Here is a 57,671-nt window from a genome sequence, read left to right as displayed (position 1 = left end):
TCCGAAACGAGGCGCGTGGGTGGCGACGCGCCGATGTCCTGCGTTCCCGATCAATTCCTGCGACTTGCGCTTCGTCTGGCGTGTGATAGGTTAGTGTTAGGGATGTTTGTGTATGTGTGCGGCACGAACGACCCCTGGTATGATGCCAATCGCGCGCTGGCCGGCGTTCGATTCGGCATCACGTTTCGCCGAACCATCTGTCATTGCCTTTCCTGCCACGAGAACCATCATGCCCGCCCAACACGACGAAGTCCCCACTACCAGCACCACGCCGGGCAAGGCTAAGCGCAAGGAGCTGCCCATGGTGGCGCGCAATCTTATGATGGTTGCAATCGGCGTCATCGTCTTCGCGATCGTTGCGACCGTCGTGCTCTACGGTCCGATTACTTACGGCGACGAGATTCCCAACTTCGGCATCATCCTCATGCTGACCGTGCCGGTCATTGCTGGCGTGGCCTTCCGGGTAGGACTGGATGCGTGGCTGGACCGGGAGTGAGCGGCAACACCACCCACACTTCCAACCCGCCGCCCTCGCGCGCATGAAACTGCAGGCTGCCGCCGTGCAGCCGCGCAATCCGTTCGACAATCGCCAGCCCCAGCCCGGTGCCGCCGCTATGCGCGCGAGCATTGCGGCCACGCTGAAACGGCGCTTTCAGTTGCTCCAACTCCTCCGCTGAAAGACCTTTGCCGCGATCGCCCACCGCGACATAGACGGCTTCGCGCGTGGCCCAACTCCGCACGGAGAACCCAGTGCCGCCATAGACGATCGCGTTCTGCATCAGGTTCATCAGCAGCCGCATCATGCTGATCGGCCGGTAGGCAACCGCGGGCAGAACCGCGAGTGAGAGTTCGAACTCATGACCCAGCCCGGCGAAATCGCCGGCCAGCCGCTCGACCAATGCGTTGAGATCGCCGGGCTCAGGCGCCTCACGCTCGCCGCTGCCGGCGTAGTCCATGAACTGCTGCAAGATCGTCTCGATCTGGTCCAGATATCCCTCGGCGGCGACCACGAAGCTGCTGTCGCTGCCGTCCGGCATCGCCATGGCCATCGAGAGCCGCAACTTGGTGAGCGGCGTGCGGATGTCGTGCGAGATGCCCGCCAGCATCAGCGCGCGCGTCGCCTCGGCCTGCTGCAATGCATGCGTCATCTGATTGAAAGCGCTGCTTACCGTGGCGATCTCAACGGGACCGTCGGTCGACAACGGTGCGGGCGTTTCGCCGGCGCTCACGCGGCGCGCCGCCTGCGTCAACGCCTGGAGCGGCTGGTTGAGGTGGCGCTGGATCACGTAGCCGGTCAGCGCCGCCAGCGCGCCCAAACCGAGCGACAACAGAATCGCGGCGTCGAGTCCGTTGCCTTGCGCGTCCTCGGGAATCGGCAGCGCGATCCAGTACGGCGTGTGCGGCGCATCGGCCGGCGCATGCATGCGAATCCACAAGCGTTGACCGCCTTCAGACTGCCAGAGCGCAGGCATGTCGGCGGGCAGATGCTCGCGCAAACTCTCGAGAAACACGTTGCGCTGATACGTGCGGTAAGCGCGCATCAGACTGGGCGGCGGTTCAAGGGCGGCATCGGCGGGTAGTTGCGTGCGAGCGTCGAGACGTGCCGTCAATTGGGCGCGCGCGCCCGGCGGCGTGGCTTGAAGCAGGCTATCGAGCGTCGTCACGTAAGTGGCGAACACCGTGGCCGCCCGTTCGACGCGGGGCCGCTGCACATAGTGCAGCAACACCGCAAGCGCGCAGAGCTGGCTCAGCATCACCAGCACGATCAGCAAGAGGATATTGCGCGCCAGCAGCGTCTTAGGCAGCGCCCTCTGCAGCCACGCGCGGGTCATGAGTCGACGTCCGCGACCAGCATGTAGCCAACGCCCCATACGGTCTTGATGAAGCGCGGCTTCGACGGGTCGTCCTCGATGATCTGCCTGAGCCGCAGCACCTGCACGTCGATGCTGCGATCGAGCGCATCGTGATCACGTCCACGGGCGCGCGCCAGCAGATTGTCACGACTCACGGGCCGGTTCGGCGACGAGGCCAACGCGACCAGCAGCAACATCTGCGCCGAATGAATCTCCAGCAGCTCGCCGGTACGCGACAACTCCTGCTTGCCGACATCGAGACTGAAATCGCCGAAGCGCACGCTCTGCGAAGTCACGGTGACATCGCCCGAGGCGATCTTCTGGCGGCGCAGCAGCGCATTGATCCGCGCCACCAGTTCACGCGGCAGGAAGGGTTTGGCGAGGTAGTCGTCGGCACCGGTTTCGAGGCCGAGCACCCTGTCGAGCGGATCGCCCTTCGCGGTCAGCATCAGGATCGGCAGCGTCTGCCCTTGCTCGCGCAACCGGGCGCAGATGGCAAGGCCGTCCTCTTCGCCGATCATCAGATCGAGCACCAGCAGATCGAACGGCTCACGCTCGAGATAGCGGTCGAGCCGCTTGCCGTCCTCCGCGATCCGGACCTCGAAGCCATGCCCACGCAGAAAACGCTGCAGCATGTTGCGCAGTTCGGCTTCGTCGTCGAGCACGATGATTTTGGCGGGGCGTTCCATACGAAAGCTCCTCGGTTTAAGCGTCGGACTGTGCGTGCCGCGCCGCGTGCCGTTCGGCCTGGCGCTGCAACAGCACGTAGAACGACGGAATGAACAGCACGGCAATGCAGGTTGAAGCGAGCATCCCCGAAAATACCGCAATCCCGAGCGAACGGCGTGCGCTCGCACTCGCGCCGGTGGCGATCACGAGCGGCACCACGCCGAGAATGAACGCGAACGACGTCATCATGATCGGCCGGAACCGCAAGCGCGCCGCTTCCACCGCGGCCTCGGCAATGCCCACACCTTGCGCACGCAGATGCCGCGCGAACTCGACGATCAGAATCGCATTCTTCGCCGACAGCGCGATCAGCAGCACGAGCCCGATCTGCGTGTAGAGGTTGTTGGCGGCCCCGAGCATGGCGAGCGTACCGGCTGTACCGAGCAACGCCAGCGGCACGGCGAGCACGACCGCCACCGGCAGCAACCAGCTTTCGTATTGCGCGGCCAGCACGCAGAACACCAGCAATACGCCCACGGCAAACACCCAATAGGCCGAATTGCCGACCAGTTTCTCCTGATACGACATCGCGGTCCATTCGTAACCGATACCCGCAGGCAGCACGCGTGCGGCTTCCTGTTCGAACGCGGCGATCGCCTGACCGGTGCTATAGCCGTTCGCCGGATTGCCATTGATGGCCGCGGCCGGCGCGAGGTTATACAGCGTCGCCACGGCCGGGCCGACGCTCGTATGCGCATCGATGAAGGTGCCCAGCTCCACCATATGGCCGCTATTGCTGCGAATCTGCAAGCGGCGGATGTCGTCGGTTTCGCGGCGAAATGCGCCGTCGGCCTGAACGAACACGGGGAACGTGTGGTTGAACGTCGTGAACTGATTCACATAGCTCGAGCCGACGTAATCCTGCAGCAGGTCGAACACGTTGCCGACCGGCACCTGCAGCGACTCGGCCTTGGCGCGATCGAGCGTGAGTTCGACGGTCGGCACCGACGCGCGAAATGGGCTGAACACGCGCTGCAGTTCGGGCCGCTTCGAGATGCTGGCGATCAGCGCGTCGGTGGCGTCCTGCAAACGCTGATAGTTTTGCGAGCCGTCGGTTAGCATCACCTGCATCTGCACGCCGCCGCTATTGCCGAGGCCCTGGATCGGCGGCGGCACGATCACCACGGAGCGCACGTCAGGCAGTTTCGCGAGTTCGCTATTCATGCGCAAATACAGCGAACGCAGGTCCTCGCCTTTGCCGCGCTTGCTCCAGTCGTCGAGCGTGACGTAGATCAGCGCGGAATTCGGCAGCGAGGCGTTGTTATCGAGCGGCGAGATGCCGCCGATCGACACCACATGGCTCACGCCGGGAATCGCGCCGATGCGCTTTTCTATCTGCGTGCTCGCCTCGCGCGTGCGGCCGAGCGAAGCGGCATCGGCCAGTTGCGCGGCGATCAGAATATAGCCCTGATCTTCGAGCGGGATAAAGCTGGTGGGCACGCGCGTCAGCAGAAACGCAGACGCCGCGCCGAGCACCAGCGCGATGCCGAGCGCGAGGCCACAGCGCTGCACGAACCACGACACGATGCGCACATAGCCCTTTTCGACACGGGCGTACCCCTTGTCGAACACGCGATACACGATGTTCGGCTTGCCGGGCCGCGCGTGCCGCAGCCAGCGCACGCTTTGCACCGGCTTGAGCGTCACCGCGTTGATCGCGCTGATGATGGTCGTTGCGACGACAACCAGCGCGAATTGCCGGTACATCTGGCCCGTGACGCCGCCAAGAAACGCCGATGGCAGGAACACAGAGATCAACACCAGTGTGATGCCGATGATCGGCCCGAGCAACTCGTGCATCGCGTCGATGGCCGCCTGCTTCGGCGTCTTGCCCTGCTCGATATGCTGCGTAATCCCTTCCACCACCACGATCGCGTCGTCCACCACGATGCCGATTGCCAGCACGATCGCGAACAACGTCAGCAGGTTGATCGAGAAGCCGAGCATGTAGATCGCGCCGAACGTGCCGATGATCGTCACCGGAATCGTCGTGGCGGGCACGAGCATCGCGCGCCAGTTCTGCAGAAACAGCAGGATCACCGCGAGCACCAGCAGCGCGGCCTCGAACAGCGTCTTGTACACGTCGATCACGGATTGCCGCACGAAGGTCGTCGTATCGAACGGCAATTGATAGCTGACGCCCTTCGGCATGTCCTTGGCAAGCCGTGCCATGGTCGCTTTCACGGCATTGCCGACTTCCAGCGCGTTGGCTTCCGGCAGTTGATAGATGGCAATGCCCGCAGCCGGTTTGCCGTCGAGATTGAAGAATTGCCCATAGCTCGACGAACCGAGTTCGGTGCGACCCACATCGCGAATGCGCACGAAGTGGCCACCGTCGTTCGAATCGGCTTTGACGATGATGTCGTCGAACTCGTGCGGATCGGACAGCGCGCCCTGCATCGTCACCGTGAGCTGGAACGCCTGGCCGCCCGCGTTCGGCTCTGAACCGAGCTGGCCGGCGCTAACGTCCTTGCTTTGGCTCTGGATCGCCTGCATCACATCGGCGGCCGTCAGACCGCGTTCGCTCAGCTTCTGCGGATCGAGCCACACGCGCATGCTGTACTGCCCGGTGCCGAACACGGTGACGTCGCCCACACCCGGCAAACGCGCGAGCGTGTCGCGCAGATAGATCACCGCGTAGTTGCTCAGAAACAGCGAATCGTATTTCGGATCAGGCGACTGCAGCGTGTACAACTGCAGAATCGCCGTGGAGCGTTTGCGCACGGTCACGCCTTGCTGCTGCACCGCTTGCGGCAATTGCGCGGTGGCAGCCGACACGCGGTTTTGCACCAGCACCTGCGCTTTATCGACATCCGTGCCGACGGCGAAGGTGACCGTGAGCGTGTAGGTGCCGTCATTGGTGCTGGTCGATTGCATGTACAGCGCGTATTCAACGCCATTGACCTGCGTTTCGATCGGCAGCGCCACGCGGTCGATCACAGTCGCGGCACTCGCACCGGGAAAGCGCGCGACAACCTGCACGGTCGGCGGCGTGATCGGCGGATATTGCGCGATCGGCAAGTTGATCAGCGCGACCGCGCCGAGCAGCATCACGATCAACGCGATCACATTGGCAAGGACCGGCCGCTCAACGAAGAAGCGGATCATGACTGGCCCTGCGCCGCAGCGGCGACCACCTGCACCTTCGCGCCGGGCGCGACAGCCAGCGCACCGCCGGTCACGACCTGGTCGTTCGCAGTGAGACCCGAGGTGATCGCCCGCTGCGAACCGTACAAGCCGCCGGTGACCACCGCGCGTTTTTCGATCACACCCGCGCCGTTCACGATCAGCACGGACGCACCCGCCTGATCGCGCAGCAATGCCGTGTCCGGCACCAGCAGCACGTTTTGCGGCGCGCCTGCCGGAATATGCACTTCGACCGACATGCCGGGAATCAGGTGTGCGTCCCGATTGGCAATATCCGCGCGCAGCTTGACCGCCCCGCTGTTCGGATCGACGCGTGTGTCGACAAATTCGAGCGCGGCGTCCTCACCTTGCCCTTGCCCCTGGCCCGCGGCTGCGCCGAGCACATTGACGCGTACCGTGCGGGGTGGCTTCGTGAAAAGCCCGATGCGGTTGGCGTCGCGCTCGTTGAGTGTGAAATTCACATACACCGGCTGAATGCGATCTAACGTAGCGAGCTTGGTAGAGTCGGACGCACCCACCAGATTGCCGACGTCGAATGCACGTGCGCCGATGCGGCCCGCAAACGGCGCACGTATTTCCGTGTAAGCGAGATTGATGCGCGACATGTCGCGTTTGGCGAGCGCCTGGTCGCGTGTGGTCTGGGCTTTTTGCAGCGTCGATTCGGAGGTCGCGTTATCGGACGTGAGTTGTTTTTGGCGGACCAGTTCCTGGTCGGCGTTGTCGAGCGCGGCCTGGTCGTAGGTCAGTTGCGCGCGATACGTATCAGGCTCGATGCGAAACAGCACCTGCCCTTGCTTGACGTAAGCACCATCGGCAAAGCCGATTTCCTTCAGCACGCCCTGCACGCGCGCGATTAGCGTGACGGTCGCCGAGGGCGCGACGGTGCCGCTCAGATCGAGTTGTTCGCGCACCTCGCGCTGCACCGGCCGCATCACGCTGACTTGCGGGAGAGACGCGGCTTGCGCCGATTGCGCCGATTGTGCAGCAGGCGCACTGCCGTCGCGGCACGCGGCCAGCGCCATTGCCGCTGCCAGCACGATGCAAAATCTCGCTCGCAGGTGCGTGTTTGCCACGCTACGCTGCGCCCCGCTCCTGTTTTTCATGTTCTTATTTCCCATTCTCGAGCTGGCCTCCACTGGCGCGCGTCAGCGCGGAATTCGCCGGCGGGTTCAGTAAGCGCCCCCAGTCCGTGCGCTGCGCCATCTGTTCGGCGATCTGTTCGCTTACCACCTGCTGCCCCTGGGCCACTTCCCAGCCGCCACCCAAGGCGCGATACAAGGACACCGCCGCAAGCGCGGCGATCCCCTGGTTCTGCGCGAGCGAATCGCCGTCGCGCAGCATCGAACGCGATGCGTCGAGCACCGTGTCGTACGTGACCGATCCCGCGCGATACTGGATATTGGCGAGCTTCAACGCGCGCTGCGACGCATCGGACGCACGCGACGACGCCGCCAGCGCGTCGAGCGAGGTCCGCAGTGCGGCAATCGCGTCTTCCACTTCTTTCTGTGCTTGCAGCACCGTGTTCTGATAGTCGAGCACGGCCTCCTGGAAAGCCGCATCCTGAATCCGCACGGCGTTCTTCAACTGGCCGCGATCGAGGATCGGTAGCGTGATGCCCGCGGAGAAGAGACCGATCGTCTTGCTGCCCCACTGCGATAGTCCGATGCCATGCTGTTCGCCCGACGAAAGCCCGAACAGTCCCGTCAACGATAGCGACGGATACAGCTTCGCCTTGGCCGCGCCGATCAGCGCCGATTGCGCCGCCGCGTTGAGCGCGGCCTGGCGTACATCGGGACGGCGGCGCAGCAGATCGGCTGGAATACCGACATCGATCTGTGTCGGCGGCACCGGAATTGCGCTGCTGCCTTTGAGTTGCGCATCGACTGCGTCGGGGGGATCGGCGAGCAGCACCGCGAGCGTGTCGCGGTCTTGCGCGCGCGCCTTGATGAGCGGCGGAATCTGCGCCTCGGTTTCAGCCACGAGCGTGGCGGCCTGTTCGACGTCGAGCTGACTCGACGCACCGCGTTTGTAGCGCGCCTGCGTCAGCGTGAGACTCTGCTGCACCGCTTTCAGGTTTTGCTGCGCCACCGTGATACGTTGTTCGAGCGCGCGCAGATCAATGTACGCATTGGCGACGTCGGCGAACAGCGACACGAGCGCGTTGTCATACGCGGCTTCGGAAACGCGCAGTTGCGCGCGATCCGATTCGATCTGGCGGCGGTACTTGCCCCAGAAATCGATTTCCCAGCCCACGTTCACACGCAGATGTTCGGCCCACAGATGCGTTGGCGGAATCGGCCCGACGCCGCTGGTGTTGATATGGTCCGCGCCAACCGACACGCTGCCCGATTGCGGCAGCAGATTCTCCGCGCTGGTCGCGAGTTGCGCGCGCGCCTTGAAGATATGCAAGCCCGCCACTTGCAGCGACAGATTGCGTTCATACGCACGCTGTTCCAGCGCGCTCAGCACCGGATCGTTGAATGCCGTCCACCAGGCTGCCTGAGCACCGGGCGCGGTCTGCGCCTCGCCTGCCAGGCTTTCGAGCCACTGGTTTTCGAGCGTCACGTCCGGCTGTTTGAAGTCGGGGCCGACCGTCACGCAACCCGTCAGCGCCACGCTCATCGATACGATCAGCGCACAGGCGATAGACAGGCGGCAGGACGTGGCTGGTTTCATCACGCATTGAGGCGTCAAATATCCTACGATCCCGCCGATGCCCGCGCGGCTCAGTGCGCTGCCCCGCGTTCCTGCATGAATGCCGCGATCTGCGGCAGCGTGATGTAGCCCGCCTTCTGCGTGTCGATTTCATCGAAATGCTTGGCGACCATCGGCATGCCGGCGGCGGCCTGTTCCCGGGTGAGCTTGCCATCGTGCGTGGTGTTGGCATTCGCAAAGCGCGTTTGCAACTGCTGCGCCATGCGCTCCATGCGCTGCGGGTTGGCGCCCTGCGGTGCGGCCGTTTGGGCGAACGTGACGGTGGATGCGCAGCACAGCAGCACAACGGCGAGAAACTTCTTCATGACTGACTCCTTCGATTGAGCCATCGTGCGTCGCCTGCAAACCGCCGCGATCCGTTCGATGACAGGCCGAATTCTTGAGGATGTGCCGCCGGAAGGCAATTTGAGAATCATGTCGACTTATGTCATGGCTTTTCGTGGCGCCTGAGCAGCACACGTTCTCGCTGTCGTCGCAACACAGCATGCGCTTCATACACCTGCACGCTTATCTCAGACCTACTTTCACGCGACATTGAATGAAATAAGTTCGCGCTGCCGTTTTCAGGGCGGTTTGCGTATCTTTCGTCTGCCGGCGCTACCAGTGCCGCAAGTGCATCAAGTGCATCAAGCGCGGCGCCTCAACGGTTCGGAAGGGTTCTCAAGCAATCCGAACCAGTCGCACGGCTTCTTCACCAGAAGACGCTCCGCACCGCTCAACGTCTCAGGAGTATCAAGTGAGTATTCGTCTCGTCTGCGCCTCTACCTTCACCGCCATCGGTCTCGCCTGTTCGTCGACGGCGTTCGCCCGGGTGGTCGTCTATATGCCGGCTGCCGTGGTCTACGCGCCGCCGCCGCGCCCTGTCTATTACTACGCGCCGGTCAAGCCGGTCTATGTGGTGGCGCCTCCGCCGGCTCCAATTCCCGTTGCCGTAGCGGTCGGCACGCCCGTACCGTTGCCTCCGAAACCCGCCCCCCTTTACACGACGGTCGTGGTGCCCGCACCGACCAACTATGCGATCGTGCCCGCCCCTGCCGTGAGCTACGCGCAACCCGTGATGGTGGTGCCGCGTTAAATGTGCCGAATCCGAGTCGCGACGGGCCATCCCAGCGCTGTCAGCACAAACGGATCCGACATTTTGATTACAAAAATAGCCGTTGAACCAGCATAGGACATGCTGTACGCAAGAACGCCTGGTGAATTCCCGTTGTGCTGAAGAATGGCCGGCGCGCCGCGTGAGAACGGGTTGGTCCGCTTGCGCGGCGCGCTGAGTCGCCCATTGAACCGGTTTGGCCGCGCGCTGGATTCCCGGCAATCGGTAGCTTGTGTCCCACGAAACGATTCTTACAGGCGGAAAGGCGGGATGAACTCGCTTTTTTGGCGGTCGCGCGACGAAATGTGTGGATTAAAACAGGAGCAACACCAGTTTTATCAAGAGGCCTCCCTGATTGGGCGGCGCCGAACCATCAGACAAATGTCCGGCGTTTGAAAGCTCGATGTTAGCTCGGCATTGTGGAGGTGCGGTACGGCGCTTGCTGCATTCTCTACCACCGTCAGGCGCGCCCATCCGTTGGACCTATCCGTCCAGCTCGCGGCGTCCGGCTCGCACGCGCTTTATTGCCCGTCCACCTCTTCTTCTGGAACGTTAGTTAGATGAGCTATCACGACATAGACAAAGAAATCGCCCATCTGGAATTCGTCTTTGGGAAGATTTCCACCAACGATCGCATTCCCCTGTCGTATTGGGCCAATCGGCTGAGCAGGTTTCCCAAGACATTGCTGATGCCCACTCAGCGCGCCCGCCTCGCACGGCTCGAAGCCGCCCTGCGCTCGCTCGAGCAGTCCGCGCAAACGCTGGCGCCCGAGCCGCCCATGCGAGCGACGGGCACTCGACGGTGACGCGTTGCCCTTAACCTACCCCTAACCGATCAGGATCCGCGCGGCGAGCGCCAGCGCAAGAGCGGGCAGCATCACCACCACGCCCACTTTGAAAAACTTCATGAAGCTCACGTCTTCGCCTTCGCGGCGAATTGCGTTGAGCCAGAGGATCGTCGCGAGCGAACCGGTAATCGACAGGTTCGGACCCAGATCGACGCCGATCAGCAACGCGTCGATCACACGCTCGGGACTATGCGCCTGCATCACGGTCGAACTGGCGATCAGACCCGCCGGCAGGTTGTTCATCAGATTGCTGCCGATCGCAATGACGCTGCCCGCCCAGCCGGCCGTCGTGGCTTCATTGTGTTGCGTCGCATCTTGCAGCAGATGGACGAATGTCCTGATGACGCCAGTGTGATCGAGCATTTCGACCAGCACGAACAACGCGGCGACCAGCGGCAGCACGCTCCACGATATCTCCCTGATCATCGGCAGCGGCGATTTGCGCTCCTGGATCAGCACGACCGCGGCGGTCAGCGCGCCGAGTATCGCGGTGGGCAGGCCGAGCGGCACATCGAAGGCGGACACCGTCAACAACACAACAGCCGTCACCGCGATACCGGCAAGCGCAACGCGCCCGCTCGACGACAATTCGAGCGGCTCGAGATCGGCTTCGCAGGTGCCGGCGAGCGCGTCGCGCTGGGTCCAGCGCAACAGCACATAGGTCGCGACGATTGACAGCAGCGAAGGCAGCGTGAAGCGCATCAGCCAGGCGCCGAGCGCGGGCGTGTGATTGCCGTACAGCACGATGTTGGCCGGATTCGAGATCGGCAACACGAAGCTCGCGGCATTTGCAATGAACGCGCAGATGAAGAGCAAGGGCAGCGGCGGCGTCTTCGCTTTTTTGGCGGCGGCAAAAACCGCAGGCGTGAGCACAACCGCCGTAGCGTCATTGGAAAGGAAAGCGGTGATGACCACGCCGACCAGATAGACCAGCAGAAACAGCTTTCTCGGCGAGCCTTTGGCATGGTTGACCGCGAACACGGCGACCCAGTCGAACAGACCTTCGCGGCGCCCGACTTCCGAAAGCAGCATCATGCCGAACAGGAAGAGGTAGACGTCCGTGCCTTTGCCGACGGCCTCGACGGCCAGATCGACGGGAAGCAGGCCCAGCGATACGAGTAATAGCGCGCCGGCGACGGCCCACACGGCCTCGGGCCATTTGAACGGGCGGGTGATGACGCCGGCCGTGGCGGCTATGGCGATACCCCAAGACAGGAAGACTGAATTCACCAAGTAGATCCTGGATTCTGATTGTGCGCGAGCGCGGAATGGGAGCGCAGCATAACCGATAAGCGGAACGCTGCAGGCGGCCGGGGTGCAAACTGCGTGCCACGCACTACCGCCTTCCTTGCCTCGCTATCCCACCCGGTTCACCGCGGCAATGCAATCCCGTCCGTTATCTTTGGCGTGGTACAACTGCGTATCCACGAGGTTCACAAAGGCAACGGCATCATCCGATGCCGAAGGAATCACCGTTCCCGCACCGAAACTGGCGGTGACGGTCTGCCGGAATGGCGACCTCTCATGCGCGATCTCCGCGGCGGAGGTCCGGTCACGGCAACGTTCGACCACCTGCCGCGCGGCCTCGGCCCCGGTATTCGGCAAGATCAGCACGAACTCTTCCCCACCGAACCGGCCGACGAAATCCCCCGGCCGCACCGCCTCGCTCAACACCGTGGCGATCTGCTTCAGGCACGCATCCCCTTGCACGTGTCCGTAGTAATCGTTGTACGACTTGAAGAAATCGATATCGGCCATGACTAGCGACAGCGGCGCGCCATGGCGCTGTGCCGCGCTCCATTCCCGCTGCAGAACAGCGTCGAACTCGCGGCGGTTGCCCACGCCTGTCAAACCGTCCTTGAACGACAGCGCTTCGAGTTCCCGCTGCAACGCCGCCACCTTCTCTTCAGTCTTTTTGCGCTCGCTAATGTCGAACATAAAGCCGACCAGCGACTCCACCTCGCCGCGTCCGTCACGCACCACATGCACGACGTCGCGCAGCCAGACGTATTCGCCACCGCTCGTCAACGCCCGATAGTCCGCTTCGTGATCGGTGCCCGCCTTCGACTGCGCGACGCAGAACTCCACGACCTTGTCGCGGTCCTCCGGATGCATGCGGGCAGCCCAGTCCTGCACGGTTTTCCAACTCGACGGCGCCCAGCCAAGCAAGGCTTCGATCTGCGGGCCAATATAGGCGAACTCCATCGTCGCCCAATCGATCTTCCAGGGGATCGCTCTCGTCGATTCAAGCAAGGTCCGGTAGACGGCGGCGTCATGCTCCAGGTAACCTTCCACGCCGCCTTCGACACCGCCCCCGGCCGCCGCCGTGTCGTGCCGCAGGAAATCCGCGCCAAGTGCGGCGCTGTTCTTTTCAGTGCTCTTCATGGGTCGAACCTTTTATAGCGGTTGAGCCGGCAAATTAACACAATGCCGTGACCTTTTAGTCAAATCAGACCGCCGCCTGGCTTTATTCCACCCCCATTAGCGTCACCGCTAGAACAATCTGTTCTCTTCTCCTGGTCTATTCAACTTTCATTGGCATCCCTACTATCCGCATTTACACGCGGCATACCGCACGCGACACGCACTACGAATTGTGAGCATGAACCGATGAATCTCCGTCCTTCAGACGTCAAGCACTACAGCGGCACCGCCGTTGCCCTGCACTGGCTAATCGCATTGCTGATTGTCTGCGGGTTCTATATCGGCTGGATCATGACCGATATCCCTGGCTTCACGCCCACCAAGCTGAAGTACTTCTCATGGCACAAGTGGATTGGCGTAACGGTCTTCGTGCTGGCCGTGGCGCGCGTGCTGTGGCGCGCCACTCACCGCGCGCCGGCGCTGGATAGCGCTACGCCCGCATGGCAGAAGGCTGCGGCCCATCTCGTGCACGGCCTGCTCTACGTTCTGATGCTGGCCATTCCGCTGTCCGGCTACTTCTATAGCTCGGCGGCGGGCATCCAGGTGGTGTACCTCGGCATCGTGCCGCTGCCCACCTTCATCGGCCCGGATCAGGCGCTCAAGGCAATCCTGCGCACGGTCCATGTGCTGCTCAATTACACGCTGCTGGCGCTGGTTGCGATGCACGTACTCGCGGCGCTCAAGCATCAATTTGTCGACCGCGACGGATTACTCGCGCGGATGATCCCGTTCCTCAAGTGACTCACGCGACTCACGCGTAACAGACGATTGGCTACAGCCAGTTGGCAATCTAATTCCCAACGGTGCGCAATCAGCGCGCGTGGGTTCGATAGGATGCGTACCACTATGAAATCAAACTTTTATCACTCTATTCTGGCCGGCGTTGCCGCCCTCTCACTCTTCGGCGCAGGCCTCGCGCACGCCGATGTCGACGTCAGCAAAAGTACCGTCGTCGCCACGACGAAGCAGATGAACGTGCCGGTGGACGGCAAATTCAAAAAATTCTCGGCGCAGCTGAATTTCGATCCGGCCAAACCGACCGCCGGCAGCGCCAATGTGTCGATCGACACCGGCAGCTACGACCTCGGCGCGGACGACTACAACAAGCAGGCCCAGGGCAAGGAATGGTTCGATAGCGCGACCTATCCGGCCGCGACGTTCGTCTCCAGCGCGATCGCGCCGGCCGGCGGCAATCAGTACAAGATCACCGGCAAGCTCACCATCAAGGGCAAATCGCAGACTGTCGTGGTGCCGGTCACCATCGCGAGCCAGGGCAATACGCAGACCTTCGACGGCTCACTGCCGATCAAGCGTTCGCAGTTCGATGTCGGGACGGGCGAATGGAAAGACACGTCGGTGGTCGCCGACGAAGTCGTCATCAAATTTCATATCGTTGCTTCGAAGAAGTAACGGAACACACCTAAGCGTCACAGCACTTTCTGAAACCTGGAGAATCACTTGAAGAAACAACTTTTGCTCGCCGCAGGCGCGCTGGCCGCAGCCATGTCGTTTAACGCAATGGCCGCCGATACGTATCAACTCGACCCGCAGCACACCTACCCGAGCTTCGAGACCGACCACTTCGGCGGCCTCTCGATCTGGCGCGGCAAGTTCAAGAAGAGCAGCGGCACCGTGGTGCTGGATCGCGCGGCGAAGACCGGCACGGTCGACGTGACGATCGACATGAGCTCGGTGGATATCGGTAACGACAAGCTCGACGCTGAACTCGTCACGGACAAGTTCTTCGACGCAGCCAAGTACCCGACGGCGACCTACAAGGGCACGCAGATCCGCTTCGACGGCGACAAGCCCGTGGAAGTGATCGGCACGCTGACCCTGCACGGCGTGACCAAGCCGGTCAACCTGAAGATCGAATCGTTCAAGTGCATCATGAACCCGATGCTCAAGCGTGAAGTGTGCGGCACCGAATCCACCGCGACGTTCAATCGCGACGATTTCGGCGTCGACTTCGGCAAGACCTATGGCTTCAAGATGCAGACCACGCTGCATATTCAAGCTGAAGGCATCAAGCAGTAATCGCTACTCCCCTGTAGCTTGCGGCAGGCGGTGGAGCAACTCCCCGCCTGCCCATTCGAAAATCACGACGTCACGACGTCGCGACGTCACCGTCAGGCCGACCGTCGATTCATCTGAACAATTCCCCACCCCACCGAATAGCCCTTAAAAGCAGGACTCGTCTGATCAATAGGCCGAGTTTAATCACCTGTTTGGCAAGCCTTACGCGTCATATCTTCCGGTTTCTCCACGCGCAAAAACTTGAGCGCGAGGAGTCGCCATAACTGCCCGCTTTTCGTCGATTTGAACCACCAGGTTAAACCTTAAAGTCGCCAGCACGGGAATGACTCTTTACTGGAGACGGCGCGGTGAATCAGGTGAAAAATGCGGCTCTGGTCGCGGCAGTGGCGATGGTGGTCGCAGGATCGGTACAGGCACAGGAAGTTTATGTGCACGGCGGCACGCTCGGCGCAGGTATTGGCGCGGCGCTGCCGTTGAACTCGTGGGCCGGCGTGCATGCGGAATTCGAAGGACTCGGCTTCTCGCATTCGTTCAACGTCAGCGGCAATGATTACGACGGCCATCTCAAGCTGCTGCAAGGCGGCTTGTATCTCGATCTGTTTCCGTTTGCATCGAGCGGTTTTCGCCTGACGGCCGGCGCCCTGATCAACGACGACGAACTGACGGGCCAGGCGGTGCCGAACGCGCAAGGCAACTACAAGATCGGCGACGAATTCGTGCCGGCCGTGGGCCCCGCGCCGTCAACCACCATCACACTGCCGCGCGTGATGCCCTATCTCGGCATCGGTTACGGTCACAAGCCGGTTTCGAAGGGTTTCGGCCTGACCTTCGATCTCGGCGTGGCCTACGGCCGCCCGCGCACGACGTACAACGTGCCGGCGATCTACTCGCAACTCACCACGCAGGCAAACATCGACCAGGAAGAACAGAACATCAGCAACAAGGTCGAGCGCTACAAGCTGTATCCGGTGGTGCAGATTGGTGTGAGCTACCGGTTCTGACTTCCTTTACTGTCGCTCAACAGGCGGATAGGCGGATAGGCGGATAGGCGAAGGTAAGCGAAAGATGCGGGGCTCGCGGCACGTAGAGACGCAATGCCAGATAGAACCCTGAAGGCGGCGCGGGTAGCCAGTTGCTGCGCAGCGCGGGGTCCACAGGCTCATCCGCGGAAATAGCGATGCGCAAACCTCCGTCGCTGTCATAGTGCAGTCCCCGCGTGCGGTCACCAATCGAATAGCGCTGAAGCGGATTGTCGACGAGCATTCGCGTCGTCTTGTCGTACATCGTGATTGACCAGAACGCGTCCGTTTGAGGCAGTGCCTCCGGCAGGAAGTGAAGCAGGTATTGCATGCGTCCGTCGAGCGGCGCGTTCGCGGCGTCGCGATCGGCGATGATATACATCGCTTCTTCGATCCCAAGCGCGCCGATATAGTTGAGCGCAACCTGCGCCCGTTCGCGATACCGGGTACCGAACGAATCCCTCACAGCGACAGGCAGCGCCCACCCGCCTCCCAGCGCGGACGGCAACGCCCCGCTCAATTCATCCAACGCTTCTGCCAGCGCCTTTTCGATCGCATCGTGTTGTTGACGACTCAACGCGTTAGCATCGAGACCCGGGCCGATGCCGCAGATGGCGAAGCACGCGAGATCGTCCTCGGCTTCAGCAGGCGGAGGGCATTCCGCCAGCGCACGATTCACCACGCGCACGAAAAACGTAGGGTCCCCTGGCCTGTCACGCGGTTGCATACCCGCATCGATCAGGCTGGGCACCCTCGCGCCGGAACCCGGCAGTGGCCGCAATGTCAGCCGATCCTGCAGTGCAACCACTTGCGCGACATCGTCCGCGCCATCCACCAGAATGCGTCCGATCAGCCACGTGCTGTCCGTCGGGCAGGCAATCGCCTCTACGCCGTCCGGCACCGTGCCGTCCCAATCGGGACCGTGCAGCAGAAATACCCCACCGTCGTTTCCGGTGGTGCGGGTGCCAACGTAGCCAAACGGGTTGGTATAGAAATCCAGCAGACCCAGCACGAAATAACGCCCCGGCATGGATGGCACATCCAGCAGCAACGGGCCATGAGCAAGATCGAGCCAGGTGCTCGAGTAAAGGGTGTCGTTATTCGGCGTGACCACTTCCCGATTCCGGGGACCCAGCGGTTCTCGCGTGTGAACCCATTGATTGGCCCATCGGCAGGTCGATTCCGGCGAGCCGCCGGCAAAGTGACCCGCGCTATCGCGCCGCGCCGAGGTTGCGGATCGCATGCGCGACATTTCGTAAAGCGGCAGCGTGAAGAGCACGGCTGCACGCGCGGCGGCGGCGAGGTCCGGATTTTCTGCGGCCGTGGCTTGAGCGTGGGTATCGAGCGTAGACATAGGTTAGTTTCAGTTAGCCGTTCAGATTGCGGACAGCCGGAATCTCGTAGCGGTTTTCAAGGAACGCCGCCGCAGGTTGATAGAGTCGCAGGATCAGATAGAACTGCGCCGAGGGAGCGGGAAGCCAGTTCGCTTCAACCGGTGGCGCGTCGTGCTGAATGAGAATGCGCAGGCCGCCGTCCGCTTCGTAGCGCAGGCCCTCGGTTCGGTCGCCAATCGCGTGACGCGCGAGCGGATTCTCGACGAAGAAGCGATCCGCGCCGTAAAGCGAGATCGACCATAACGCGTGCACCGGCGGCAGGCCGCCCGGCGGGAAATACAACTCGTAGCGATGGCGCCCGTTCAGGTGCTCGCCCGCGCCATCAAAATCGGCTACGGCGTAGACGGCTTCAGTCGCGCTGAGCGCGCCAAGTCCCTTCATGGCCGTGCAGGCGCGCAGCAGATAGTCGCTGCCATAGCGGCCGAGCTTCAGGTTGTAACCCCAACTGCGCCGCCCACGGCTTTCGGTATGAACGGTGATCAGCCGGTGAGCGTCTTCATAGGCGAGTTGCAAACCACGTCGCACGAAGGGTGAAAGCGTCTCAACATCGATCGACTTGCCGGGGCACAGGTCGGCGCGCGCAAGGAGGCCAAACAAGGCGGTTTCGTCAGGGCGTGGTGACACATCCCGAAGCGCATTGAACAGGTTCTGGAAGAAATCGAGCGCGGGTTCTGCGCTCACGCGCCAGTCTCGCACGCAGGCGAATCCCCTTGCGTCACGCCCGCTGAGAGCAAATCCTGACGCTGCCTGCTGCGCTTCAGGCAGGTCATTGTCGCCCTTGACAAGCACGCGCCCCAGCATCCACACGAGGGGCGTCGGGCAAGCAATCGGCTCCGCGTTCAGGCTCGCGGGTGCCGCCTCGCCCTCGCGATGCAGCACGTAGCGTTTGCCGGAAGAGCCCGCGTTAAGCGGACTCAAATTGACGAAATTGTTGGTGAACGCATCGAGCAACTCGATGACGTAGTATCGGTCCTCGTCCACCGCGGGAATGTCGAGCACGACCGGACCGTCGCTGAGATCGATCCACGCGTTCAGATACAGAAAGTCGTTCGCCGGCGTAACGATGTCGCGATCCTGATGTGTCCAGCGGCGCATGCTGGCGTGGATCGAATTGAACGGCGCACGCAGCGAACTCGTCGAGCCGGGCGATGTGTGCATTGCACACGTGCGTATCACCTCGACAAGCGGATATCCGTATATGGCAACGGGCGCTGCGGCCATCCTGACGAATGCCACCCTGGGGTCGTCGTCCTGCGTCGAAATTGCCTCGCGTGCCTCTATCACATTGCTATTCATGAGTGTTCCGTACAAAAGTGGTCGGGATCGCGCCGATCTGCACGCGGGTCGATGCCAGACTCGCAAAGCGCCGCCTGTCTCCGGCCGGGTCGACCAGACAAGCCGACGCGATGCCCGCGACCACGGCGAAGCCGCCGGCCAGTGCGATGCCCAGGCGATAGCCCGTGAGCGCGTCGCCGGCCATGTCGATGATCTGGCCCATGACAGCCGGCGTAATGAGTCCCGCCAGGGTGGTCAGGCAGATATTGATGCCGAGCACGCCCCCGCGCTGACGGGCGGGCACCACCTCGCCCGCCAATGCGACACCCGTCGTGAAGGCAAACGAAGCGAGCGAGAAACCGACCGTCACGGCGGCGATCAGCGCCGCACCAGGCGGCAATGCCGGCATCAGAAGAAGTGCGCCACCCGACACCACGACGGCCGCCGCACCCAGCGTGCCCCGTGCATGACGGCTGGCAATGCCGCGCCTCATCAAGCGTTGCGACCACCAGCCGAGTAGCGGCGCCATCACCATCTGGCCGAACGCGGGCAATACAACAATCCATCCCACTTGCATCAGTGAATAGCCCGCTACCCTGACCAGATAACTGGGCAGCCAGATCGTCGAGAGCGCGAGCACGACGTACGCCGCAAAGCCGGACAGATTGCAGCCAAGGCACGTGCGCGATAGCAGCAGTGCGCGTAGCGGGATCTTTTCCTCCAGCGACGCCGCTTCCGCGACCAGGGCGCCGGGCGCACGATCGCCGGCCGATTCGAGCGGTCCTTCACGACCGATAGCAAGCCAGACGGCGCTCCAGACGAGACCCACCACCGCGAGGGCCAGGAAGGCCGCACGCCAGCCAAAATTCACAATGATTGCGGTAATGACGGGCGCGATGAACCCGGCCCCGAACGCCGCACCGATGGTCAGCAGCGCGGTCGGCAAGGTCCGCTCCGCGTCCGGAAACCATTTGTAGAGCGAGTGAATCGCGACGGGATAAGCCGGGCCTTCACTCGCGCCGAGCAGGATTCGCGACATCACAAGCGTGGTGGGCACCGCGGCAAGGAGCAGCGGCGCTTGCGACACGGACCAGACGACGGCCATGGCCAGCAGCAGCCAGCGGGTTTTCACGCGATCCGACAACAGCCCGACCAGCAGGGACGAAAGCGAAAACAGCAGGAAAAAGCTGGCGGCGATACGCCCGAACTGGGTATGCGTCAGGCCGAGTTCGCGCATGATCGGCTCGGCTGCAAGCCCCATCAGCGCCTTATCGGCAAAGTTGATCGCCAGGAAAAAAAACAGGCCAGTCACCACGACCCACCGGTGACGGATGTCGCGCGTCGAGAGTTGCATCATGTCTCCAGTCACGGCTATCCGGGACGTCGCCCTCAAGCTGAAGGCGACCTCGTTGCCGCGTCGAAGACATTGAACGATGCCTTGATCAATAAGGCAATTGCATAGTTTTCATCGAATTAATGTGTTTTCAACATTTATCCGACCGGGTGCCGCGTTCACGCAGGTTTCACCGCTGCCGCACGCTTGATGGCCATGATCGCCTGCTCGGCGGCCGGCGACAGCGTACGTCCAGCCAGATGGACGATTGCGAACTGCAGCCACAGATGCGACCGGGATGGCACCGACAGCGCCACCAGACCGGCCGAGCGCCCCCGTTCCCAACCCGTCTGCTCGGTGAGCAGCAGCAGCGCGTCCGTTTTGCGGGCGTACTCGCGCAGCACGTTGACGTCGTTGCAGGTCAGATGAAACTCCATTTCCTGTTTGGGCGGAAAACGCAGCCACTTGCGCAGCGACTCGCGCATCGCCTCCGGCAGCGGGACCGATATGATGGGATAACCTGACAGTTGCTGTACCTCGATCGGATCGTGCCCGGTCAGTGGGTGACCCTCGCGAACGAACCAGGCCGCCCGGTGCCTAGGCAATGCAACGGTCTCGAGCTTGCTGCTCGACGGCACGCCGCGAATGTCGACGATCAGAAAATCCAGTTGCTCCGCGTGGAGTAACTCCAGCAGATTCTTCCAGTTGTCGACGGTGGCGTTGATGCGCAGATTCGGATGGCTTTGCGCGAGTTCGTCCAGCGCCGCAGGCAACAGCATCGCGGCCGGATAAGGCCCGGAGCCGAAGTTCACCGAACCGAGATCGTGGCTTTTCAATAGATCCACGTCGCGCAACAGGCAGCGCGCTTCGAACAGGACCTTCCGCGCGCGCTGCACGACCGTCTGACCGGCGGGCGTGATGCGTACTTCGCGGGTGCTGCGGTCAAACAGCACCATGTCGAGATGCTCTTCGATGGCCTGAATACTTCGGCTCAGCGCCGGCTGACTCAGATGAACGCGCACGGCGGCTCGCGCAAAGCTGCCCTCTTCCGCGAGCGCGACCACGTGTTCGAGTTGGCGAAGATTCATGAGATCGGGAGGAATAGTTGGATTTCGGCCGCGTTCGTTCAGGTGCGGCGTGACGATGCATCGGAGTGTCACATAGTTCGGCACGGCGGCAGACCCCGTTTTTCGCAACACGCACCGTATTAGAAGCTCAAACCGACGCTCAAACAGGCTCGCCGCGCAGACGACCTCTTGTTATAATTCTCTCATCAACGCGAACAAAACATAACGCGCCTCTACACTGCGCCCCACACTGCGCGACAGGACCTCCATGCTGAAACCCGACCGCCTCCGCGCCCTCGCCGATGCGCTGGCCAAGCAGAACGTGATGCGCCTGCGCGACGCCGCCAGCCTGCTGGACGTATCGGAGATGACTGTCCGGCGCGATATCGCAGGCAGTCCGGAACGATTCACGTATCTCGGCGGCTACATCGTCAGCGCGACCGACGTACCGAACAACGCCGGCTATTCGCTCGAAGAAGAGAAGGATCATTTCGCGCAGGCCAAGGCGGAAGCCTCCGCGCTGGCGGCGAAACTTGTCGTCGACCATGAAACGATCTTCATCGATTGCGGCACCACGCTCACCACGCTTGCGCGCCTGATTCCGCTCGAACGTCACGTCACCGTGGTCTGTTATTCGCTGAATGTGGCGGAGATTTTGCGGCGCAAGCCGAATGTGCGGATGATTCTGCTGGGCGGCGTCTATGTGCCCTCGTCAGATTCGTTTGCGGGCGAAGAGAGTCTGGAGATGCTGCGCCGCATGGGCATCAACAAGGCGTTCATTTCTGCGGGCGGTGTGGATAACGCGCGCGGCGTGACGTGCTGGAACTTTCACGAAGTGGCGCTCAAGCAGGCGGCCATGGCAAGCGCCGTCGAACGGCATCTGGTCGTGGACCAGAGCAAGTTCGGCGTCGTCAAGGCGGTGCGCTTCTCGCAAATCGACGACTTCGATTCCATCATCACCGAGAAAGGCCAGGAGCACCGCAAGCGTAAATGAATGCGCCAGCCGCGCACTGTCGCGCGCTTGCGCTTGTCTGTCAGCCGGCGTGACCGGCCTTCGGTTATCCGTTTTTGCGCTGCAATGCGAACAGCGTCCCGGCGATCAGAATGAACGCGCCAATGATCACCTTCTGCCAGGTGCTCGGCACACCCACCAGAATCAGCACGCTATTGATCAGCGTGACCAGCACCACACCGAGCAAGGTGCCGGCCACCGTACCCGTCCCCCCCGTAATACGCGCGCCGCCCAGAATCACCGCGGCGATCACATCGAGTTCCGAGCCCACCAGATCGAACGGATTCGCGAGCCGGTTGTTCGATACATGCAGAATGCCCGCTATGCCGGCGAGCATGCCGGTATAGCCGAACACGAACAGATGGATCGCGCGCAGGTTATAGCCGAGCCGCTCGGCAATCGCGAGGCTGCCGCCCATTGCATAGACACCGCGTCCCATCATGGTCCGGTTCAACAGCCACCACGTGACACCGGCGGCCGCCACCAGCGCCAGCACCGAAACAGGCAACACCGCGCGCAGGCCTTCGTTGGTGTGATAGAAAAACAGCGGAATCCGGCCGAAGTGATCCATGCTGTGCGGAATGTTCATAAAGAACGTCGTGCCGATAAACGTCAACAGCAGGCCGCGATACAGATACTGCGTGCCGATCGTGACGATCAGCGAAGGCGCCTTCAAACGATGCACCAGCAGCCCATTGATGAGACCGAGCAGCACGCCGCCCAACGCGCCGGTGATCAGGATCAACGCGAACGGCGCGTCCGGCCACCAGGCAAACACCGCTTTGGTGATGCCGTACATCGTCAGCGCGGCGATTGCCGTGAACGAGACGTCGATGCCGCCGGACGCCAGCACGACAAGCGTGCCCAGCGCGAAAAGGGACATCGTGGTGGCCGAATGCAGCAGATCGAACAGCGTCGCCAGTTGAAAGAAGCGCGGATTGATCGCGCCGACAATCAGGCACGTCGCCGCGATCAACGCGACCGTGAACCATTCGGGGTTGCGCGAAAGCCTGGCCCGCAAAGTGGGCGGCTTGACCTCGGGTGCGACTTCGACAACGGTCGGGGTGGTCATGGTCTCGTTCATGCGCGAAGGGATCCGCGAGTTCATGGGTATCGGCGTCCTTTATGCGGCTTCCGAAAGCAGCGCGTGATACAGGTCAGCTTCGCTCAGCGTGTCGGCCTGATATTCGCTGGCCACACGCCCCTTCTTCATCATCAGGATGCGATCGCAGTTCTGCAGCAACTCGGGCAGGTCGTCGCTGATCAGAATGATGCCGATGCCGCTTTGCGACAGGCGCTGCATGATGCGATAGATGATGTCTTTCGAGCCGACGTCGACGCCGACAGTCGGTCCATGCAGAATCAGCACGCGCGGATCGATGGCGAGCCAGCGGCCGATCAGCACGCGCTGCTGGTTGCCGCCCGAGAGCGACTGCACGGGTTTGTCGACACCGGGCGTGGCGATCTGCAAATCCTTCACCGTCTGTTCCGCGAGCGCCTGCGCGCGCGTGCGATCGATCTGGCCGAAGCGGTCCCGCAGGCTGGAGATCATCGCGGTGATCACGTTGTCGCGAATCGACTTGTCGAGAAATAGCCCTTCGTTCAGGCGGTCTTCTGGCACATAGCCAATGCGATGATGTTTCGCATCCGAAGGCGTGCGCAACGAAATCGCCTTGCCGTCGAGCACCACCTGCCCCGCTTGCGCCGCCGCAACGCCCGCGAGTGCGCGCGCGAGTTCGTTGCGCCCCGAGTCGAGCAAACCGGTGACGCCGAGTATCTCGCCACGATGCAGCGTAAACGACACGTCACTGAACTGACCCGCACGCGTGAAGCCGCGCACGTCGAGCACGACATCCTGGCCCAACGTGCCTTCACGATAACGCTCGTTCGTCAGATGGCGTCCCGTCATCAGTTCGCTGATCTGCGCTTTGGTGAAGTGCGCGATCGGTCCTTGCGCCATCTTCTGGCCATCGCGCAGCACGATGACTTCGCCACCGATCGCATAACACTCGTCGAGCTTGTGGCTCACGAACAGCACCGTCACGCCCTGCGCGCGCAGGTTCGCGAGCACGGCGATCAGGTTGTCGACTTCTTTCTGCGTGAGCGACGTGGTGGGCTCGTCCATGATGACGAACTTTGCCTCGCTGGCAATCGCTCGAGCAATGGCAACGAGCTGGCGCGTGGCGAGCGGCAATTGCTCGATCAAGGTCGCCTGAAACTCGGCGTCGCCGGGCAGGCCGACCGATTCCAGCGCACGCGCCGCCGTGCGCGCGAGTGCGCGCCGGTCGAACGTACGCGCAAGCCGGCCTTCGTGCGTGGCCAGTTCGGCGGTAAGCGCGACGTTCTCCGCCACGTTCATGTTGGGCAGCAGCGAGAGATCCTGATAGACCGTTTCGATTCCTGCGGCCAGCGATTCCAATGCGGACAGCCGTGCGTGCCGGACGCCTTCGATCACGAGTTCGCCTTCGTCGGGCGGCTGCGCACCGGAGATGATCTTGATCAGCGTGCTCTTGCCGCAGCCGTTCTCGCCGAGCAGGTGATAGATCTGACCACGCTCGAACGACAGGCTCACGCCGCGCAAGGCATGTACGCCGGTGAAACGCTTGTGCACGCCGACCACCTGCAGAAACGGCTGCAAGGTATCGGACTGCGGCTGCGAAGACGATACGTCTTGATTCATGATGGCGAGTCGCAAGTTAAGGCGTGTCCACACGGGCACGCCTTGAAGGAAGTCCCCCGAAGGGGACGCCGTGACACATAAAGCAGAAAAAGCTCGATCAGAACGGATACTGCTTGTAGTTCGATTTGTCGACGTTCACCCAACCCTGGCCGCGCACGATGATCCCTTTGCCCGGCCCCTTCGCAACGGTGACTTTGGTGTAGCCCGGAATGCCGAGATCGGCGCCGTTCTCAACTGTCTTGCCGTCGATCAGCATCTGCGCGACCTTGTTCATCGCGATACCCGCGAGCTTCGGATCCCAGAACGCAATGCCGTTGATCGCGCCGCTCTCGAGGAATTTGCCGGCTTCCGTCGGCAGGCCCGTACCGTAGACGCAGATCTTGCCCTGCATGCCGGCTTCTTCCACCGCACGGCCGATGCCGATCACGTCGAGCGAGGACGAGCCCTGGAAGCCCTTCAGGTCCGGATGCTTGCGCAGCACTTCCTTCGCGACTTCATAGGCGCGCTCGCCGTCGTTGTTGGTTTCGAGTTTCGGCTCGACCAGATCCATCTTCGGATATTTGGCCTTGGCGTTGCCGATGCCGCCGTCGGCCCATTGCACCTGCGAGCGGCTGCCGAGCGAACCGACCAGCGCCACCCACTTGCCGTCGTCGTGCATGCACGAGGCGAGACGCTCGTTCAGGCCGGCGCCGTAGGCGGTGTTGTCGAAGGCTTCGATGTCGACCATTGTGTTCTTCGCGTTGTCGGCCTCATGGGTCACCACCTTGATGCCGCGATCCATCGCCTTCTTCAGCGCCGGTTCGAGCGTCGGCGGATCGTAGGGCACCACGGCAATCGCCGTGACCTTCTTGGCGATCAGGTCTTCGATGATCTTCAGTTGCTGTGCCGCATCCGCGCGGCCCGGGCCGGTCTGATACGCGTTCACGCCAGGGTTGTCCTTCGCGAATTGCTTGACGCCGTCGTCCATCCGGTTGAACCAGTTGATACCGGTCACCTTGACGACCGTGACGATCGTCTCGTTGGTTGCAGCCTGGGCAGCGGCGATCACGCCTACGGTAAGAGCGCCTGCTGCGAGCGCGGCACCCAGTCGAGTCAATTTCATGCGATGTCTCCTTTATCCTTCGATGTAGTTCGATGTCGCCCTACTTCACCATCACGGACAGTCAGGGCTCGTTGTCCGCCGCGTACTGAAACCTGGATTTGAAACCTGGGTTGCGCCTTTTAAAGCTGTTCGGCGCGCTAACGTTTCGGCGCTGCGCCAGAACTTGCTGCACTAGAACTAGCACTCCCGCCACCACCGCCGCCGCCAAAACCGAAGATCGCCCGCACCCGCTCGCCGCCTGCAAACGCGAGCGACAGCAACAACAAAAATCCCCACGCGCAATCGCCAAAAAACTGCGATACGCCCAGCAGATTGAACAGACTCGAGAGAAACTGCAGCACGGTCGCGGCAAAGAACACGCAGATGATGCGGCCGTGGCCACCGGCGGGATTCACGCCACCCATCACCGCGATCAGAATGGCGATCAGCAGATAGGAGTTGCCGTAGTCCCATTTCGCACTAGACGTATGGGTCGCGCTGATCAGCCCCGCGAGCGACGCCAGCACGCCGCACATCGCATAGGTCGTGATCAGCATTCGCGCGCGCGGAATACCCGCATAGAACGCCGCTTTGGGATTGGTGCCCATCAGATAGAGACGCAAGCCGAACGGGCTGCGTCTGAGCAACCAGCCGAGCACGACAACGGCCGCGATAAAGATGCAGAACGCGATCGGCACCTGAAACACGGTACCGTTGCCGATATTCGACAAGGGGTCGACATAGTCGACATGCACGGAGGCGCCGTTGCTGAGCACCACGGCAAAGCCCGTGAACAGCAACTGCGTGCCGAGCGTGCAGAGAATCGGCGTGAGCCGGAGGCGCGCAATCACCACGCCGTTCAGGAGGCCGCCGAGCAGCCCCATCGCCACCACGATCACGCAGAAGAGCGACGTGTAGAGCACCGGCGAATCGTCGCCGCTAACGAAGCGCGGCACAACGAGCGCCGCAACCATCCCGGACAGATTCGCGAGCCCGACGCCCGACAGATCGATCCCGCCATTACCCGACACCATCGACAACATGATGCCGAGCGCGAGCAGGCCGAGTTCGGGCAACTGCCCGCCCATCGACTGCAGGTTGTCGATGTCGACGAATTGCCCATGCGAAAGCCACGTCGCGACCAACACGACGACTACGTTGACGATCAGCAGAAAATTCAATTGCCGGTCGCCGAACATTTTTCCAGCGGTAAACGAGGACTTCATGGTGAGCACGATCTCCTTCAGTCTTCGCGAACGGTCAGGACAGCGGCGAGGCGGCCTCGGCCGGCTGGCTCAACACGCGGTTCACTTCGTCGAGCGTCGGCATGGAAGGCGCCGTGCCTGGACGCGTGACGGAAATGCCCGCAAGCGCGCAGCCGAAACGCAGCGCCGAGACGGCGTCGTCGCCGCGTGCGAGGGCCGCCGCGAAACCGCCCGTGAAGCCGTCACCGGCGCCGGCGGTCTCCACCACGCGGCCGCAGTGATAGGCCGGCACGAGTATCGATTGGCTTGCCGAGTGCAGCAGCGCGCCGCCTTCCCCGAGCGTGACGATCACCGCGCCGACACCTTTGGCAAGCAGCACGTCGGCGGCACGGCGCGCGTCGTCGGCATTCGCGATCGGCACGCCGGTGAGCGCAGTGGCCTCGGTTTCATTCGGGGTGATGTAGTCGCACAACGGAAAGATATCGTCGTCGAGCGGCAACGCGGGCGCCGGATTGAACACGGTAATGACGCCGTGGCGGCGCGCCACTTCCAGCCCGCGACGCGCGGCAGCAAGCGGCTGTTCGAGCTGCGTGACAAATACACGCGCGGCGGCGATGTCGGCTTCGATCGCGTCGACGTCGGCTGCCTCCATCGTGCCGGCCGCGCCGGAGGCGACGATGATCGCGTTCATGCCGGTGTTGTCGTCGACGAAGATATGCGCGGCGCCCGTGGACACGCCCTCGACCACCGAGGCGCGTGCCGTGATGCCTTCAGCGGCCCATGTGGCGCGCGCAATCTCGCCGAACGCGTCGTTACCGATGCGCGTGCAGAACATCACCTCGGCGCCGGCGCGCGCCGCCGCCACCGCCTGATTCGAGCCCTTGCCGCCCGGCCCCATCGCGAACGCCGTACCGGCAATCGTCTCGCCGATCAGTGGCATACGTCCGGCGCGGAACGTCAGGTCGGTGACGTAGATGCCGAGAATGACGACACGCCCGTTTCGTTGCAAAGACGTGTTCATTCGCGTTCCCCTTGAGGCGCGTTGATCGTGAGGCCTGCGTGCGGGGCATGTATTGCGCGCAGCACCGCGGTGTTCAATTGCAGATCCAGATGCTTCAGCACGTTGTCTCCTCCATTTTCTGGTTGGCGTGCGTGGTGTTCAGGCGTAAGCGCCGACTTTCAAAGCGCCGACTTTCATTCAGTCTCCGTACGGTATCCAGATGTTCTTCACCTGCACGGCCTGACGCAGAAACGGCCGGCCTTCGCTCGAGCGGTCGAACCAGTCGAACTGGCGGCCGTGGTCGACAAACGTACGCTTCAGATTGCCGATCGACTCGCGTTCGACCAGCGTCGAATCCGCCGCGTTGCCGAAACACCAGACAGCATCGACGTCATCGTGCTTGGCGAGCGCCGGCAGCAGCGCGCCACGTTCGCCCGTGACGATGTTCAGCACACCGGCCGGTACATCCGACGTTTCCGCCACCTGATAAAAATCGGTCACCGTGAGCGGACTCGCCGCGCTCGGCAACACCACCACACGATTGCCCATGGCCAGCGCGGGCGCCGCCAGCGAGACGAAACCGAGCAACGGTGCTTCGTCAGGGCAGGCAATGCCGATCACGCCGAGCGGCTCGTGCATTGCCAGCGCGACGCCGCGCAGCGGCGGCGTATGCACGGCGCCGTCGAACTTGTCGGCCCACGCCGCGTAAGTGAAGAGACGTGCTACCGCCGCCTCGACTTCCGCATGCGCTGCGCTTTCCGTCGCGCCGTTTCTGATCACGAGTTGCCTCGCGAACTCGTCCGCGCGAATGGCCAGGTTCTCCGCGAGATAGAACAGCACCTGAGCACGATTATGTGTACTCGCCTGCGACCACTTCTGCGCCGCGCGTGCCGCTTCGACCGCGTTGCGAATGTCCTTGCGGTTGCCCTCGCCCACCTCACCGACCAACGTCCCGTCCGGTGCGTGAACCGGCAACGAATAGCCGCTATCCGGACGCACCTGCTTGCCGCCGATAAAGAGTTTCGCGGTGCGGTCGATCAACGTGACGTTCGACAACGGATCGCGCTCGCCTGCGCCTGCCGTCTGTTCAGCGCGCACAGGCTGACGGACAGCAAGATTGAGCCAGGCACGCGGTTTCAGATATTCGTAGATGCCCTCACGGCCGCCTTCGCGACCATAGCCCGACTCGCGATAACCGCCAAAGCCGACCGCCGCATCGAACAGATTGGTCGCGTTGATCCATACGACACCGCACGCGAGGCGCGGCGCGATATCAAGCGCGCGGCCGATGGTTTCGCTCCACACGCTCGCGGCGAGTCCGTAGCGCGAATTGTTGGCGAGCGCAATCGCCTCATCCGGCGTGCGAAAGCTCATAGTGACCAGCACCGGTCCGAAGATTTCTTCCTGCGCTAGAGTTGAAGCCGGGGCCACACCGGTGACGAGCGTGGGCGGATAGAAGCAACCGCCGGCGGGCATCGTCGTATCGGGCGACTGCCACACCGCACAGCCCTCGCGCCGGCCGGTTTCCACCAACGACTCGATACGTTCGAGCTGCACCGGATCGACGATCGCACCGATATCGATACTTTTATCGAGCGACGTGCCGACGCGCAGCGTTTCCATGCGGCGCTTCAGCTTCGCGATAAAGCGCGCTTCGATCCCCTCCTGCACGAGCAGTCGCGAGCCCGCACAACAGACCTGCCCCTGGTTGAACCAGATCGCGTCGACCACACCTTCAACGGCGCCGTCGAGATCCGCGTCGTCGAACACGATGAACGGCGACTTGCCGCCGAGTTCGAGCGTCAGCGATTTACCGGTGCCGGCCGTAGCCGCACGAATCAGACGCCCGACTTCCGTCGAACCCGTGAATGCAATCTTGTCCACCCGCGGATGTTCGACAAGCGCGGCACCCGTGCGGCCATCACCCGTGACAACGTTCAGCACGCCCGCCGGCAAACCCGCCCGATGAGCAAGTTCGGCGAACAGCAACGCGGTGAGCGGCGTGTATTCGGCCGGCTTCAACACGACGCAATTGCCCGTTGCGATCGCCGGTGCGATCTTCCACGCGACCATCAGCAGCGGAAAATTCCACGGCACGATCTGTCCGACGACACCAAGTGGCGCGTAATCGGCGAATTCGCTCTCCTGCAACTGCGCCCAGCCCGCGTGATGCAGGAAGTGCCGTGCGACCAGCGGCACGTCGATATCGCGTGTCTCGCGAATCGGCTTGCCGTTATCGAGCGCTTCGAGCACGGCAAAGAGACGGCTATGACGCTGGACCATGCGCGCGAGCGCATACAGATGCCGCGCCCGTCCGGCGCCGCCAAGCGCGAGCCAGCCCGGTTGCGCGGCGCGCGCGGCCGCTACCGCCGCGTCGATGTCGGCCGCATCGCCCTGGGCGATCTCAGCGAGCCGGCCGCCCGTGGCAGGCGCATGCGAAACGAAGTGCTCACCGGCGGCCGGCGCATGCCACGCCCCGCCGATGAAATGCCCGAAGCTCGCCTCATGCTGCGCGAGCCAGGCGCGCGCGGGCTGATCGTCCTCGGGTGCGGGACCGTACTCCATCGATGAAAAATACTCGGCTACGCTCATGGGATCGGTCTTCTGTTCAGGCTACGGGGTGACGGTTGAAAGCGGAGTAACGACCGCTCACGTGATGTTCGAGCTGGCGTTCGATATCGGCCAGCAGGCTCGAGGCGCCGATACGGAACAGCTCCGGTTCGAGCCACGGGCGGCCGAGCTCTTCCTTCATGAGGATCTGATAGGACAGCACCGACTTCGCGCTCGACACGCCGCCCGCCGGTTTGAAACCGATCGGCACGCCGGTGCGCTCCTGGTATTCGCGAATCATGCGCACCATCACCAGCGAGACATCCAGCGTGGCGTTGACGCCTTCCTTGCCGGTCGACGTCTTGATGAAGTCGGCGCCGGCCATCATGCAGACCATCGAGGCGCGCGCTACGTTGGAGAGCGTGCGGATATCGCCGGTCGCCAGAATCGTCTTCAGGTGCGCCGGGCCGCAGGCCGCGCGGAAGTCGCGCACTTCGTCGTAGAGCGCCTGCCAGTTGCCGGTCAGCACATATTCACGCGTGACAACGATGTCGATTTCCTGCGCCCCGTCCGCGACCGAAGCCTCGATCTCTTTCAGTTTCAGCGGATGCGGAATCAGCCCAGCGGGAAATCCTGTCGATACCGCCGCGACCGGAATGCCGCTGCCCTGCAGCGCGTCCACCGCAGCCGCGACGAACCGGTGATAGACGCAGACCGCCCCCGTCGTGATGCCTTGCGGCGCGATACCGAGCGCTTCGAGCAGATCGGCCCGTACCGGCCGGCGCGCCTTTGCACACAGGCGGCGCACGCGGCCTTCGGTGTCGTCGCCATTGAGCGTGGTGAGGTCGATGCAGGTGACGGCCTTCAGCAGCCAGGCCGCCTGCGCATCTTTCTTGACGGTACGGCGCGTGGCAAGCGTCGCCGTGCGCCGTTCGACGGCCGACTGGTTGACGCGCAAGCCGTCCAGCCAGGACGCGTCGAACGGCATGCCCGGGTTGCGCACCGGGTGAATGAGCGGGCCGCCGCGCAGCGCGACGACCGAAGAAGAAAGCACAGGGGCTTCAGGCATAAGACATCCGAAAATTTGATGCGGCGCACAACAGCCGCCGACAATTTGTTCCCACTTATGCTACAACGATTGATAGAATCATAACAAGCTTTCCGATTCAATCATCACATAAGCAGGCACTAAAGCCCTATCAGCGCCGCCAATGTTATTGACGCACCATATTCATGATGCGAAGATCACAACGCGGCTTTGGCCGATAGCACCACATACCAAGAAAAGAATGTCGTCGTATTGACGAAGGAGACATGCCAGATGAGTGAGCCGGTTGCGGTCGCGGCCGCGTCATCGCCTCAGGTTCCATTGATCCGTGTTGCGGGCGTCACCAAGCGATTTGGTGGCGTGCAGGCGCTGCGCGGTGTGAGCCTTGATGTGTTGCCCGGCGAAGTGCATGCCCTGCTCGGCGAAAATGGCGCGGGCAAATCCACGCTGATCAAGATTCTCAGCGGCGTTCACACCTACGACGACGGCGTCATCGAGATCGATGGTCAGACGGTGGCGTTCGAGTCGCCGGCGCGCTCGCGTGAGGCGGGTGTTGCCGTGGTCTACCAGGATCTGAGCCTCGTCGAATCGCTATCGGTCGGCGCCAATCTGATGCTGGGGCGCGAGCCTCGCACGCGTCTCGGCTTTGTGAAGAACCGCCAGCTCATGGCAACGGTCAGCGAATTTCTTCGCTCGCACGGCATCCCGCTCGATCCGCGCACCGCCGTTGGCGCGTTGCCGTTCGCGTACCGGCAAATGACTGAGATCTGCAAGGCGCTGATGGGCGACGTGCGGGTTCTGATCCTCGACGAACCCACCTCGGCGCTGACCGGTGGCGAAGAGCAGATTCTGTTCGACGCGATCCGTGCGGTCACGAACCGTGGCGTGGGCGTTATCTACGTGACGCATCGTTTAAATGAGGTGTTTCGGATTTCGCAGCGCGTCACCGTGTTCCGCGATGGTGCCAACGCCGGCACGTTTTCGACGGCGGAGACCGATATGAAGCAGCTGGTCGCGGCGATTGTCGGTCCCGGCCATGCCGCGTTGCAGGCACGGGAAAGAACGGCTGTCGGCGCTACCGGCGATGAATCCGCTGTTGGACCGCAAACATCGGCCACGGCCAATGCCGCCGCTGTACCCGTTCTCAAGTTATCGAACGTGAGCAATGACAGGCTTCACGACGTCGACCTCACGGTTCGTCCTGGCGAGATTCACGGGCTTGCGGGATTGATCGGCAGCGGGCGCACGGAAATTCTGCAAACCATCTTTGGCATTCGCAGGATCGACGTGGGCGCCATCGAGATCGGCGGTCAATCGCGCTCGCGTATCACGCCCGCCGAAGCCATCCAGCTCGGCATAGCACTGGTGCCCGAGGATCGTCATCTTGAAGGGCTTGTGCTCGATCATTCGATCGAACGCAACCTGACCTTGCCGCGGCTGCCGCAATTTTCTCGCTGGGGATGGCTGCGCAGCCAGGCGGCCGTCAACCAGGCGAAGCGCTCGATGAAAGAGCTGGCCGTCAAGGCGCCCGGCTCCTCGACCGCGGTCAAGTTTTTATCCGGCGGCAACCAGCAGAAAGTGGTCTTCGCGAAGTGGAACCATCCGCGTCCCACGCTTCTATTGCTCGACGAACCGACTGTCGGCGTCGACGTCGGCGCACGCGAGGAGATCTACGGCGTAGTGCATGACGCCGCGCGAGCGGGCACGGCCGTGCTCGTCGTGTCCTCGGACCTCGATGAACTGTTGCGCCTGTGCGGCCGGATTTCGATCGTCGCGGACGGCTCGATCGTCAAGACCGTCGAGCGCGCTGAACTCGCCAACGCCGAAGCGCTTCATCACCTGATTCAACTGTCCCGTTCTTCCATCGAGCACGCAACATGAACGACTCTGTCTCGCCGCTGACGGCTAAACGGCAGGCATCGCCACCGCAGAAGAGCCGTATGCGGCGCCTCGCGCAACTCCTCCTGCAAGGCGACCGGCCCTATGCGCTCTACGGCGCGTTCGCGATCCTGCTGGTGGTGTTCAGCTTCGCCTCGCCGTGGTTTCTCTCCATCGACAACTTCCTGAATATCGGCCGGCAGACCGCATTGGTCTCGATCGTCGCGATCGGCATGACCTTCGTGATCATTGCGCGGCAGATCGATCTGTCGGTGGGGTCGACCTTGGCGCTCTCGGGCATGTCCGCGGCGCTCGCCATGTCGCATGTCGGCGACAGTTGGATCATCGGCGCGATTGCCGGCATCGGCACCGGTGCAATCGTCGGCGCGATCAATGGCGTCGTCACCACGCGGCTGAACATTCCCTCGTTCCTCGTGACGCTCGGCACCTTGAGCGCGGCACGCGGACTCGCCCTGATGGTGACGACAACGCGGCCCGAGATCATCACCAACGACTCGTTCATCTCGATCTTCGGCGAGGGCGATATTGCCGGTGTGCCGGTGCCGATCATCTGGACGGTGCTGACCGTGATCGCCGGCATCCTGCTGCTGCATTACAGCGTGTTCGGCCGGCAGATCTATGCGGCGGGCGGCAATCCGACTGCGGCGCTCTATTCCGGCATCAACACGCGACGCGTGACCACCCTCGCCTTCATTCTCACCGGCGCGCTGGCCGGGCTTGCGGCGCTCGTACTCGCCGCGCGCTCGCATGCGGCGCGGCCCGATGTCGTGCAGGGGCTCGAACTCGATGTGATTGCTTCCGTGACGCTCGGCGGTTGCAGCCTGTTTGGTGGCCGCGGCTTCGTGCTCGGCACGCTGCTCGGCAGTCTCATCATCGGCACGCTCAATAACGGGCTGGTCCTGCTCGGCGTCAGTTCGTCGCTGCAGTTGGTGATCAAGGGCGCCATCATCGTCGCGGCTGTGGCCTTTACCAGGAAGTGATTCAGGAAGTGACCCGGAAGTAACCAGGGAAATAAGGAAAGCACGTCGATCACGCGAGATGTCACGTGCCCGCGTTGTTCGTGAATGGCAGGAGACGTAACACAAACATGAAGACCAACGGAGAAGAATCATGAAACATCGTCGTGGCTCAGGAAGTGTTCTACCCACTCTCATGGCGGCGGCCGCCGTCGTGGCGCTGGCGTCGTCGGGCGCTTACGCGCAATGCGTGACCAGCCTGCCGGCCGGTTCGATCGGACCGAAAACGATTGTCGGGCAAGGGCCGAACGGCGAAAAAGCGGCCTCGGTAGATGCGGTGAAGCTGAGCGACGCCGACATCGCCAAAATCAAAGCCGGTAAATTCAAGGTCGGCATTTCGATGCAGACCATGAATCTCGACTGGTCGCAATTGCAGGTGCAAGGCATCACGGACACACTCAAGAAGTACGGCGTGGAAGTGATCGGCACGGCTTCGGCGGAATACCAGGTCGACAAGCAGATCGCGGATATCGAGAACACCATCCAGCGTCACCCGGACGGCATCATCTCAATTCCGGTCGACGGCACGGCCACGGCCGCCACCTACAAGAAAGTGTCCGAGGCCGGGATCAAACTCGTGTTCATGGACAACGTGCCGACTGGCCTGAAGCATCCTGAACAATACGCGGCGATGATTTCCGCCGACAGCGAAGGCAACGGCCAGATCGCCGCGAAAGTGCTGGCCTCGTGCGTCCCGCAGGGCGCCACGATCGGGCTCGTGAACTTCGGCGTGGACTACTTCAGCACGACGGAACGCACCAAGGCCGTCAACGACTGGATCAAGAAGAACCGTCCGGACATCAAGGTCAAACAGGTCGCGTTTACGGACCCGTCGAAAGTGGGCCAGATCGCGGGCGATTTCCTCACCGGGAATCCGGACGTGAAGGGGCTGTTCGCCGTCTGGGATCAACCGGCGCTCGACACGCTGACGTCGATGCGCGCGCAGGGCGTGAACATTCCTGTCACGACGGTCGATCTGGGCCTTCAGTCCGCAATCGAGATCGCCAAGGGTGGGCCGCTCAAGGCAACCGGCTCGCAACGCCCGTACGATCAAGGCGTGGCCGAGGCGATGGCGATGATGAAGGCGCTGATCGGCCAGACGCCGCCGGCGTGGATCGGCGTGCAGTCTCTGCCGGTGGTTCAGTCGAACGTGCTCGAGTCGTATAAGACGGTGTTCAAGAAAGACCCGCCGCCCCAGCTTGCGGATGCCTGCAAGAAAGCCAAGCCGGCTTGCGGCTAATGCTTTAAGCGCGGCACCTTGCCCCGGCGGAGCAAGGTACTATTACGGTTTGGCGTCCGGCGTGCAGCGCATCATGGCTTGCACGTCCTGACGCCCGACGCAGCAAGCCATACGATCGGGCAGCACGGCACATGCATCGGCTGTTATGCTCGCTGCCCGCACCGTCACCCGTTTCCGCCATCCATGAGTTCTGCAAGCCGCCACATCGCGCACCTGGACATGGACGCGTTCTACGCGTCCGTTGAACTCCTGCGCTATCCGCAATTGCGCGGCAAGGCGGTGGTGATCGGCGGCGGCCGCAATGCCGTGCCGCAAACGCTTGAAGACGGCAGCCTTCGCTTTGCGAAGCTGCGCGATTACGCGGGCCGCGGCGTGGTGACCACCTCCACCTACGAAGCCCGCGCGCTCGGCGTGTTCTCTGCGATGGGCATGATGAAAGCCGCCGTGCTCGCGCCGGACGCGATTCTGCTGCCCACCGATTTCGAGTCGTATCGCCACTACTCGCGTCTCTTCAAACAGGCGGTCGCCACCTTCACCGATCGGATCGAAGACCGCGGCATCGACGAAATCTATATCGACCTTACCGAGTTGCCCGGCGAGCCGCGCGAGATCGCCGCGCGCATCAAGCAGGCGGTCAATCAGGCGACCGGCCTCACCTGCTCCATTTGCGTGGCGCCGAACAAGCTGCTGGCGAAGATCGGCTCCGAACTCGATAAACCCGACGGCCTCACGATCCTCACGCCCGCGGATGTGCCCTTGCGCGTCTGGCCGCTGCCGGTGCGCAAGGTCAATGGAATCGGGCCGAAAGCCGCGGAAAAGTTGACCGCGCTCGGCCTCGCCACGGTCGGCGATCTGGCGGCGGCGGACGCGGGCTTGTTGCAGGACAACTTCGGACGCAGCTACTCGGCCTGGCTCATGCAGGTCGCGCAAGGCTACGACGAGCGGCCGGTCGTGGTCGAATCGGAACCCAAGTCGATGAGCCGTGAGACGACCTTCGAACGCGATCTGCATCCACGTCATGATCGCCCGGCCCTCTCCAGTTCGTTTACCAGCCTGTGCGTGCGGGTAGCGGACGATCTGGTACGCAAGGGATATGTGGGCCGCACCGTGGGCATCAAGCTGCGCTACGACGACTTCCGCACGGTCACACGCGATCTGACGCTCGACGAACCGACCGCCGACGCCACCGAGATCCGGCGCGCCGCAACCGAATGTCTGAGACGGGTGGAACTGAACCGCAAGCTGCGGCTGCTGGGCGTGCGTGTGAGCGCCTTGACGCCGGCCAACGCGCAACCGGCAAAGCGGCGCGTACCGGTTCAGGCCGACTTGCCCTTTACCAGCGACGATTAACCTGCTGCTTCCGCCGGGACACCGGCATTCGTGCGCGCTGCCGGCAAGCTGGCTTCCGCACTCGACGCCGCAATCGAAAACGCAAACGTGTTGACGCCGTTCGCGCTTTCCACCGACACCGTGCCACGATGCATCTCGGCAATCGCCTTCACGATCGCGAGACCCAGTCCGTGGTTTTCGCGGCTATTGGTGCGTGACACTTCCGCGCGATAGAACCGGTCGAACAGATGTTCGAGCACAGCCGGCTGGATCGGCTCGCCCGGGTTGGCCACCGCTACGCGCAACTGATCCGCTACTTCCGAGATCGTCACCGTGATCGCCGCGCCGGGCGCGCAATGCTGGATCGCGTTCATCAGCAGATTCGTGCAGGCGCGGCCGAACAGCGAGCGGTTCACACGCGCCACCGCGTCGCCGCGCAACTGTGCATGCACGCGTGCTTCTTCGAGCGGAATCTCGAGAAACTCCAGCGTATGCGCAACCTCCGCGGCCAGCGACACCTCGACGAGGCCCGTCGCGCGTTCGCCCTGGTCGGCGCGAGCGAGGAACAGCATGTCGTTGATGATCGCGCGCATGCGTTCGAACTCTTCGAGATTCGATTGCAGCGTATGGCGCAAATCGTCGACCGAACGGTTGCGTGTCAACGCTACTTCGGTCTGGCCGATCAGAATCGTCACCGGCGTACGCAGTTCATGGGCGACGTCCGCATTGAACGACTCGAGGCGGCCGTATGCGCCGTCCAGACGTTCGAGTGCGCCGTTGAACGAGTTGGCCAGATCGCTCAATTCGAGCGGCAGCGAGGCCGTATTCAGACGCTGCGAGCGGTTATTCGGGCTCACCGCGGATGCGTCTCGCGTTAGACGCGTCAACGGAGCAAGCCCGATCCGCGTCACCGAGTAACTCAGCAGCAGCACGGCGAGACTGCCCAACGCGGACAGCGCGGCGAGCGCCGCTCCGAACACGCGCATTGTGCGGGTATTCGGCGAACAACTGGCGGCGACCTGCAATTGCACAGGTGGGCGGGCCCCGTAAGCCGGTATCGTCACGGTGATGGTCAGCATGTCCGCGCCGCCGCCGACCGGCGATACCCTCGCGTAGCCACCCGGCCAGCTCGACACCACGGGCCCCTCGATGGGCTTGCCATAGTGGAAATACGGGTCCGTACTCGACACCGCATACACGGTGCTGCCGTCGTGCGGCATCATGTCCGTGAGCTTTTCGCGCGCCATGCGCCACTTCTCTGGAGTCACCGCGTGATAGACGATGATGCGCGCGATCTCGGTACGGTCGTCGAGCGACTCGCGCAAATGGTGTTCGAGCTGCGTGCGCAAAATCAGAAACAGCCCGGTGCCGACCAGCGTGAATACGAACAGCGCCACGAGTGCGAACATCAACGCAAGGCGGCGCGCGATTGAACGGTTCATGATTGCTCTGCCTCTTCACGCACTTCGAGCACGTAGCCCATCCCGCGCACGGTATGCAGCAGCTTCGAGGAAAACGGGCCGTCGAGCTTGGCGCGCAATCGTTTGATCGCGGTTTCGACCACGTTCGTATGGCTGTCGAAGTTGACGTCCCACACGAGTTCGGTGATGGCGGTCTTCGAGAGGATGTCGCCTTGCCGGCGCGCCAGCACGCTCAGCAACTGGAATTCCTTCGCGGTCAGATCGAGGCGTACGCCTTCGCGGGTGGCGCGCCGGCCGATCAGATCGACGAACAAATCGCCGACGGAAATCAGCGTCGACTCCTGCGAACGCGTGCGGCGCGCCAGCGCATGCAGCCGCTCGACCAGTTCGAGGAAAGAAAAGGGTTTGGTGAGGTAGTCGTCGGCGCCCTCGCGCAAGCCCCGCACGCGGTCGTTCACATGATCGCGGGCGGTCAGCATGATGACCGGCGTCGACTTGCGCATGCGCAGCGCCTTCAGCACGCTGAAGCCGTCGCGTTTGGGCAGCATGACGTCGAGGACGATCACGTCGTAATCGAATTCGGTGGCCAGATGCATGCCTTCCTCGCCGTCGAGCGCGACGTCGACGACCCAGCCCTGCTCTGTCAAACCGGAGCGCAGGTAGTCCACCACCTTATGCTCGTCTTCAACGATCAGCAATTTCATCCGCGTCCCCTTGTATCTGCATTATACGAAACGCCTCGTTTTTCCTTTTTCCTGTCTGGCCGTGTCATTGTCGGGCGGCTCACTTCGCGGGAGCCATCGCCTCCTTCGTTGCATTGCCGGGCGGCTGCGCGCCCGATAGGTCCGTGCCGGCATCCCAGCCGCCGCCCAGCGCCTTCACCAGTGAAACCGAGAGGGTCATCTGCTGGCCGTGAATCTGCACGTCCTGACGCTCGCTGGTGAGCAACGACTGCTGCGCGGTGATGACATCGAGGTAGGCAACGAGGCCGCCCGAATAACGGTCGTTGGCGAGCGCCAGAAGATGCTGCGCATCGGTCACTGCCTCACGCGACTGCTTCGACGCGCCATCCAGAACGGAGAGACCCGTGATGCCGTCCTGCACCTGCTGGAATGCGTTGAGCACGGTTTGCCGGTAGTTCGCCTCGGTGGCCTTGTAGCCTTCGCTCGCAAATTGCACGTTCGCTGCACGGCGGCCGCCGTCGAACAGCACCTGGCCCACGGCCGCGCCGAGCGTCCACATCAGCGTCGGCGCGCTAAACAGACTCGCGAACTGCGTGCTTTCCCAGCCGATGCTCGGCGTCAGCGTCAGGCTCGGAAAGAACGCTGCCTTGGCGACGCCGATCTGCGCGTTCGCCGCGGCCATCGCGCGCTCTGCCGAGGCGATATCCGGACGGCGTTGCAAGACGTCGCTCGGCAAACCAAGCGGAATTGCCGGCACCTGCGTGTCGAGCACTTTGGGCTCGATCGCGAATTGCGGCGCGGGCACGCCGACCAGGGCGGCAATCGCATGCTCAAACTGCGCGCGCTGATTCAGCAGGAGTTGCGCCTGCACCTTCGTCGAATCGAGTAGCGACTTCTGCTGCAACACGTCGAGCCCGGACACCGAGCCGAGATCGTGCTCGGTCGTGACGTAATCGAGCGCCTTTTGCTGCAGTTTCACCGATTGATTCAGCACGTCGATCTCGGCGTCGAGTTCACGCAGCGAGAAATAGTCGGTGGCGAGATCGGTGGTGAGGACGAGCCGTGCGTTGGCAAGATCGTCGGCTGACTGTTGCGCGGAGGCTGCGGCGCCTTCCACTTCACGACGTATCCGGCCGAATAGATCGGTGTCGTAGTTGATCGTCGGGCCGAGTTGCAGATTGTTCTGCACTGTCGACGTGGTCGGCGTGCCGTAATTGGTCAGCGGGCGATCATGCGAAATTCTGAAGCGCGACCCGGACGCTCCGAGATCGACTTCAGGAATCTGCTGCGCACGGGTGTTCGCCAGCGTCGCTTTGGCCTGTGCGTAATGGGCGCTCGCCGCGGCCAGTGTCTGATTCTGTGCGAGCGCCTGCGTTTCCAGCGTTCCGAGCGTCTGATCGCCGAAGGCGCTCCACCAGTCCAGCGAAATCGGCGCATGCGAAGGCGCCGCGACGCGCCAGTACGAATCCGTTTGCCAGGTTGGCGGCACTTCGGCTTGCGGCCGCTGATAATCCGGGCCGACGGTGCACGCGGCCAGCAAGGCCGCGCTCGCCGTGGCCGCCAGCGCCATGCGTGACGTTCGTGTCGCTCGCGATGTCAGTGCCCGATAAGCGCTCGCCTGCTTCGCGATCACGACGCCCCCTTGCCGCTTTTCTGCGGCTGCGTGATCAGCACGTGGTCGCCGTCCGCGATCGAATCGCTCGGGTTGATGATGATCTTGTCGTTCGCCTCGATCCCGTTTTCGATTTCGAGCGACTGCCCCAGGTCCTGCGCGATTACGACCTTGTGCAAGGCCACGTTGCCCTTCGCATCGACCACTGCGACGCGCGGGCCTTCGGCGCGGAACAGCAAGGCGTTGCCTGGCACCATCAGTTGCGCATGGGCCGCCGCCGGCACGGCTACCTGCACGTATGCACCGGGCCGCAGCTTGTCGTCAGGATTCGGCAGCGTCACTTCGACTTGCAACGAACGGGTCGGCACGTCGATCGCGCCGGAGATGTGCGTGATCGTGCCGTGGAACTGCTGGCCCGGCAATTCGGCCTGCGTCACCACCACCTTCTGCCCGACCGACACGTTTTGTGCGTACGCCTGCGGCAGTTGCACATAGACTCGCAACGGATCCGATTGCGCCAGCGCGAACAGCGCGCGGCTCGTGCCGCTGCCCGCGTCGATCAGGTCGCCGACGTCGACATTGCGCTGCGTGACCACGCCCGCAAACGGCGCGACGATGCGCTTGAACGATTCGAGTTGCTGCAGGCGCTTCACGTTGGCATCGGCGGCGGCGAGGTTGGCCAGGTCCTGCGTGTAGGTGCTGGTCCGTTCGTCGAGTTCCTGCTGCGAGACCGCATCGCGTTGACGCAGTTGCTGCCAGCGTTCCATCGAGCTTTTGGCGAGGCCGAGACTCGAACTGGTTTGCGCGCGCTGGGCCAACGCCTGGGCGAGTTCCTGATCGATCTCAGGTGTGTCCAGATCGGCGAGCAGTTGCCCCTGCTTCACGCGCGTGCCGATATCGGCGTACCAGTGCAGCAGATAACCGGTGGAGCGCGCGTAAATCGGCGATTCGACAAAGCCGCGCAACGTGCCCGGCAACAAGGTGTTGCCACCTCCCGCGGTTTGCGTCGGACTCACCACGTTCACATACTGCGTGGCGTTCTGCTTCGTCGTCTCGGCGACGGAGCGGCTTTGCAGAACATTCGCGATCACCGTGCGCAACGCGCCCACGGCAAGCAGCGCCAGCACGATCCAGATGGCGATTTTGGCGCGTTTCCATTCGCGATTGCGCGGCGGCAAGGCGTGGCCGCCTTCGGTCTCTCGCGCGGGAATCGCCAGCGATGCATGGGTTTTTTCGGTCATCTCAGTCAGCCATCTCAGTCAGCCGTCATTTACATTGAACGTTACGCGGGCTTGCCTGCGCCGCCGTGCTCAGGCGCGGGGCCGTCGTTGCCGTGGCCACCCGTGGTATCCGAGTCGTCATCGTCGCGATGGCGACGCGCGAGGCGCGTATGAATACTTGCGAACACCAGCGGCACGAAAAACAGCGTGGACACGGTGGCGAACAGCAAACCACCAATCACCGCGCGGCCCAGCGGCGCATTCTGCTCGGCGCCTTCGCCGAGACCCAGCGCCATCGGAATCATGCCGATGATCATCGCGAACGCCGTCATCAGCACCGGCCTGATCCGGCTAGCGCCGGCCTCGAGCGCGGCGGTGAGCGGCGGCGCACCGGAGGAGAGCCGCTGGCGCGCGAACGACACCATCAAAATACTGTTGGCGGTAGCGACACCCATCGTCATGATCGCCCCCGTCAAGGCGGGCACGCTCAAGTGCGTGCCGGTCAGGAACAGCATCCATACGATGCCCGCCAGTGCCGCGGGCAACGCGCTGATGATGATCAGCGGATCGACCCACGACTGGAAATTCACCACGATCAGCAGGTACACCAGCACGATGGCCATCGCCACGCCGATCCCGAGACCGAAGAACGAACTGCGCATAGTCTGCACCTGCCCGCGCAAGGTGATCTGGCTGCCGCGCGGCAACGAGGCCCGCACGTTGTTCACCAGTTTGTCGACCTGCGTGGCCACGCTGCCCAGGTCGCGCTTTTCGACGCTCACGTACAGGTCGATCACCGGCCTGATGTTGTAGTGCGTGACTTCCGCGAACTGATTCTGCGGCGAGACCCGCACCAGATTGCCTAGCAGTTGCGTCGGACCGTTGGCCGAGCCCGAGACCGGTGTGCGCAACAACTCATCGATCGACGAGATCTGATACTGCGGCGTCTGCACCGCGACGCTATATTCGACACCGTTCTTGTTGTTGAACCAGAAACCCGGCGACGTCTGCGAACTGCCCGACAAGGAGATCAGTACATTTTGCGCCACATTGCTTGCACTCAGATTGAGTTGTTGCAGGCGCGTGCGATCCATCTGAAGATTGATCGCCGGTTCGTCCAGTTTCTGCTGGATGTGGGTGTCGACGGTGCCGGGAATCATCCGTACCTGTTTCAGCAGCTTGCGCGCGACGTCGAAGTTACCCTGCTGGTCCGCGCCGGAAATCTGCACGTCCACGGCGGCGGGCAAGCCGAAGTTGAGAATCTGCGTGACGATGTCGGCCGGTTGAAAGAAGAACTCGACGCCCGGAAAACGCTGCGGCAGGATCGCGCGCAGTTTGTCCATGTAGATTTGCGTCGGGTGGTGGTCTTCTTTCAGGGCCACCTGAATTTCGCCGTCGAGCGTGCCGATCGTGCCCGCGTTGCTATATGAAAGATTGATACCGCTATACGGCAAACCGAGGTTATCGAGGATCGTGCCGAGTTCGTCGACCGGCACAACCTCGCGGATCACCTTCTCGACTTCGTCCGCGAGACGCGCGGTTTCCTCGATGCGCGTACCGGTCGGCGCACGCATGTGGAGGCGAATGTCGCCGGCGTCGACGCTCGGAAAGAAGTCTTCTCCGAGCACAAAAACCAGACCCATCGACACCACGCAGAAACCGAGGAACAGGCTGCCGAACATGCCGCGCCGCACCAGCACGCTGCTGAGAATCACGATGTAGGTGGAGCGCATGCGCTCGAAGCCGTGATCGAAACGCAGGTAGATGCGCCGGAACACGCTCGGCCTCGCATCGGCTTTTGGCTTGTGCGCATGGCCCATCAGCAGCATGGCGAGCGTCGGCACCAGCGTACGCGACAGAACGTACGAAGCGAGCATCGCGAACACCACCGCTTCGGCAAGCGGCACGAACAGATAACGCGCGACGCCGGTCAGGAAGAACATCGGCACGAACACGATACAGATACACAGCGTCGAAACGAGCGCCGGGATCGCGATTTCGCCGGCGCCGTCGAGAATCGCGTCGTGCAGATTTGTGCCCATATGCAGGTGCCGTTCGATGTTCTCGATCGTCACCGTCGCATCGTCGACCAGAATCCCGACCGCGAGCGCAAGGCCACCCAGCGTCATGATGTTGATGGTTTGCCCGAGCGCGTGCAGGGCGATCAGCGAGGACAGAATCGACAGCGGAATCGAAATCGCGATGATGCAGGTGCTGCGCCAATTGCCGAGGAACAGCAGGATCATCGCGGCGGTCAATGCCGCGGCAACAAGCGCCTCACGCACCACGCCCTGCACCGCCGCTTTCACGAACACGGACTGATCGAACAGGGCCGTGATGTTCAGGTCCGGCGGCAACGCGGCGCGCGCGGCCGGCAGAATGCCTTGCAGTGTATTGACGATCGAAAGCGTCGAGGCGCTGCCGTTCTTCAGCACCGACATCAGCACGCCGCGGTGTCCGTCCTGCCGCACGATATTGGTCTGCGGCGAGAAGCCGTCGCGCACGTGCGCAACTTCACGCAGGTACGTCGTCGCGCCATTGAGCGTGCGCACCGGAATATCGTTGAGCCCTTCCACCGTGGCGGGCGAGCCGTTCATATTGATCGTGTATTCCTTCGGCCCGATCTTGGCCGTACCGGTCGGCAGAATCAGGTTTTGCGCGTTGAACGCGCTGACCACATCCGAAGGTGTCAGGCCCTTTGCGAGCAAGGCGCGCGTGTCGAGGTCGACCGAGATCAAGCGCGATTTGCCGCCGTACGGGTACGGTACGGCCGCGCCCGGAATCGTCACCAGTTGCGGGCGCAGGAAGTTCAGCGCCGTGTCGTTGAGCGCCTGCTCGGAGAGCTTCGGGCTCGACAAACCGAGCTGGATCACCGGAATGCTGGAGGCCGAATAGCTGATCACCAGAGGCGGCGTCGCGCCTGGCGGCATCTGCTTGAGCTGCGCCTGTTCGACGGCCACCGTTTGCGCGATCGCGGTCTGGATATTCGCGTTCGGCTGCAGGAACACCTTGAGAATCGTGATGCCCGCCAGCGACTGCGATTCAATGTGCTCGATGTCGTTGACCGTGGTGGTCAGGCTGCGCTCGTTGACGGACGTGATGCGGTTGGCCATGTCTTCGGCCGACAAGCCCGTGTAATTCCAGATGATGCTGACCACCGGAATATTGATCTCCGGCAGCACGTCGACCGGCGTGGTCAACAGCACAAATGGCGTCGCCAGCAAGATCAGAATGGCCATCACGATGAACGTGTATGGCCGCTTAAGCGCAACGTTGACGATCCACATGAAACGCGCCCGAGAGAATGCAGGTAAGGGATGGGATGGGTGAATCCGTACCTATGCTAGATCGATAGCACCAACGCCTGCATGGCGCCAAAATGGCTAAATTGTCAGGAAGGCTAATGTAAGGATAGGCAGCGCGTCAAACACATGCAACATCGTGCTGCGCAAACGATTGATGAGGTGGAGATAGGCTCTTTTAAGGGTATTGCTAAAGGCATGTCTCGCCGACGTGCCGCGAGACATGTCTTCAGAATAAATTACGCTAAGCAAATACCTTACACTCAGGCGGCGATTCTGGTGTTCATTCCGGTGCGGCCGGTGAATCGCTGAGCTTTGGCGTCAAGCAAAAAAGGCAGGTCAACCATCAAGGTTGATCTGCCTTTTTGCATTTCGAACCGCCGGCTTATGTTGCCAACGTCATTGCACCGTCATCACTTCGCAAACAACGACGACATATCGGCAAACGCCTTGAACTCCAGCGCGTTGCCCGACGGATCGAGGAAGAACATGGTCGCCTGTTCGCCGACCTCGCCCTTGAAGCGCACATGCGGTTCGATGATGAAGTCGATGCCGGCCTGTTGCAGCTTGTCCGCGGCGGCCTGCCATTGCGCCATCGAGAGCACCGCGCCGAAGTGGCGCACCGGCACCGCGTCGCCGTCGACCTTGCTGGTCTGACGGTGGCCGATTTCCTCAGGTGCGAGGTGCGCGACGATCTGATGGCCGTAGAAGTTGAAGTCGACCCAATCCGGGGAACTGCGCCCTTCCGGACAGCCGAGCAGCTCGCCATAGAACTCGCGGGCGGCGGCGAGGCTATGCACGGGAAACGCCAGATGGAACGGCGGCAAAACGGTGTCGGCAACGCTCATGATGGGAAAACTCGCTGAAGGTAAAGGGGGTTCGTGTATCGGTCAATGAAGCGGCCCGGAAAGGTACACGCGTGAGGCAAATTCTAACCATGACTAAAAATGGTGAGAAACGATATATATTTGACCTGACCAACACCAAAATCGATTAATCGACGATGCTCAGCGAACTCAGAACCTTTATCGCCGTCAGCCAGTACGGCACGTTTTCCGGTGCGGGCGCGCGCATCGGCCTGACGCAATCCGCCGTGAGCGCGCAGATGCAGCGGCTCGAAGAGGAACTCGGTTTCGCGCTGTTCGACCGCACGGGCCGCTCCGCCACGCTCAACGACGCCGGCCGCGAAACGCTCGCGCTCGCCGAAGAAATGATGACGCTCTATGCACGGCTCTCGGAACGCGGCACGGGAGCGGCCGAAAGCGGGATGCTGCGGGTAGGCGCGATCGCGTCCGCGCAGGTGTCGTTTCTCGCCGACGCGCTGGCCCGCTTTCGCGACGATCGCCCGGGCTGGCGGATTCGCGTGGTGCCGGGCGTGTCGCTGGGGCTGCTCGGGCAGGTGGACTCGGGCGAGCTCGATCTCGCCGTCATCATCAAACCGCCGTTCGCGCTGCCGTCCGAACTCGAATGGCGCACGCTCGTCACCGAACCGTTCGTGCTGCTGGTGCCCAAGGCGCTCGCGCGCGGCACGCCGTCCTGGCGCGAGCTGCTCAGGAGCGAACCGTTCATCCGCTACGACCGCGGGTCGTTCGGCGGCAAGCTGGTCGACCGGTTTCTACGGCGCGCGCGGCTGAACGTGCACGACGTGATCGAGCTGGACGAGTTGCAGGGTATCGCGCAACTGGTCGCGCGCGGCATCGGCGTGGCGCTGATTCCGAATACGGCGGGATTGGGCAAGTGGCCCGCCAATGTCACTGCGCTCGAACTCGGCGACGCGACGTTTCATCGTGAAATCGGGCTCGTGCAGCGTCCACGGCACAGCCGGCAAGCGGTGGCGGGGGCGCTGGCGGATTGCATCGGAACGGCGGCGGCGGGCTGAGTTGGCTGAGTGCCCGGCCGGGGTTGCGCCGCGTTGCCCCACCAACGCCCGATTGTGCCGCCGCACAGGCAATCAACTGTACCTGTGAGATTCGCGGGTGGACGAGCAGAATCGTTGTTCGCGCATCGATCCATGCAATTTCCCCTGCCGCAACGAGCGGCGCAGTTTGCCCCTCGCCGAGGTTCACACGCCCATGACCGCCAGCTCCTTCCTCACCGCCGATGTCCTGATCGCCTATAGCGCCTACTTCGTCGGCACGGCGAGTCCGGGGCCGAGCAATCTCGCGATCATGTCGCTGGCGATGAGCGCCGGCAGAAAATCCGCACTCACTTTCGCGCTCGGCGTGGTGTCCGGTTCGTTCTTCTGGGCCTTGCTGGCTTCGCTCGGTTTGTCGGCGGTACTCGCCACTTACTCGGAATGCCTCGTGGCGATCAAGATCGCTGGCGGACTTTATCTACTGTGGCTCGGCTTCAAATCCGCCCGCACGGCATTCAGCGCGGAGCAGTTGCCTACGAATACCGCACGCGAAGGCGAACCGCTCAAACGGCTCTATCTGCGCGGCCTGTTGCTGCATCTCACCAATCCGAAAGCGATTCTGGTGTGGCTCTCGATCGTTTCGCTGGCTATGTCGCCGGCAGGCGGCGCGTCGCACACCAAGCCGGTGGTGCTCGGCTGCATGGTGATCGGTGTATCCGTGTTCAGCAGCTACGCGGTGCTGTTTTCAACCGCGTCCGCACGGCGCATTTACGTCGCGATCCGTCGCTGGCTGGACGGGTCGCTCGCGATCATGTTCGGCATTGCGGGGATCAAACTGCTGACGTCGAAAAGCTAGCCGCGACTTTGAGGTGCGTCCGCTCTGCGATACTGTCACCCTGATGACACGAGCGGGTAAGCGAACACGATGAGCAGTGGCAATGACCTGAATCCGGCGGCGAAACATTCGCCATTGCAAAAACGGCTTTATCTGGCGGGCGTCGTCGCGCTGCTCGCCGGTCTGATCGCCGGGGCGATCATCTATGCCATGGCGCCGGCGCCAGACAGCGCCGTCTCCATGTACAGCATCGCAGACCCGCGCTATCAGATCGAATTGCAGCGCATCGGCGGTAACGCGGCCGTCGTGATGGCGCAGCTTCATCAGTGGTTCGACAGTCTTTGGCACGGTACGGCGCTCGCCTATACGGTGGCCGTGCTTGGCGCCCTGCTTGCAGGCGCGTGCTTTTTTATCGGCTACTTCTTTGCCGATGAAGAGCCGCAGACCTGAAGCAATCCACGGCGTCTTACCAAGCAAACCAGAATGACGTTTAGGACGCGGCTTTGGTCTGCGTACCCGGCTGCTCCACGCCTGCCACGCGCAGCGCGTCATGCAAGGTGCTGAAAATGCAGTTTGCGCCGACGGTCGGCGTGATGCCATGCCGGTCCATATCCGAGCGCAGATACTGATTCACGCGCGCAAAAAACACTTCGACGCCGCTGCGCTTGAGCGCCTCGCACAACTCGCCGACCGAACGCGCCGCCGAATAGTCGAGATCGGTGATCGCACCGGAATCGATCACGAACCAGTGCACCGGGCTCGGCGCGTGATCGATCAGGCGGCGGGCATCGTCGACGAAAAAGTGGTCGTTCGCATAGAACAGGTCGGAGCCAAAGCGATAGACGATCAGACCCGGTGCGGTCTGGAGTCCGGGCGCGGCCGGCACCGGCATCCAGACACCGCCTTCGCCGGGCACGAGAACCATGGTGTGCGGCCGGTAACTATGCCGCACATGCCGCAGCAGCGATAAGGCCACCGCCACCAGAATGCCGTGCTCGACACCGATCAGCACCACCGCCGCGGCGGTAAACACGGCCAGCGTAAATTCACCGGGACTTTCGCGGCGGATCGAATACAGCGTCTGCAGATTGATCAGGCCGATGGCGATCGTAAACACGATGCTGGCCAGAATGCAGTGCGGCAGGTATTGCAAATAACGGCTGAAAAACAGCAGCACCACGACCACCACCACCGCGAACGCGACCTGCGCGAACTGGCTGCGCGTGCCGGCGCGATCGGCCATAGCAGTTTGCGTCGGACTGCCGTTCACCACGAAGGCGCCGGAAAACGCGGCGGCGGCGTTGGCAGCGGCAATACCCAGCAGGTCGGCATTGGTATCGACAGTCTCGTGATAGCGCTCGGCAAATACGCGGCTCGCGGCGGCGCTTTGCGCGACGATCATCACAAAGCACGAGGCGGCGACCGGCAGCAGATCGAGTAATTGCTGCCACGTGACCGACGGCATGCGCAGCGGTGGCAGTCCCCCTGCCACCGGTCCCAACACTGAAATGCCGTGGGCCGCGAAACCGTAAATATCGCTTGCGGCAATACCCGCCACCACCGCAATCAACGGCACCGGCAGGCGTGGCAAGAAGCGCTTGAAAACCAGAATGGAGACTACGACCAGCGCGGAAATAGCGAGCGTCGGCAGATTGATCTGCGCCGCCTCGCGCACCACGAGCGCGAGTTGGCCGACGCTGTTCGCGGCATGCCCGGGAACGCCGAACATGTCGCCCAGCATAGCGATGCCGACCTGCACGCCGACGCCGGCGAGGAAGCCGACCAGCACCGTGCGCGAAAGAAAGTCAGCGAGAAAACCGAGCTTGAAAATCCGCGCGATGAGCAGAAGCGCGGCAGTGAGCAAGGCGACCATTCCGGCGAGCGCCGCATATTCCGCGCTCGAAGCCGGCGCCATGGTCGAGAGGCGGCTCGCGAAAATGGTGGCAGTGGCGGAGTCGGCAGCCACGACGAGGTGCCGCGACGCGCCGAAGAACGCAAACGCGATAAGCGGCAGAAAGACTGTGTAAAGACCGGTAACGGCCGGCATGCCGGCAATGCGCGCATAGCCGAGCACTTGCGGAATATCCATCGACGCAAGCTGCACGCCGGCCAGCGCATCGCGCGCCGCCGCGGCACGGCTCAAAGGAAGCACGCCCTTCAAAACGCCAAGGCGCGCAGTGATGTTTGCCAGAAAATCCCGCATACGCGATAGTGCCCCAAACTTAGGTTATCGCGCATCGTGCCGTGACTCGGCACGCCAAGGCAAGGGTTGAGGCTTTGATCGGCTAAAGAAAATGGCTAAAACCGGCAATGGCTTGAACACCCTTGCCGAAATGCGCCATTTTGGGTCTAACGCCTGAACTGCCCTGTCAGCGGATCCACGTGCCGCGCGAAACCGAACAGCGCAGCGATGCAGATCGGACAGGCGATGATGAACACGGCCAACATCTCGCACCCCGTAACAATTTGTTACCGCGCAGTTTAAGCGATTGCCGTGCGAAATGAATGAGGGAAAACGCAAAACACTGTTGCGGACTATTACAACGCCGTTACTGCCGGGCGGCAGGTGGCGCGTGAGAATACCCCTGAAAACGCGGCAAATAACGCGAAAAAATGTGCACTCGACACCGTGCGCTATGATGCGCAAACGTTCGCCCACCTACAAACCGGTTACGCCATGTACACGTCAACTTTCATCTTCGCCACGGGACAATTAGACGAACGCTTCTACCGGCTCGACGAGACCATCGCCACCGCCGCCAAGGCCATTCCCGGCTATCTCGGCGAAGAGGCGTGGGAAAACGCGTCGACTGGACTGACGTCGAATGTGTACTACTGGGCGTCGCTCGACGCATTGCAGGCGTTGATGCAGCACCCCGCGCATCTGGAAGCGAAAGCGGCGCAGGCAAACTGGCTCGATGGTTACCAGGTGATCATCTCCGAGGTGCTGCGCACTTACGGCGATGCAGGTTTTGCGCATCCTGCAGCGGACCATCAGGTACAGGATGCACCGCCTGCCCAGGCCACATCGCCCGCACCATGAAAGTGCAGCCTTATTTCGCTTCCTTGAACAGCAGCACGCCGGCGAAGCTCACCAGTCCGCACGCCAGTACGTACCACGCCGGCGCGTAAAAACTACCGGACATGCGCCACAACGCGCTGACGATCAACTGCGCGAAGCCGCCGAAAATCGTCACGCCCAGCGCGTAGATGATGCCGAGCGAGGTCGCCCGCACTTCCGGTTTGAACGCTTCGAGAATCAGCACAAAACCCGCTGGACTCGAAAGCGTCATCAAGCCGATCAGCACGAACACGACCAGCACCACCGTGTAGATCGACGGCCAGGTTTTAATCGCGTGAAACGCCGGCAGCAGCACGACCAGCGACACCACCGAGACCGCGTACAGCAAAGTCTTGCGATGCGGCATGCGGTCGGCGAGACGGCCGGCGAACGGCGAACCGATCAGCAGCACGAGGCCCGCCGTGCAACCGGCCAGCAGCGACACCGCGGCGGGCATGCCAGTCGTCATCGTCAGGAACGACGGCAGGAAAAACACGATCACGTACATCGACGAAGTGCCGCCGATCACCAGCATCGTGCCTGCCACGATCTGCCGCCATTCGATGCGAGCCTTCGGTCGGGCCGCGTCAGGCCGGGCCGCTTTCACTGCTTGCGCGGCAGGCAAGGTTTCGTCCAGATGTTTGCGCAGATAGAAACCTAGCGGACCGATCAAAAGACCAATCAGAAACGGCACACGCCATCCCCATGCAAGCAACGCCTCGTGCGACAGGCTGCGCGAGAGCGTCGCCGCCACCAACGCACCGGCCAGCGCCGCGCCGCCCTGCGAGGCCATCTGCCAGCTCACGAGCGAACCGCGCTGCCCCGCGCTGCCCGACTCCATCAGCAAGGTGGTCGCCGCACCCACTTCTCCGCCCGCCGAAAAACCTTGCAGCAAACGGCCCAGCACGATGATCGCCGGCGCCGCCAGACCGATCGTCGCGTAAGTCGGCGCGAGGCCGATCATGCCCGTGCCGAGCGCCATCAGCGAAACGGTGAGCACGAGGGCCTGCTTGCGGCCCACGCGGTCGGCATACGCGCCAATCACGATGCTGCCGAGCGGCCGCACGACGAAGCCGACGCCGAAGGTTGCGAGCGACATCATCAGCGCGCCCACGTCGCTGCCGGCCGGAAAGAAGAGTTTGCCGATCACTGCGGCGAAGAAGCTGTAGACCGTGAAGTCGAAGAACTCAAGGCCGTTGCCGAGCGCCGCGGCGAAGACGGTCCGGCGCGACGCGTGCCGCTCTTTCACGTCGGTCACGTCGGTCACCTCGGTCGCGACAGCACTAGTGGTGTGTTGGATTGCATTCATGGGAACACTCACGCCTAGAAGTTGTGATACATGCCGAGCGACACGGTGACCGGCGTCGTGCCAAGTTCCGGTGCGGTGCTGCCGGTTTGCGTCGGCAGCGGGTTATTGTTCAGCAGTACGGTGGAAATGCCGTAGTTACGGATGAAGCCGGCGCGCGCGTAGAGCCCTGTGCGTTTGGAGAGGGTGTAGTCGTAGCCGAGCATTACGCCGAATGCCGAATCTTTCGCGGGATTGTTTGCCGAGTCGTGCACGCCGGACGTATCGCGATACACCACCGAAGCGCGAAACGCATTGCGCCCGACCGGCCAGATCGTGCCGAGCGTATAGACGCGCGCGATGCCGTCGTTGGCGAGCCTGGGCGCGTACTGGTTGAACGCGCCCGACAGCACGATTTTCCCGGTGTCGTACACCACGCCAAAACCGTACAGGTCGTTACGCACGGTGCTCGTGCCGCTCGCTCCGGTTGCGCCCCACACCTGGTTGTAAGTGCCCGTCACGTAAGTCGTACCGTCATACCACTGCAGCAACGCGCCCTGCGCCGCCGCTGCCGGCGACTGCCCGGCCACATTGCTCGGCGCGTACATCAGTTCCGTGCTGAATCCCGCAAAGCTCGGCGACAGATACGTGATCGCGTTATTCACCCGCGCGGACAGTTGCGTCGCGCCGGCGCCGAGGTCGCTGTTGTAGCCGACGCCCTTCGGCGTCTGCACGACAGCGGTGCCGAGCCACGTATAAGCCGAGTTGGTGCCCACCGTGCCGAACACGTCGACGAAGAGCGGCAAGCCCGTGCCGATCTGCTTGCCGAAGCGCACGCGTCCATACGTCGACGAATTCAGCCCCACCCATGCCTGGCGATTGAAGAGTGACGTGCTGTCCTGCATCGCGCCGTTGTTGGCGAGAAAGCCGCTTTCCAGGTTGAATTCGGCGCGCAGACCGCCGCCCAGATCCTCCCGTCCGAAGACGCCGAATTTCGACGTCCATTCGCCGCCGCTCTGGGTCTGCACCAGCGACTTGCCGCCCACGGTCTGATAGTTGATGCCCATATCGACCGACCCGTATAACGCCACGCCTTCGCGCAGGCTGCCGTTGAACTCCGGCAGCGCGCTCAGCAAAGTGATCTGATACGGCTCGGCCTGCGCCGTGTGAGTGCCGAGCGTCAGCAGTGCCGCGCTCATTGCGATGCATCTTTTCATGGGTCTCCCTACTCCTCGCGTGCAATTGATGGCTAGAAATGAAGTGCAAAACGGAACTGAAGATTCCAGCGCGCTGGACGCCGGATCGAAACCCGGCGCGTGAACCGTGCTCAGGCAGTGCTCGATCAGTGCTCAGGCCGTGCTCAAGCAACGCTCAGGGCACGCTCAAACAGCGCTCGGCAAGTCCGACGAAGTAAGCGGCCCCCCAACTGATCGCCGCGTCGTTAAAGTCGTATGCCGGGTTATGAACCGCGCAACCGCCTGTCGAGTCGACGCCGTTGCCGAGCACCACGTAGCAGCCCGGCACCACTTCGGTCATCCACGAAAAGTCTTCGCTGCCCATCACCGCATCGGGCATCAGCGTGTAGCCCTGCGGGCCCGCAAGGGCTTCGATGGTTTCGATCGCGAGGTCGGCCGCACCGCGATGATTGACGAGCGGGCGGGAGATCTGCCGGTAGTCGACTTCGGCCGTGGCGCCGTAGGTTTGCGCCTGTAACTGCGCGATGCTGCGGATCCGCGCTTCGACCAGGTCGCGCGTTTCCGAATCGAGCGCGCGCACCGAGAGTTTCAGCGTCGCCGTTTCGGGGATTACGTTGGGTGCGCTGCCGGCGTGCATCGCACCGACCGTCACTACGGCTGCGCGAGTCGGCTCAATGTTGCGCGCGACAATCGATTGCAAGGCCAGCACGATGTTGGCCGCCGCGACGATCGGATCGCAGCCCAACTGCGGCATCGCGCCGTGCGTGCCTTTGCCAGTCACGGTGATCGTCACCGAATCGGACGAGGCCATCACGCAGCCGTGGCGCAGCGCGAAATGACCGACCGGCAGGCCGGGCGCGTTGTGCAGCGCGAACACCTGATCGCAGGGAAAACGCGTGAAAAGACCGTCCTCGATCATCTTCGAGGCGCCGCCCAGTCCCTCTTCCGCCGGCTGGAAGATCACGTTCAGCGTGCCGTCGAAGTCGCCTCGGGTCGCAAGGCGGTGCGCGGCGGCCAGCAGGATCGCGGTGTGGCCGTCGTGGCCGCACGCGTGCATGGTCTGCGCGACGGTGCTCGCGTACGGCAGGCCGGTGGCTTCCTGGATCGGCAGCGCGTCCATGTCGGCGCGCAGGCCGAGCGTTCGGCTCGACGTGCCGCGCCGCAATTGGCCGACCACGCCCGTGCCGCCGACACCCGTCGTCACGGTATAGCCCCACTCCGCGAGCTTGCGTGCGACCAGTTCGGCGGTGCGCGTTTCAGCAAAGCCGAGTTCGGGATGCGCGTGGATATCGCGGCGAATCGCAATGAATTCGTGTTCGGTCTCGCGCAGTTCGGCGAGAAGCTGGGGAAAAGACTGCGTCATTCGTTGTGCTCCGATTAAGTCGGCTGTCGTTTCGCAACCGTCGAAGCAAAGCGTAAAGATCCGGCCCGAAAACAAATAAGCACAAATTTTGATACGCATAACTGTCAGTGCTATATTCCGCATCATGAAAATTCATCATCTGCGAGCACTGGTCGCCATTGCCTCGACGGGCAGCATCAACGGCGCGGCCAAGGCGCTGTTCGTGACGCAACCGGCCATCACGAAGGCAGTGCGGGAACTGGAGACGGAATTCGGCGTGCGGCTGCTGGAGCGCAATCCGTGGGGCGTCGTGCCCACAGCAGAAGGCGCGGCGCTGGTGAGCCGGGCGCGCACCGTGGTGCGCGAGATGGAGCGCGCCGAGGAGGATATGGCGCATCTGAAGGGGCTGCGCGACGGCAGCCTGGTGATCGGCATTACGCCGATTGTCGGCACGACGGGGCTTACCGAAGCCTTTGTCGAATTTCGCAAACGCTGGCCGATGGTGACGCTGGAGTTTCGCGAACTGGGTTTCAACCAGTTGCACGAGCAACTCCGCAATCGCACGCTGGATCTGGCGTTCGCCGCCTTCGCGCGGCCGGTGAGCGATCTGGGCAGCGTAAAACGGATGGTCTCGTTCGAAACCGTATTCGTGACGCGCGCGCAGAGTCCCTATGCGGACGCGGCGTCGCTCGAGGCGGTGCAGGAAGCCGAGTGGATTCACACCGACGTGACGGACAACTACCCGGGCTTTATCCGCGCGATGTTCGAATGCGCCGGGCTCACGCCGCCCCGGCGAATCACGCGCTGCACGTCGTACGCGCTGTTTTACAGCCTGACCATCAGCACCGACGCGATCTTCGCGTGGACCACGCATTCGCTCGAAGAAACCGCGCTTGGGCAGAGCTTCGTGCGCCTCGCGCTGCCGGTCGCGCCACCACCGTTGCAGTTGTATCTGCTCTCACCGCAGGAATCGCAACTGACTCGGCCGGCGGAGTATTTCGTCCACTGCATCGAGCAGGCGATTGGGCCGTTGTTGAAGCGGCCGATGGCGCGTGCCGGGGTTTGAAGCACGCGCTCGCCGGTCATTCCACGTCTTTGTCTGTCCGATAGTTCAGGCAAAAACGTCCGGTTTGCCTGAAGTATCGGACAGACCGCGACAGCCCGGACACATCTGTTCCGTAGCTGACACAGGCCACCTCCCCCATAGCCCTTATAATCCGGCATGATCCGAATCCCGCACCACCTCCCCTCGCAATCGGCCGCACACGGCCGATCCGCCCCCCACCGCGCTCCGGTGGCCGCATGAAAACACCTAAACGTCTGCTCCCGCTCGTCGAAGAGGGCCTGATCGACGAAGTCATCTCGCAGCTGATGAGCGGCAAGGAAGCCACCGTCTACGTGGTCCGCAGCGGCGAATCCACGCGCTGCGCGAAGGTCTATAAAGACGCCAAACAGCGCAGTTTCCGCCAGGCCGCGTCCTATCAGCAGGGTCGCAAGGTCAAGAACAGCCGCCAGCAGCGCGCGATGGAAAAAGGCAGCCGCTATGGCCGCGAAGTGCAGGAACAGGCGTGGCAGAACGCGGAAGTCGATGCGCTGTTCCAGCTCGCCAACGCCGGCGTGCGCGTGCCGCAGCCCTTCATCTGCACGGACGGCGTCTTGCTGATGGAATTGGTGACCGATGCGGACGGCGACGTCGCGCCGCGTTTGAACGATGTCGAGATGACCGAAGCGCGTGCGCTCGAATTGCATGCGCTGCTGCTCAACCAGGTGGTGCGGATGCTGTGCGCCGGCATGATTCACGGCGACCTGTCCGAATACAACATCCTGCTCGCGGCGGACGGTCCGGTGATCATCGACCTGCCGCAAGCCGTGGATGCCGCCGGCAATCTGGAAGCCCCGGCCATGCTGGAGCGCGACGTGAACAATCTCGCCACGTATTTTGGCCAGTTCGCGCCCGCGTTGCTCGATACGAGCTACGGCAAGGAAATCTGGTCGCTGTACGAAGCAGGCGCCTTGCACGTGGATGCCAAATTGACCGGCCGCGTCGAACTCGACACCACGCCGATCGATCTCGAAGCCGTGCTGCAGGAACTCGAAGACACGCGCCTCGACGAAGAAGCACGCCTGCGCTACGAACAGTCGCTGCGCAGCGGGACGTAAGCGGGGCCAAAGCAAGCCCTGCACAACACGTCAGCGGCCAATCAGCGGCACCAGCGTGCCGCTTCACGAAGACGCTACGACGCGATGCGGTAGCTGGCCGCCTTGACTTTGCTTGACGACGCCCCCGGTGCCGGCCCCACCGATTCCCGCATCGTCACGCTCACCGGAAACTCGCGGATGATCTCCCATGAGGTCCGGTAGCACTGATTGACCAGCCAGCGCACGGCGTTCTGCGTCAACTCCGCCGTCGGGATGTGCACCGAGGTAAGCCCAGGCGCGGCATAGGCGGCCGAATAATCATCGTCGTAGCCGATTACCGAGACCTCGTCCGGTACGGCAATACCCGCCTGGTGGAAACGCGCCAGCGCGCTCACCGCCATCGTGTCGTTCGCGCAAAAGAGACCGGTGAAGCGCCGCTTCGAATCGAGCAGTTTCTGCGCGGCAGCGTAACCGCCCTCCGGCGAGAAGTCCGATTCGATCAGCGTGACGTCCTCGCGCGCAATGCCCTCGCGCGACAATTCGGCAAAGAAGCCTTCGAGCCGCGTGTGATTGTCCGAGGCGCTGAACGGCCCGGAAATCACCGCAATGTCCCGATGCCCGTAATCGAGCAGCGTGCGTGCCGCCAGTTCGCCGCCGCGCCGATGATCCGCGCAAAACGACGCTTCCGGCAACTGATCGAACGCGCGATTCAGAAACACCATCTTT

The 57,671-nt window shown here is 62.7% G+C and carries 48 protein-coding genes (1 of these 48 cut by a window edge); 18 read left to right on the top strand and 30 right to left on the bottom strand.

The window, feature by feature from the left end; translation table 11 throughout:
* The first annotated feature begins 229 nt into the window (after window positions 1–229).
* Window positions 230–496 (top strand): hypothetical protein, encoded by a 267-nt coding sequence (locus tag KHO33_RS30785; protein WP_200566613.1) that lies wholly within the window; start codon window positions 230–232, stop codon window positions 494–496.
* On the opposite strand, the gene KHO33_RS30780 is transcribed toward KHO33_RS30785, so the two are convergent.
* Genes KHO33_RS30780 through KHO33_RS30755 form a run of 6 tightly spaced genes read right to left on the bottom strand, consistent with a single transcriptional unit; the run spans window position 441 to window position 8,749 of the window.
* Window positions 441–1,832, bottom strand: coding sequence for an ATP-binding protein (locus KHO33_RS30780; protein ID WP_200566544.1), 1,392 nt, complete (start codon window positions 1,830–1,832; stop codon window positions 441–443). The two genes, KHO33_RS30785 and KHO33_RS30780, sit on opposite strands and share 56 nt — an antisense overlap.
* The gene (locus tag KHO33_RS30775; RefSeq protein ID WP_200566545.1) at window positions 1,829–2,542 is read right to left on the bottom strand and encodes a response regulator; all 714 of its coding nucleotides are present in this window, start codon (window positions 2,540–2,542) and stop codon (window positions 1,829–1,831) included. Before KHO33_RS30775 ends, KHO33_RS30780 begins: the two co-directional genes overlap by 4 nt.
* 16 nt (window positions 2,543–2,558) lie before the next feature.
* The gene (locus KHO33_RS30770; RefSeq protein WP_200566546.1) at window positions 2,559–5,690 is read right to left on the bottom strand and encodes an efflux RND transporter permease subunit; all 3,132 of its coding nucleotides are present in this window, start codon (window positions 5,688–5,690) and stop codon (window positions 2,559–2,561) included.
* A complete protein-coding gene (locus KHO33_RS30765) occupies window positions 5,687–6,832 on the bottom strand; it encodes an efflux RND transporter periplasmic adaptor subunit (protein ID WP_200566547.1) in 1,146 nt (381 codons plus the stop codon). The genes KHO33_RS30770 and KHO33_RS30765 overlap by 4 nt, the downstream gene beginning before the upstream one ends.
* 4 nt (window positions 6,833–6,836) lie before the next feature.
* A complete protein-coding gene (locus tag KHO33_RS30760; RefSeq protein ID WP_200566548.1) occupies window positions 6,837–8,405 on the bottom strand; it encodes an efflux transporter outer membrane subunit in 1,569 nt (522 codons plus the stop codon).
* A 50-nt stretch (window positions 8,406–8,455) separates the two neighbouring features.
* Complete coding sequence (locus KHO33_RS30755; protein ID WP_054038902.1) at window positions 8,456–8,749, bottom strand: EF-hand domain-containing protein; 294 nt, start codon at window positions 8,747–8,749, stop codon at window positions 8,456–8,458.
* A gap of 431 nt (window positions 8,750–9,180) precedes the next feature.
* On the opposite strand from KHO33_RS30755, the gene KHO33_RS30750 reads away from it, so the two are divergent.
* A complete protein-coding gene (locus KHO33_RS30750; protein ID WP_054038774.1) occupies window positions 9,181–9,519 on the top strand; it encodes a hypothetical protein in 339 nt (112 codons plus the stop codon).
* A gap of 578 nt (window positions 9,520–10,097) precedes the next feature.
* Window positions 10,098–10,343 carry a hypothetical protein gene (locus KHO33_RS30745; protein ID WP_200566549.1) on the top strand — a complete coding sequence of 82 codons (246 nt, stop codon included), beginning with the start codon at window positions 10,098–10,100 and terminating at the stop codon, window positions 10,341–10,343.
* A gap of 21 nt (window positions 10,344–10,364) precedes the next feature.
* On the opposite strand, the gene KHO33_RS30740 is transcribed toward KHO33_RS30745, so the two are convergent.
* Both KHO33_RS30740 and KHO33_RS30735 read right to left on the bottom strand, forming a co-directional pair.
* Window positions 10,365–11,615, bottom strand: a complete 1,251-nt coding sequence (locus tag KHO33_RS30740; RefSeq protein ID WP_200566550.1) for an arsenic transporter — start codon at window positions 11,613–11,615, stop codon at window positions 10,365–10,367.
* Window positions 11,616–11,741: 126 nt separating this feature from the next.
* Complete coding sequence (locus KHO33_RS30735; protein WP_200566551.1) at window positions 11,742–12,770, bottom strand: sensor domain-containing diguanylate cyclase; 1,029 nt, start codon at window positions 12,768–12,770, stop codon at window positions 11,742–11,744.
* 225 nt (window positions 12,771–12,995) lie between these two features.
* Here KHO33_RS30735 and KHO33_RS30730 point away from each other — a divergent pair, with 225 nt between their 5' ends.
* The 4 genes from KHO33_RS30730 to KHO33_RS30715 all read left to right on the top strand — a co-directional run bounded on the left by KHO33_RS30730 (window position 12,996) and on the right by KHO33_RS30715 (window position 15,847).
* Window positions 12,996–13,550, top strand: a complete 555-nt coding sequence (locus KHO33_RS30730; RefSeq protein WP_054038781.1) for a cytochrome b — start codon at window positions 12,996–12,998, stop codon at window positions 13,548–13,550.
* A 105-nt stretch (window positions 13,551–13,655) separates the two neighbouring features.
* Window positions 13,656–14,219 carry a YceI family protein gene (locus KHO33_RS30725; protein ID WP_054038783.1) on the top strand — a complete coding sequence of 188 codons (564 nt, stop codon included), beginning with the start codon at window positions 13,656–13,658 and terminating at the stop codon, window positions 14,217–14,219.
* A gap of 48 nt (window positions 14,220–14,267) precedes the next feature.
* The gene (locus KHO33_RS30720) at window positions 14,268–14,846 is read left to right on the top strand and encodes a YceI family protein (protein WP_200566552.1); all 579 of its coding nucleotides are present in this window, start codon (window positions 14,268–14,270) and stop codon (window positions 14,844–14,846) included.
* A 389-nt stretch (window positions 14,847–15,235) separates the two neighbouring features.
* Complete coding sequence (locus KHO33_RS30715; RefSeq protein WP_200566614.1) at window positions 15,236–15,847, top strand: hypothetical protein; 612 nt, start codon at window positions 15,236–15,238, stop codon at window positions 15,845–15,847.
* A 16-nt stretch (window positions 15,848–15,863) separates the two neighbouring features.
* Here the strand turns inward: KHO33_RS30715 and KHO33_RS30710 are convergent, their stop codons facing one another.
* From KHO33_RS30710 to KHO33_RS30695, 4 genes are all read right to left on the bottom strand, one after another.
* Entirely contained in the window at window positions 15,864–17,219 is a 1,356-nt protein-coding gene (locus tag KHO33_RS30710) for a DUF1254 domain-containing protein (RefSeq protein ID WP_200566553.1), read from the bottom strand.
* 13 nt (window positions 17,220–17,232) lie between these two features.
* The gene (locus KHO33_RS30705; protein WP_200566554.1) at window positions 17,233–18,555 is read right to left on the bottom strand and encodes a DUF1254 domain-containing protein; all 1,323 of its coding nucleotides are present in this window, start codon (window positions 18,553–18,555) and stop codon (window positions 17,233–17,235) included.
* Window positions 18,548–19,891, bottom strand: coding sequence for an MFS transporter (locus KHO33_RS30700; protein ID WP_200566555.1), 1,344 nt, complete (start codon window positions 19,889–19,891; stop codon window positions 18,548–18,550). Before KHO33_RS30700 ends, KHO33_RS30705 begins: the two co-directional genes overlap by 8 nt.
* 155 nt (window positions 19,892–20,046) lie before the next feature.
* On the bottom strand, window positions 20,047–20,955 hold the full coding sequence (locus tag KHO33_RS30695; RefSeq protein WP_200566556.1) for a LysR family transcriptional regulator: 909 nt from the start codon (window positions 20,953–20,955) through the stop codon (window positions 20,047–20,049).
* 247 nt (window positions 20,956–21,202) lie between these two features.
* On the opposite strand from KHO33_RS30695, the gene KHO33_RS30690 reads away from it, so the two are divergent.
* The gene (locus KHO33_RS30690) at window positions 21,203–21,928 is read left to right on the top strand and encodes a DeoR/GlpR family DNA-binding transcription regulator (protein ID WP_093632919.1); all 726 of its coding nucleotides are present in this window, start codon (window positions 21,203–21,205) and stop codon (window positions 21,926–21,928) included.
* Window positions 21,929–21,992: 64 nt separating this feature from the next.
* Here the strand turns inward: KHO33_RS30690 and KHO33_RS30685 are convergent, their stop codons facing one another.
* The 7 genes from KHO33_RS30685 to deoC all read right to left on the bottom strand — a co-directional run bounded on the left by KHO33_RS30685 (window position 21,993) and on the right by deoC (window position 31,531).
* Window positions 21,993–23,054, bottom strand: a complete 1,062-nt coding sequence (locus tag KHO33_RS30685; RefSeq protein WP_093632920.1) for an ABC transporter permease — start codon at window positions 23,052–23,054, stop codon at window positions 21,993–21,995.
* A 15-nt stretch (window positions 23,055–23,069) separates the two neighbouring features.
* Window positions 23,070–24,626, bottom strand: a complete 1,557-nt coding sequence (locus KHO33_RS30680; protein ID WP_200566557.1) for a sugar ABC transporter ATP-binding protein — start codon at window positions 24,624–24,626, stop codon at window positions 23,070–23,072.
* Between the two features lie 97 nt (window positions 24,627–24,723).
* Complete coding sequence (locus KHO33_RS30675) at window positions 24,724–25,728, bottom strand: autoinducer 2 ABC transporter substrate-binding protein (protein ID WP_093632922.1); 1,005 nt, start codon at window positions 25,726–25,728, stop codon at window positions 24,724–24,726.
* 137 nt (window positions 25,729–25,865) lie between these two features.
* Window positions 25,866–26,933, bottom strand: coding sequence for an ABC transporter permease (locus KHO33_RS30670; protein ID WP_200566558.1), 1,068 nt, complete (start codon window positions 26,931–26,933; stop codon window positions 25,866–25,868).
* A 34-nt stretch (window positions 26,934–26,967) separates the two neighbouring features.
* A complete protein-coding gene (gene rbsK / locus KHO33_RS30665; RefSeq protein WP_200566559.1) occupies window positions 26,968–27,933 on the bottom strand; it encodes a ribokinase in 966 nt (321 codons plus the stop codon).
* A 177-nt stretch (window positions 27,934–28,110) separates the two neighbouring features.
* Entirely contained in the window at window positions 28,111–30,504 is a 2,394-nt protein-coding gene (locus KHO33_RS30660) for an aldehyde dehydrogenase family protein (RefSeq protein WP_200566560.1), read from the bottom strand.
* A 16-nt stretch (window positions 30,505–30,520) separates the two neighbouring features.
* Window positions 30,521–31,531 carry a deoxyribose-phosphate aldolase gene (gene deoC / locus KHO33_RS30655; protein WP_200566561.1) on the bottom strand — a complete coding sequence of 337 codons (1,011 nt, stop codon included), beginning with the start codon at window positions 31,529–31,531 and terminating at the stop codon, window positions 30,521–30,523.
* 252 nt (window positions 31,532–31,783) lie between these two features.
* Here deoC and KHO33_RS30650 point away from each other — a divergent pair, with 252 nt between their 5' ends.
* From KHO33_RS30650 to dinB, 4 genes are all read left to right on the top strand, one after another.
* On the top strand, window positions 31,784–33,391 hold the full coding sequence (locus tag KHO33_RS30650; protein ID WP_200566562.1) for a sugar ABC transporter ATP-binding protein: 1,608 nt from the start codon (window positions 31,784–31,786) through the stop codon (window positions 33,389–33,391).
* Complete coding sequence (locus KHO33_RS30645) at window positions 33,388–34,389, top strand: ABC transporter permease (protein ID WP_054038800.1); 1,002 nt, start codon at window positions 33,388–33,390, stop codon at window positions 34,387–34,389. The genes KHO33_RS30650 and KHO33_RS30645 overlap by 4 nt, the downstream gene beginning before the upstream one ends.
* 130 nt (window positions 34,390–34,519) lie before the next feature.
* Complete coding sequence (locus tag KHO33_RS30640) at window positions 34,520–35,665, top strand: substrate-binding domain-containing protein (RefSeq protein WP_054038802.1); 1,146 nt, start codon at window positions 34,520–34,522, stop codon at window positions 35,663–35,665.
* Window positions 35,666–35,848: 183 nt separating this feature from the next.
* Entirely contained in the window at window positions 35,849–37,015 is a 1,167-nt protein-coding gene (dinB, locus tag KHO33_RS30635) for a DNA polymerase IV (RefSeq protein WP_128576586.1), read from the top strand.
* On the opposite strand, the gene KHO33_RS30630 is transcribed toward dinB, so the two are convergent.
* The 6 genes from KHO33_RS30630 to KHO33_RS30605 form a co-directional block, all read right to left on the bottom strand.
* Complete coding sequence (locus KHO33_RS30630) at window positions 37,012–38,436, bottom strand: heavy metal sensor histidine kinase (protein WP_200566563.1); 1,425 nt, start codon at window positions 38,434–38,436, stop codon at window positions 37,012–37,014. The genes dinB and KHO33_RS30630 overlap by 4 nt on opposite strands.
* A complete protein-coding gene (locus KHO33_RS30625; RefSeq protein ID WP_200566564.1) occupies window positions 38,433–39,119 on the bottom strand; it encodes a heavy metal response regulator transcription factor in 687 nt (228 codons plus the stop codon). Before KHO33_RS30625 ends, KHO33_RS30630 begins: the two co-directional genes overlap by 4 nt.
* Before the next feature lie 79 nt (window positions 39,120–39,198).
* Entirely contained in the window at window positions 39,199–40,668 is a 1,470-nt protein-coding gene (locus tag KHO33_RS30620) for an efflux transporter outer membrane subunit (RefSeq protein WP_200566565.1), read from the bottom strand.
* A 59-nt stretch (window positions 40,669–40,727) separates the two neighbouring features.
* Window positions 40,728–41,951, bottom strand: coding sequence for an efflux RND transporter periplasmic adaptor subunit (locus KHO33_RS30615; protein ID WP_200566566.1), 1,224 nt, complete (start codon window positions 41,949–41,951; stop codon window positions 40,728–40,730).
* 41 nt (window positions 41,952–41,992) lie between these two features.
* Entirely contained in the window at window positions 41,993–45,217 is a 3,225-nt protein-coding gene (locus KHO33_RS30610) for an efflux RND transporter permease subunit (RefSeq protein ID WP_200566567.1), read from the bottom strand.
* 428 nt (window positions 45,218–45,645) lie between these two features.
* Window positions 45,646–46,080, bottom strand: a complete 435-nt coding sequence (locus KHO33_RS30605; RefSeq protein ID WP_175050182.1) for a VOC family protein — start codon at window positions 46,078–46,080, stop codon at window positions 45,646–45,648.
* A 155-nt stretch (window positions 46,081–46,235) separates the two neighbouring features.
* On the opposite strand from KHO33_RS30605, the gene KHO33_RS30600 reads away from it, so the two are divergent.
* From KHO33_RS30600 to KHO33_RS30590, 3 genes are all read left to right on the top strand, one after another.
* A complete protein-coding gene (locus KHO33_RS30600; protein WP_200566568.1) occupies window positions 46,236–47,111 on the top strand; it encodes a LysR family transcriptional regulator in 876 nt (291 codons plus the stop codon).
* A gap of 193 nt (window positions 47,112–47,304) precedes the next feature.
* A complete protein-coding gene (locus tag KHO33_RS30595) occupies window positions 47,305–47,943 on the top strand; it encodes a LysE family translocator (protein WP_200566569.1) in 639 nt (212 codons plus the stop codon).
* Between the two features lie 69 nt (window positions 47,944–48,012).
* Window positions 48,013–48,372, top strand: a complete 360-nt coding sequence (locus KHO33_RS30590) for a hypothetical protein (RefSeq protein ID WP_054038812.1) — start codon at window positions 48,013–48,015, stop codon at window positions 48,370–48,372.
* 40 nt (window positions 48,373–48,412) lie between these two features.
* Here the strand turns inward: KHO33_RS30590 and KHO33_RS30585 are convergent, their stop codons facing one another.
* A complete protein-coding gene (locus KHO33_RS30585; RefSeq protein ID WP_200566570.1) occupies window positions 48,413–50,125 on the bottom strand; it encodes a SulP family inorganic anion transporter in 1,713 nt (570 codons plus the stop codon).
* 474 nt (window positions 50,126–50,599) lie between these two features.
* Here KHO33_RS30585 and KHO33_RS30580 point away from each other — a divergent pair, with 474 nt between their 5' ends.
* Window positions 50,600–50,965 carry an antibiotic biosynthesis monooxygenase family protein gene (locus tag KHO33_RS30580; protein ID WP_200566571.1) on the top strand — a complete coding sequence of 122 codons (366 nt, stop codon included), beginning with the start codon at window positions 50,600–50,602 and terminating at the stop codon, window positions 50,963–50,965.
* 10 nt (window positions 50,966–50,975) lie between these two features.
* Here the strand turns inward: KHO33_RS30580 and KHO33_RS30575 are convergent, their stop codons facing one another.
* The 3 genes from KHO33_RS30575 to KHO33_RS30565 all read right to left on the bottom strand — a co-directional run bounded on the left by KHO33_RS30575 (window position 50,976) and on the right by KHO33_RS30565 (window position 54,827).
* On the bottom strand, window positions 50,976–52,292 hold the full coding sequence (locus tag KHO33_RS30575; protein ID WP_200566572.1) for an MFS transporter: 1,317 nt from the start codon (window positions 52,290–52,292) through the stop codon (window positions 50,976–50,978).
* A 14-nt stretch (window positions 52,293–52,306) separates the two neighbouring features.
* Entirely contained in the window at window positions 52,307–53,485 is a 1,179-nt protein-coding gene (locus tag KHO33_RS30570) for a porin (RefSeq protein WP_200566573.1), read from the bottom strand.
* Window positions 53,486–53,639: 154 nt separating this feature from the next.
* Window positions 53,640–54,827, bottom strand: a complete 1,188-nt coding sequence (locus tag KHO33_RS30565) for a M20 aminoacylase family protein (RefSeq protein WP_200566574.1) — start codon at window positions 54,825–54,827, stop codon at window positions 53,640–53,642.
* Window positions 54,828–54,951: 124 nt separating this feature from the next.
* Between KHO33_RS30565 and KHO33_RS30560 the strand changes: the two genes are divergently transcribed.
* Both KHO33_RS30560 and KHO33_RS30555 read left to right on the top strand, forming a co-directional pair.
* Window positions 54,952–55,872, top strand: coding sequence for a LysR family transcriptional regulator (locus tag KHO33_RS30560; protein ID WP_200566575.1), 921 nt, complete (start codon window positions 54,952–54,954; stop codon window positions 55,870–55,872).
* Between the two features lie 236 nt (window positions 55,873–56,108).
* Window positions 56,109–56,966, top strand: a complete 858-nt coding sequence (locus KHO33_RS30555; RefSeq protein ID WP_054038817.1) for a PA4780 family RIO1-like protein kinase — start codon at window positions 56,109–56,111, stop codon at window positions 56,964–56,966.
* A gap of 74 nt (window positions 56,967–57,040) precedes the next feature.
* Here the strand turns inward: KHO33_RS30555 and KHO33_RS30550 are convergent, their stop codons facing one another.
* On the bottom strand, window positions 57,041–57,671 hold the 3' portion of the coding sequence (locus KHO33_RS30550) for a LacI family DNA-binding transcriptional regulator (RefSeq protein WP_200566576.1). 425 nt of this gene lie beyond the right edge of the window; the window shows 631 of its 1,056 coding nt (coding positions 426–1,056); its start codon lies beyond the right edge, outside the window; its stop codon occupies window positions 57,041–57,043.

This window comes from Paraburkholderia nemoris (assembly GCF_905221015.1).
GTDB classification, from domain to species: Bacteria; Pseudomonadota; Gammaproteobacteria; order Burkholderiales; family Burkholderiaceae; genus Paraburkholderia; species Paraburkholderia nemoris.
This window is presented reverse-complemented; position numbering and strand designations above follow the sequence as displayed.

Bases quoted from the DNA above. Each gene is read 5' to 3' on its own strand.
- KHO33_RS30785 (WP_200566613.1), top strand. From the start codon at position 230: ATGCCCGCCCAACACGACGAAGTCCCCACTACCAGCACCACGCCGGGC.
- KHO33_RS30780 (WP_200566544.1), bottom strand. From the start codon at position 1,832: ATGACCCGCGCGTGGCTGCAGAGGGCGCTGCCTAAGACGCTGCTGGCG.
- KHO33_RS30775 (WP_200566545.1), bottom strand. From the start codon at position 2,542: ATGGAACGCCCCGCCAAAATCATCGTGCTCGACGACGAAGCCGAACTG.
- KHO33_RS30770 (WP_200566546.1), bottom strand. From the start codon at position 5,690: ATGATCCGCTTCTTCGTTGAGCGGCCGGTCCTTGCCAATGTGATCGCG.
- KHO33_RS30765 (WP_200566547.1), bottom strand. From the start codon at position 6,832: ATGAAAAACAGGAGCGGGGCGCAGCGTAGCGTGGCAAACACGCACCTG.
- KHO33_RS30760 (WP_200566548.1), bottom strand. From the start codon at position 8,405: ATGAAACCAGCCACGTCCTGCCGCCTGTCTATCGCCTGTGCGCTGATC.
- KHO33_RS30755 (WP_054038902.1), bottom strand. From the start codon at position 8,749: ATGAAGAAGTTTCTCGCCGTTGTGCTGCTGTGCTGCGCATCCACCGTC.
- KHO33_RS30745 (WP_200566549.1), top strand. From the start codon at position 10,098: ATGAGCTATCACGACATAGACAAAGAAATCGCCCATCTGGAATTCGTC.
- KHO33_RS30735 (WP_200566551.1), bottom strand. From the start codon at position 12,770: ATGAAGAGCACTGAAAAGAACAGCGCCGCACTTGGCGCGGATTTCCTG.
- KHO33_RS30730 (WP_054038781.1), top strand. From the start codon at position 12,996: ATGAATCTCCGTCCTTCAGACGTCAAGCACTACAGCGGCACCGCCGTT.
- KHO33_RS30725 (WP_054038783.1), top strand. From the start codon at position 13,656: ATGAAATCAAACTTTTATCACTCTATTCTGGCCGGCGTTGCCGCCCTC.
- KHO33_RS30715 (WP_200566614.1), top strand. From the start codon at position 15,236: ATGGTGGTCGCAGGATCGGTACAGGCACAGGAAGTTTATGTGCACGGC.
- KHO33_RS30710 (WP_200566553.1), bottom strand. From the start codon at position 17,219: ATGTCTACGCTCGATACCCACGCTCAAGCCACGGCCGCAGAAAATCCG.
- KHO33_RS30705 (WP_200566554.1), bottom strand. From the start codon at position 18,555: ATGAATAGCAATGTGATAGAGGCACGCGAGGCAATTTCGACGCAGGAC.
- KHO33_RS30700 (WP_200566555.1), bottom strand. From the start codon at position 19,891: ATGATGCAACTCTCGACGCGCGACATCCGTCACCGGTGGGTCGTGGTG.
- KHO33_RS30695 (WP_200566556.1), bottom strand. From the start codon at position 20,955: ATGAATCTTCGCCAACTCGAACACGTGGTCGCGCTCGCGGAAGAGGGC.
- KHO33_RS30690 (WP_093632919.1), top strand. From the start codon at position 21,203: ATGCTGAAACCCGACCGCCTCCGCGCCCTCGCCGATGCGCTGGCCAAG.
- KHO33_RS30685 (WP_093632920.1), bottom strand. From the start codon at position 23,054: ATGAACTCGCGGATCCCTTCGCGCATGAACGAGACCATGACCACCCCG.
- KHO33_RS30680 (WP_200566557.1), bottom strand. From the start codon at position 24,626: ATGAATCAAGACGTATCGTCTTCGCAGCCGCAGTCCGATACCTTGCAG.
- KHO33_RS30675 (WP_093632922.1), bottom strand. From the start codon at position 25,728: ATGAAATTGACTCGACTGGGTGCCGCGCTCGCAGCAGGCGCTCTTACC.
- KHO33_RS30670 (WP_200566558.1), bottom strand. From the start codon at position 26,933: ATGAAGTCCTCGTTTACCGCTGGAAAAATGTTCGGCGACCGGCAATTG.
- rbsK (WP_200566559.1), bottom strand. From the start codon at position 27,933: ATGAACACGTCTTTGCAACGAAACGGGCGTGTCGTCATTCTCGGCATC.
- KHO33_RS30660 (WP_200566560.1), bottom strand. From the start codon at position 30,504: ATGAGCGTAGCCGAGTATTTTTCATCGATGGAGTACGGTCCCGCACCC.
- deoC (WP_200566561.1), bottom strand. From the start codon at position 31,531: ATGCCTGAAGCCCCTGTGCTTTCTTCTTCGGTCGTCGCGCTGCGCGGC.
- KHO33_RS30650 (WP_200566562.1), top strand. From the start codon at position 31,784: ATGAGTGAGCCGGTTGCGGTCGCGGCCGCGTCATCGCCTCAGGTTCCA.
- KHO33_RS30645 (WP_054038800.1), top strand. From the start codon at position 33,388: ATGAACGACTCTGTCTCGCCGCTGACGGCTAAACGGCAGGCATCGCCA.
- KHO33_RS30640 (WP_054038802.1), top strand. From the start codon at position 34,520: ATGAAACATCGTCGTGGCTCAGGAAGTGTTCTACCCACTCTCATGGCG.
- dinB (WP_128576586.1), top strand. From the start codon at position 35,849: ATGAGTTCTGCAAGCCGCCACATCGCGCACCTGGACATGGACGCGTTC.
- KHO33_RS30630 (WP_200566563.1), bottom strand. From the start codon at position 38,436: ATGAACCGTTCAATCGCGCGCCGCCTTGCGTTGATGTTCGCACTCGTG.
- KHO33_RS30625 (WP_200566564.1), bottom strand. From the start codon at position 39,119: ATGAAATTGCTGATCGTTGAAGACGAGCATAAGGTGGTGGACTACCTG.
- KHO33_RS30620 (WP_200566565.1), bottom strand. From the start codon at position 40,668: ATGGCGCTGGCGGCCACGGCGAGCGCGGCCTTGCTGGCCGCGTGCACC.
- KHO33_RS30615 (WP_200566566.1), bottom strand. From the start codon at position 41,951: ATGACCGAAAAAACCCATGCATCGCTGGCGATTCCCGCGCGAGAGACC.
- KHO33_RS30610 (WP_200566567.1), bottom strand. From the start codon at position 45,217: ATGTGGATCGTCAACGTTGCGCTTAAGCGGCCATACACGTTCATCGTG.
- KHO33_RS30605 (WP_175050182.1), bottom strand. From the start codon at position 46,080: ATGAGCGTTGCCGACACCGTTTTGCCGCCGTTCCATCTGGCGTTTCCC.
- KHO33_RS30600 (WP_200566568.1), top strand. From the start codon at position 46,236: ATGCTCAGCGAACTCAGAACCTTTATCGCCGTCAGCCAGTACGGCACG.
- KHO33_RS30595 (WP_200566569.1), top strand. From the start codon at position 47,305: ATGACCGCCAGCTCCTTCCTCACCGCCGATGTCCTGATCGCCTATAGC.
- KHO33_RS30590 (WP_054038812.1), top strand. From the start codon at position 48,013: ATGAGCAGTGGCAATGACCTGAATCCGGCGGCGAAACATTCGCCATTG.
- KHO33_RS30585 (WP_200566570.1), bottom strand. From the start codon at position 50,125: ATGCGGGATTTTCTGGCAAACATCACTGCGCGCCTTGGCGTTTTGAAG.
- KHO33_RS30580 (WP_200566571.1), top strand. From the start codon at position 50,600: ATGTACACGTCAACTTTCATCTTCGCCACGGGACAATTAGACGAACGC.
- KHO33_RS30575 (WP_200566572.1), bottom strand. From the start codon at position 52,292: ATGAATGCAATCCAACACACCACTAGTGCTGTCGCGACCGAGGTGACC.
- KHO33_RS30570 (WP_200566573.1), bottom strand. From the start codon at position 53,485: ATGAAAAGATGCATCGCAATGAGCGCGGCACTGCTGACGCTCGGCACT.
- KHO33_RS30565 (WP_200566574.1), bottom strand. From the start codon at position 54,827: ATGACGCAGTCTTTTCCCCAGCTTCTCGCCGAACTGCGCGAGACCGAA.
- KHO33_RS30560 (WP_200566575.1), top strand. From the start codon at position 54,952: ATGAAAATTCATCATCTGCGAGCACTGGTCGCCATTGCCTCGACGGGC.
- KHO33_RS30555 (WP_054038817.1), top strand. From the start codon at position 56,109: ATGAAAACACCTAAACGTCTGCTCCCGCTCGTCGAAGAGGGCCTGATC.